Source organism: Acidovorax sp. GW821-FHT09B03 (genome assembly GCF_059418305.1).
Genome location: NZ_JBWKPP010000003.1, coordinates 398,926 through 455,415 on the forward strand (window position 1 = coordinate 398,926; position 56,490 = coordinate 455,415).

Below are 56,490 nucleotides of genomic sequence, written 5' to 3' on the forward strand. Positions count from 1 at the left end.
ATGGGGCAGTCGCTGTCGGCATAGAGGCTGCCGTCGGGGTGGGAGTGGTGCGTCAGGGCATGCATGTTGCGGCCCATCACCTGCGCCGTGGCCAGCCCCAGCATGCGGGCACCGGCCTGGTTGATGAAGACACAGTCGCCCGCCAGGTCGATGCCGAACACCCCCTCGCCCGTGGATTCGAGCAGCAGGCCCAGCCGCTCGCGCCACAGCGCAGGGGCTGTGGCGGGCAGGTGCAGCAGGTTGGCAGACATGCGCCAAGGCGCAAGCAATGGCCATGCCCGGCAAGCCGCAGCACAATAGGGGCATGCAAACCGCTCCCCCCTCGCCCCAGGCGCCGCCACCCACTCCGTCCGTATGGATGCCCCCTTCGCTGTCGGCGCGCTGGTGGCCGGTGTTCCTGCGCAACCTGCTGGTCTGGCGCAAGCTGGCCATCCCCAGCCTGGTGGGCAACATCGCCGAGCCGCTGATGTGGCTGGTGGCCTTCGGCTACGGCATGGGGGCGCTGGTGGGCCAGGTGAACGTGGCCGCCGAAGGCGGCGCGACCAAGGTGCCCTACATCCTGTTCCTGGCCAGCGGCTCGATCTGCATGAGCGCCATGAACGCGGCGAGTTTCGAGGCGCTGTACTCGGCCTTCTCGCGCATGCACGTGCAAAAGACCTGGGACGGCATCATGAATGCGCCCGTGCGTCTCGATGACGTGGTGCTGGCAGAGATGCTCTGGGCCGCCTTCAAGGCACTGTTCACCGTGACCGCCATCCTCGGGGTGATGCTGGCCCTGGGCATCAGCCACAGCCCCAAGCTGCTGGTGGCCTGGCCCGTTCTGCTGGGCGTGGGCATCATGTTCTCGAGCATCGCGCTGATCTTCAACGCGCTGGCCAAGGGCTACGATTTCTTCACGTACTACTTCACGCTGGTGCTCACGCCAATGATGTTCCTCTCGGGCGTGTTCTTCCCGCGCGAGCAGTTGCCGCCCATCGTGCGCACCATCTCCGACTGGCTGCCGCTGACCAATGCGGTCGAGCTGGTGCGCCCGCTGTTCATGGACCAGTGGCCGGCCCACCCCTGGCGCCATGGCCTGGTGCTGGTGGTGACCACGGTGGCGGCCTTCTGGGTGGCGCTGGCGCTCACGCGCCGGCGCTTTCGCAGCTAGGGTCGTCGATCAGACCTTGGCCAGGCCTTCGTCCAGGGTGCTGGTGACGGCGAACAGGGTCAGGAAGCCGCTCATGTCGAACACCTCGCGCACCATGGCGCTCAGGCCGACCAGCACCAGCTTGCCCTTGCTGGCACGCAGCTTCTTGCCAGCGAGCAGCACCACGCGCAGGCCGGCGGAACTGATGTAGTCCAGTGCAGAGAGATCGAACACCACGCGCTGCGTGCCCGCTTCGAGCTGCTCGGTGACCACGCGTTCGAGTTCGGGCGAGCTGCTGCTGTCGAGGCGGCCGCGCGGGCGCAGGATCAAGATGTCGTCGCGGCGCTCCTGTTCGAGGTTCATGGGCGCAATCCTTTGAATCGTGGCTGTAAGAAAGAAGTCTTCGGACTCCGGCTCGGCGCATTGTAGGGGCCGCACTGCGGCGCGGGTTTCAGTTCGCAGCGGCCTGCTTGGGCACGTTAATCACTTCGGCCACGTTCAGCAGCAGCATGGGCGGATACAGGTCCAGTGCCTGCACGGTGCGCATGTTGATCAGCAGCGAGAAGCGCTGCAGCGTCGAGGCCGCAATCGACTGGGGCGGCTTCTTCTCGACCAGGATCTGGCGCGCCATAGAGCCGGCGTAGCGGCCGATGTTGGACCCATTGGAAAACAGCCCGAACAGGCAGCCCGACTGGCGCACGATGCTCTCGGTCGCGCAGAAGGTCGGCAGCTTGTTCTGCAGCGCAGCGGTGGTGACGGCGTCGCGGTGCGTGAAGGCCAGGAAGGTGATGGGGCCGACGTACAGGAAGTCGGCCTTACGCTCGGCCAGGGTCTGGATCTGCGGCGCGATCTGCGCGGGGTCGGGGCCGCCCTGGGGCAGCAGCGGCAGGCTGGCTTCGACCACCTCGAAGTTCTGCGTGCGCGCCAGCTCCTTGAGGCGGTCGCGGATCAGGCCGGAGTTGGGCTCGGCCGGATTGTGCAGATAGCCCAGGCGCGTGAACGGGCGGTAGGCCCGGATGGCGTTGAGCTGCACCGGCAGCGGCGCCACGTGGCTCACCCCCGTGACGTTGCGGCCATGGTCCTCGAGCGTGCGCAGCAGGCCCGCGCCCACCGGGTCGGTCACCTCGGTGAAGACGATCGGCAGGTCACGGATCGCGTCGTCCTGGCCTGCCTTGTCGTGCCGGCCCGCCAGGGCGAGGGTGGTGGGCGTGCCCCAGGCGTAGACCAGGTCCGGGTGTGCAGCGCGCACCTTGGCGCGCAGCTCGGGAATGTCTTCGCTGCGGCCCGAGAAGCGGATGTTCACGTACTGCACGGGCACATCCTGGCGTTGCAGGTAGCCGGTGAAGCCGGCCTCGATGTTCTGCTCATCGCGCGGCAGCACCATGGCGACGGTGAAGCGCTTGGTGGCGGCCGCCACGCCGGCGGCGGCGGCGTTGGCGGCGCTCTGGGCGACGGCGGCCGAGGTGCCCAGCAGGGCACTGGCGGCCCCGGCGGCGAGGAGGATGCGGCGCAGGTTCATCGGAGTTCTCCAGGAAGTCATCAGGCCGCCGCGGCGGGCTGGATGCGGGGGTTGCGCAGGCCGGCGGCCAGGCTCAGGGTCGTCACCGACAGCAGCAAGCCCACGGCCACTGCGGCGCCGGCATAACCGAAGGCGGTCACGGCGACCGCCGTGACAAAGGGCGCGACGATGCTGCCGCCGCGCTCGATCAGCCGGAACGCGGCCAGCGCCTGCTCGGGCGTGGCGCTCGCACGGCTCGCATCCACGCCCTCGAACGCCTCGGTGGTCAGCGCGATCTGCGGTGAGGACTGCAGCGCCTGGCCCAGGCCCAGCAGGGCACAGCAGGCGGCCATGCCCCAGACGCCGCCCAGGGCCGGCAGCGATAGGCAGGCCAGCACACTGAACACGCCGCCCGCCACGATGAAGGGCTTGCGCTGCCCGAGCAGGTCCGACCAGTGCGCCACCAGCGAGGCGGAGAGCGCAAAGCACAGGAAGTACAGCAGCAGCACCCGTCCCGCGACCGCAGGCGGCTGCTGCAGCTCGCTCATGTACAGGGGCACCACCACCGAGAGAATGGTCACGGCCACCAGGCGGCCCGGCAAGGCCGCGCCCAGGATCACCCAGATGGCGCGCGGCTCGCGCAGCACCGCCATGTAGCCGCGCCAGCCGCCGGTGGTGGCCAGGCCGCGCTGGGCTGCGGCGCTGCCCTCGGGCACGGGCAGCGACAGGCGCAGGGCGGCGAGCAGTGCGCCGACCATGCACAGCGCACAGGCCAGGAAACCGATGCCGTCGCCAGCGCGCGCAGCAATCATGCCGCCGAAGGGCGGACCGACGATGCCCGCAGCCACGATGGCTGCGGCCACTTCGGCCAGGCCCCGCGCGCGCTGCTGCGATGGCGTGATGCGCACGATGGCCGTCTGCACCAGGATCAGCGCCAGCCCATAGGCCCCGCCCCCCAGGGCGCGCAGGCCGATCAGGGTCCAGGCATCGGTCGCCCAGGCGGTGGCCGCCAGGGCCAGCGTGCCGGCCAGGGCCGACAGCATCAGGCTCCAGCGCAGGTCGAAGCGCCGCGCCAGCGCTGGCCCGGCGGGCTGGGCCAGGGCCAGCGTGGCCATGAAGGCGGCGACCGGCAATCCGGCCACCATGGTGGGCGACAGGGCGGCATCGATGGGCCGCACCTCGCTGGCAAACACGGTAAAGAAGGGGCGCAGCAGCTCTTCGGACAGGGCGACCAGGAACACGGTCAGGCGCAGCAGGGTGAGCTGTGCGCCCACCTGGGGCGCTTCGGCCGTGGCGCCCTCGCTGCGCGCGGCGCGGATCAGCTGCGCCCGGCAATCGGCGGCATCGCGGTCATGGGCCTGGGCACTTTCCTTGTCGACGCTGTGGCGCTTTTGCCAGCGGCGCTGCAGCCCTTGCCACACCCGGGCCTGCACAAAGGCGGCCAGCGGGAACAGCAGCGAGCGGCGCCACAGGCCGCGCGAGAGTTCGCGCACCAGCACGGCGGCGATCACCAGGGCCAGCACCAGGTCGATCAGCATGCCCGCGAGCTGCCGGTCCACGAAGTCGGCCGGGTAGCCGACGACCACCGCCCCGTCGCCAGCAGTGAGCGTGCGGCGCGGAAAGTCGGCCGCGCTGTCGCGTGCATGCGCAGGCACGTCGCCGCCCCAGGTGGAATTTTGGGTCTGGCCACCGGGTGGCTGCAGCGCCAGGTAGCTCAGCTCGGGCGCTTCGACCAGCTGCTGCCGGAACAGTTCGTCCACCCCATTCATCGCGTTCCAGGGCACGCCGAGCGACAGCGCTCGGGCGACCTGGCCCGACAGCGCGCGGCCCGCGGCGTCGGCGTTCTCCTGGATCTGCGCCGTGACGGCCGGACGCGCTGCCTCGCGCGCGATCCAGAGCATGGCGGCGGGTGCCACCACCGCGCTGAAGACCACGGCCAGCCACAGCTGCCTGGCGGAACTGGGGGCGGCAGATGCCGCATCCCCCTGGCCGATGCCACGCATCGAGGTCATGATGCGGATGCTCCAGCGCAGCAGCAGCCACCAGGTGATCACCAGGGCGAGCAGCATCAGCGGCAAGGCGCGCAGCACCATGTCGAGCGCGACGCCCCGCGCCTGGGCGCGCACCTCGGCCGGGTCGAACGCCCCCCACAGGGTGGCGGCCGGCGCGCCGGTGGAGTCGAAAATGGCCGCACCGATCCATGCATAGCGGCCGGTGTTGCGCACCACAGGGGCATGGCCCGGCCCGGCGTCGATCACGGCCTGCCGCCAGCGCGGCGCGATGGTGGAATGCAGCGCCGCGTCCCCCGAACGCAGCACGGCCTCGCCACGGTCGGTGTCGATGAACACCCCGCGCAACGGACTGCCCGCCGCCCCCAGGCGCGTGACCCGTTCGGGCAACACCGTCTGGTCGGCCACCGAGACGCCGAAGCGCAGCCCGGACTCGGCCTCGTCGGCCACCTGGCGCAGCAGGCGCACGGTGCGGTCCTGCGCGAGCTGGGTCAGCAGCTGCTCGGTCCGCCAGGCGATCAGCACCAGGGACAGGCCGAACAGCACCAGCGCGAAGATCGAGGCGAACATCAGCGATTCGCGCCGCAGGCGTTGCTGCAGTGCAGCAACGTCGATCTCATTGCCAGCCGTGGCGTTGGTCGTGTCGGTCATGGAAGTGCTTCCTCGGTAAACGGATTTCGTCGAATGTCATGCAGCTGTTCTATAGTCGGGCATTCTTACGATCTCTTTCAACCTTTTCGACCCGTTGCGCGCCGTGTGTGTGCGCCACCCCGTCCATCGTGCTCAGTTCCTTGCCCCAGCTCCCGCCCATCCTGCTGCCCGAAGCAGGGCTGGGCAACGTGCCCCATGCACGCACCCGCTTGCTGGAGGCGCAGGACTTCGATGCCTGGGTGGCTTTGCGCGAGACCGTTCTGGCCACGCTGCCCGACCCTGACTTCTACGTGCGCGAGGATGACGAGAAGGACTTCTTCCAGGCCCACATGTACCCGGGCGGTGAACTCATCGGTGTGTTCGTGGACGGCGCGCTGGTCGCCTATGCCATGGTCGAGTTGCCGGGCGAACACGAGGCCCACAACCTGGGTCACGTGATCGGCCTGGACCCGGCGCAGCAGGGCATGGTGGCGCACCTGTCGAGCTGCATGGTGCTGCCGCAGTGGCGTGGCCGCCAGCTGCAGCGCACGCTGCTGTCGGCGCGCCTGGGCCTGGCACAGGCCCATGGACGTCCCTTGTGCATGGCCATGGTGTCCCTGCGCAACCACCGCAGCCGCCACAACATGCTGCGCCAGGGCCTGCGTGTCGTCTGGACCGGCACGATCGACGGCCTGCAGCGCCACGTGGCCATGATCGACCTGGAACAGGGCATGGACTTTGCCACCGAAGGCGAATTGCTGCTGCCGAGCCTGGACTACGAGGCGCTGCGCGCCGCGGCGCTGGCCGGCTACGCCTGCGTGGGCGAGGTGCGCGCACCCGACGGCGCGGTGTCGTTGCGCTATGCGCGCCATCTTGCTCACAACCGCCGCCCCCGGTAGGTCAATGCCACCACGGTGATGTCGTCGGCCTGGGCGGCGCCGTCCTCGAAGCCGCGCACGGCGCGCACGATCTGGTCGGGGATCCGCGCCGTGACCACGCCGCGGGGATCGCTGCCGATGGCGGCCATGGCGGCCAGCAGGGCGTCGTCCCCAAAAAGGGCATTCTCTGCATTCGTGGCCTCGGTCACGCCGTCGGTGTAGAGCACCACGGTTTCCCCGGGCGCCAGCATGACCTCGCCCTCGATGTATTCCTGCCCTTCCATCACCGCCAGCGCCATGTTCCTGCCGCGCGGGAACAGCGCGGCTCCGTCGCCGGTCAGGCGCACCGGCGGGTTGTGGCCCGCATTCACGTAGACCAGCCGCCCGGTGGGCAGGTGCAGCACGCTGTAGAACACGGTGACGAACATCATCTGGTCGTTCTCGGCGCACAGCTGGTCGTTGAGGGCGCGGATGGTGGCGCCGGGCTCGCGCAGGAACAGCGCGTTGCTCTTGAGCAGGGTGCGCGAGATCGCCATGAAGAATGCCGCCGGCACGCCCTTGCCCGACACGTCGGCCACGACCACGGCCAGGTGCTCGTCGTCGATCGGGAAGTAGTCGTAGAAGTCGCCCCCGATTTCCTTGGCCGCGATCATGGTGGCCGCGATGTCGACCTCGTCCACATCGGGCGCCGAGCGCGGCAGGATGGACAGCTGCATCTGGCGCGCAATCTCCAGCTCCTGCTGCAGGCTGGCCAGGGTAGCCTGGGTCTGCACCGCCGCCTGCAGCTCGCGCAGCAGCTTGAGCAGGCGGTTTTGCTGGTTGGTCACCAGGCCGGACATGCGGCCCAGGATACCGGCGAGCTCGGCGAGGTGGTTGGTCGGCGCAGCCCCGGCATCGGTCGCGGCGGGGCCGGCCTGCGCCTCGGAGCTCGAACCGAGCGCCACGAGGATCTCCTCGCGCGAGGTGGGATCCAGGCTGTCGGCCAGGGTGCGCAGCTGGCCGCGGATCAGGCGTTCCTGCTGCTGCCGGGTACGGATGCGTTCCTGGCGCAGGGTCTCGAGGTTGAGCAGTTCCGAGCGGATGGCCACCACGCCGCGGGCGATCTCGCCGGACTCGTCCTCGGCGTCTTCCTCACCCTGGTCCAGCGAGGCGTCGGTGGCGCCGCGCGCCAGCGCGTTGAGCACACCGACCGAGCGCGACAGCGGCTCCATCGCATGCCGCAGGTAGACCACCAGGCCTGCCGCCAACAGCGCGGCGAACACCAGCGCCGCAGCCAGCGTGGTGCGTGAGAACAGCCGGTCGGCGTAGTGCGCGGCGCTCACGTCCTGCATCCAGACCAGGGCGCCGACGATGCGCGCATCCGGGTTGCGCACGGGCTGGCTGACGATGCGCAGGGCGCGCGCCTGAGCGTCCGGGCCTGCCTGCTGCACGGTGACCGCCTGGTTGGAGCGCACCGGGATCGGGGTGTCGGTGGCGGCCAGCACGCCCGCCCGGGTGCCCACGGATTCGGCGCCGCGCATGTTGGCCAGGAAGAGGTCCCCGCCCAGGTAGGTGGCCAGCTCGGACAGCTTGGGCGCGACGTCCTGGCCCACGGCCAGCGCGCCGCCGTCAAAGCCGCGCACCACCACCCACTGGTACTGGCGCACCGCCACCTGGCTGAGCCCGCGCACGGCGCCGCTCTGGCCACTGGCCGTGGCCACCCAACGGACTTCGGCGATCGGCTGTGGATCGATGCCGGGCTCGGTGGTGGCCACCAGTGTGCCCTGGCGGTCGAAGACATCGATGCGCACGCCCGGAGCGCGCCGCGTCGCGGCCGCCAGCAGGGCGTCGAGGCGGGCCGAGGCGCCCTGCGCCGCCAGGTCGCGCAGGTCGGCGTCCTGCAGCAGTTGCTGGGCCAGCACGTCCTGGCGGTCCAGGTTTTCGTTCTGCAGCTTGTCCCAGGCGATGCGCTGGTTCTGCAGCAGCACTTCGTCGTAGCGCTGCGACCAGCGCTGGTCGCTGAGCCAGCCGATCGCGGCGAAGGCCGCGACCAGCAGGGCCATGGCGGCCAGCAGGATGGCGATCAGCCGGTGCCTAAGGTGCATGCTGCCCTCCGGCGCGGTCCGCATCCGCGGCGGCGCGCAGGCCGCGCCCGCCGCACACCAGCAGCAGCAACACGGCCACGAGCAATGGCCAGCCGCCGTGCAGGGGAACGCCCAGGGCGCCGCTGCCACACACGGCGCCGACGCCCATCGCAGCCCATTGGACCGTTGACAGCGCGGGCAGCCGGCACTCGCCCTCGGCCGCGCGCGCCAGACGGCCCAGCGCACTGCCTGCCAGCAGGGCGGCCAGCGCCAGCACCGCGTCCTGAAGGGAGCGCCCCACGGACAACCAATCCGAGGCGATGGCCAAGGCCAGCAGGGCGGCTGCGGTGGCCATGGCCGCCAACACGCCCGAGGACGGCATGCGCCTGCGCAGGAACAACCCGGCGGCCATGCCCAGCCCCAGCATTGGCGCCCAGAGGGCGGGTTGCCCCAGCGCGTGTGTGGCCAGCGCCAGGCCCAGCAGCAGGCCGGCGGCGCAGGACTGGCCCAGCGCCCTGGCGCCGTCGGCATTGGGCCGGGGTGTCTCGATCAGGGGGTCGGCGTGCACACCCGTGCGGCTGCGCCAGGGGCTGCGCGGTCCGTTCCAGCGCACGACGAAAAAGCCCGCGCAGGCTGCGGGCAGCAGCAGCGCATAGGCGCCCTGCAGCGTGCCCAGGGCATCCAGCGCCAGACTGCCCAGCGCCGGGCCCAGCCAGACGGCGGTGATGGTCCAGGCGCTCCAGGTCGCGGCGCGCCAGCGTGGTCGGGCATAGGCGTATTCGGGCCGGGTGCTCGGCACCTGTTCGACGGCCTGGCAGGCGGCCAGCACGGCGCCCACCACCAGGCCGTGCCAGGCTCCCGCCGCCATGGCCAGGGTCCAGGGCCGGCTCGCCGGCAGGCCACCGGCGCAGGCCATGGCCGTGGCAAGCAGCGCGATGCAGGCGGGCAGCACCACGGTGGGCGCGGGCCAGCGGCGCCAGCGCGTCACGCACCAGGCCGCCGTGCCCGCCACGAAAAAGGCGGCCAGGCTGGCGGCAGGGGCCGGTGCCAGGCCCTGCCACTGCCAGGGGGTTTCGCCTTGCAGGTGCAGGCTGCGCAGCCACAGCGTCTGCAACGCCAGCGCGCTCAAGGCCACGAGCAGGGCGATCCAGAACGCCTGCGCCTCGGCGGCGACCACCCGCACCTGGGCGATGCCGTGCTCTGCGAAGCGGTCGTCGGCCTCGGCCTTGGCCAGCAACTGGTCCAGGCGTTCGCGCCGCAGGTGCTGGGGTTCCGTCTGGCGCAGCGAGGCGATCAGGCGGCGCACACGCACCAGCCCCTCGTGCACTCCGCGCACTGCGTGGCCGAGCTGCTGCACCCGCAGGTCGAACCCGCGCCGTTGCGGCAGGACCACGGCCTGGTCGTAGCGCCCCTGTGCGATGGCGCGGCGCGCACGCCAGGCGGCATGGTTGCGCAGCTCGATGCCCTGGGCCTGTGAAAAACGTGCGGCAAGATAGGCCAGCAGGGCCAGCAGCCCGATGGCCGGCAGCAGCAAGGCGGCCGTGGTGCGGGTGAAGGTGGCCGCACCGCTGTCGCGCAAGGCCAGGCGCAGGATGGCGACGGGAGCGCCGCGGACCTGCACCGGCGCCTCGGCCGTGGCACCGGCTTCGCCGGCGTCGCGCGTGGTCTGCCAGAGCACCTTGCCATCGGGCAGCACCAACGCCAAGGCCTGGATGTCGGACTGCGAAGCCATGCGCTGCTGGAACAGCGCCTCGACACCCACCAGGCTGCGCAGCGGGATGCCGGATTCGACGGCGTGGGTGATGCGCAGGCTCAGCGACTGCGCCATCAGCTGCGAACGCGTGCGGTCGCTTGAGGCCCGCATGTCGCGCAGCTGGTCATAGGTGGAGATGGCCAGGATGCTGGCCGCCAGCAGCAACAGCACCAGGGCCGCGATGCCCAGGCGGGTGGCGGGTGCGAAAGGGCGGCGCGCGCTCATTCGGTGCGCTCGCTTTCGTCCAGGCGCACCAGGCAATCGTCCATGCGCTGGCGCACCTGGGCACTGTGCGCCAGTGCCCGCGTCTGGGCGCGCAGGCACTCGGCGCGCAACCGGGCCGACTGCGGCTGCAAGGCCCAGAGCGTGGCCAGCCAGCCCAGCAGGCCGGCAGTGGCCAGCACCAGCACCGCCATGGCGCCGAGCGTGAGCGTGTGCCCATCGGGCTGCCACACGGCAAGCCGAAAGCGCACGGGCTGGGTGGCATACGTGGCGCTGATGTGGCCCACGACCTCGCCAAAGGCGTTGTGCAGGGGAAAGCCCATGATGGCCTCTCCAGGGAGCGCTGCGCTCCATATCCGGTCCTGGCGCGCACCGGTCTCGGCCGCCCGGGCCGCGCGGGGCTGCAGCGCCTCGCCGATGGCACCCCGGTCGGTGCTGAACAGGGCAATGCCCGCACGGTCCACCACGTCGATGGCGTACAGCTGGGTGTCACTGGCCAGGGCCCGCTCTAGCCGGGGCTGGATGCCGCGGTGGTCGGGCAGGTCGAAGCCCAGCGCCAGGTCGCCCTCGATGGCATCCTGCAGCTCCACCAGCGTCAATGACAGGCGCGAGCGCTGGATCTGCGCCTCTTCCTGTGCGCGCACGTCCAGCAGCAGGCTGGCGATCAGTGCGATGCCGGCCAGCACGATCAACAGCCACAGCCCGCCGAGCTCCCACAGCGCGGCGAGCGTGGGCTTGGCCGCCACGGCGGTGCTGGCAGTCTGTGGCGATGGGGGCGAGGAAAGCGTTGGCATGGTCCGGCTCATGCCACAATGCTTTGGCGACCCACCGGACCGCGGCGCAGACGGCGCCCGCAGGTGCAGCCCCAGGTTTCAGCGCGCAGACACCTATGAATCCACCGCTCGAATGGCAGCAGACCCTGTACGGCACCGTAGCCGAGCTTCCCGCTTTCTTCGAGCGGCTGGAGGCCTGGGCCGACGACAACGGCGTGCCGATGCCCCTGGCTTCGTCCTTCGGGCTGATGCTCGACGAGTTGCTGACCAATGTGGCCATGCATGGCTACGAGGGACAGGGCGGCCTGGTGGAGGTGAGTTTGCGCTTCGATGCGCCGGCCCGCCTGCAGGCCGTGTTGCGCGACCATGGGCGGGCATTCGACCCCACCACCTTGGCGGCACCCGACGTGGGGGCCTCGCTCGATGATCGGGACATGGGTGGCCTGGGCGTGCATTTCGTGCAGAGGTTGGCGGATCGGTTCGAGTATCGGCGCGACGGTGAGGTCAACGAGGTCACCGTGTCGCGCTGCCTGCCAGCCGCAGGGGCGGCGCAAGCGCATTGAATTGTTAACAAAGTGTGCAAGCGTATCATTGTGCCCGCCGCGCGGCTGTCGTTTGTTCGCCTCGCCCCGGGCTTTTTCTGATCCCGCAGAGGCTTTTGTCGGCTGCGCCGGGCCCGGCACGCAGGGCTGCGGCCGGTCGCTGTCGGGCGGCGGCCCCGTGGTGCCGACACCCGCCCTGCCCCGACCAGGGACGCTGGCCCTGGCGGTGCTGCGCGGCCGGCCACGGACTGGCAGGCGCCTGCGGCACCCACTGAACATGCGGCCTGCCGCAAATGAGGAGAACACCCTGTGACCCCTGCCGAGACCGACGACCTCTTCCTGCAGCGCCTGTGCGACGTCATGCAGCGCATCGCCCAGCAGGGTGACCTGCGCGCCATCGGGCCGCTCATGGACATGACGGGCGAGCGGCCCGAGGAAAGCGTGCAGGCCCGGCTGGCCGAGGCCTTCGCCCACATGGTGGTCAAGCTGGAGGCGCGCGAGTTCGAGCTCGAGTGCCGCATTTCCGACCTGGACCAGACCCGCCGCGAGCTGGAGGCCGCCAACCTGGACCCGCTGACCGGCCTGCCCAACCGCATGATCGCGCGCGACCGGTTGCGCCAGGCGCTGACCGATGCCAACACGCGCCAGGGGCTGCTCACGGTGCTGTTCCTGGACCTGGACAAGTTCAAGCAGGTCAACGACACCATGGGCCATGCCGCTGGCGACGAGCTGCTGTGCCTGGTGACGCAGCGCCTGCGCGGCTGCCTGCGCGATGGCGACACGCTGGCACGCCTGGGCGGAGACGAGTTCCTGTGCGTGCTGCCCGGTGCCAGCGCCGACGACGCGCAGGGCGTGGCCAACCGCATGGTGGCGGCGCTGACAGACCGCTTCCAGCTCGCCGTCGGCGGCGCGGACATCGGCACCAGCATTGGCCTGTCGCATTTCCCCGACCATGGGCGTGGCGTGGACGAACTGATCGCCCATGCCGACGCCGGCCTGTACGAGGCCAAGCGCAACGGCCGCAACCGCTGGTGCTACGCGCCGGCCGGTGCCACCGCGGCCTGAGCCTGCCCAGCCCAGCCCTGCGCGGCGCGGCGGCGGCGCCTCGGGGCGGTGCCTCAGTACGGTGGCGCCGTCTCGGCCGACAGGTCCAGGCTGCGCATTAGCTTGATCCATTCGTACGGTGTGAGGTGGGGCTTGACGCTGTCGAGCACCGCCGCGAACACCGGTGCCGGCGCATGGGCGCGCATGTCGGCCAGCATCGCGGTGCGCTCGGGCGGCGACATGAAGGGCACCAGCCAACGCAGGATGGCCATCATTTCCTCGGGCGGGATGGAGGCCACCAGCGCGTTGTGCACCTCCACCAGCTCCGCATCGCTGTAGTGCGCCCAGAGCACGCCGTTGTGCGTGGTCTCCTCGGCGTGCATGTGCTCGAAGTTGTGGGCGATGAACAGCGCCAGCTGGCGGTACAGCGCCTGGGTGGCCACGGGCCGCGCCGCGGGCGCGCAGCCCAGCAGCTGCGTGACGCCGGCGGCCAGCGCGGTGATGGCTGCCTCGTGCTCGCCATGCTCGCCTTCGAGCACGCGGGCCGCACCCGGGGCGCGGGCCTCGATGGCCGTGTGCACGAAGGCGTTTTCATGCTGCAGGTGCGAACGGCACAGGTCCAGCAGGTCCATCACGCGCTCGCAATGGCTGGCAAATTCGTCGTCGTCCGTCACATCCATGCGGCCCAGGGCCAGCAGGGTGTGGGCCATGACGGCGCGCAAGGCCTTGTGGATGCCGGCATACATGTCCATGCGCGGCGCGCCAAGGGATGCCGAGGGATCGGCATGGGCCGAGATCAGGGCCGAGATTTCGCGGGGGTCGATGTTCATCGCTTTGCTCTTCTTTCATGCTGCCCTTGCGGGCCGTTGCCACACCGTCTCTTGCGGTGTTCGGCCGGGTGCACCATGCACCCGCAGCCGATGAAAGAAGTCTAGGAAAGCGCGGCGTTTTCGCCTGTGAAGAACTTCCGCTTTTCGCGCCCCGCGGCCGGCCCCTGCGTGACATCCATCACGCTGCGGCGCGCAGCATGTCGACGGCCTTCTCGGCGATCATCACCGTGGGTGCGTTGGTGTTGCCGCTCACGATGCGCGGCATGATGGAGGCGTCCACCACGCGCAGGCCCTGCAGGCCGTGCACGCGCAACTGCGCATCCACCACGTCGAGCGGACCCGGCCCCATGCGGCAGGTGCCCACGGGGTGGTAGATGGTGTCGGCGTACTGGCGGATGAACTGCTCGATCTGCGCAGGGGTCTGTGCACTGGCCGATGCGGGCAGTTCGCGCGCACCGAAACGCGCCAGCGCCGGCTGCGCCAGGATCTCGCGCAGGCGCTGGAAGCCGCGCACCATGCGCTGCATGTCGTCAGCGTCTTCGAGGAAGCGCGGGTCCACCAGCGGCAGGGCCATCGGGTCCTTGGTGGCCAGCGCCACCGAGCCCCGGCTGCGCGGCTGCAGCAGGCACACATGGGCCGAATAGCCATGGCCCAGCACGGTCTTGCGGCCATGGTCCACGAGCTTGCCGATCACAAAGTGCAGCTGCAGGTCGGACGCGGCCTCGGCCGGATCGCTCTTGATGAAGCCGCCGGCCTCGGCAAAATTGGTGGTCAGCATGCCGGTGCGGCTGCGCCGCCATTCGAGCACGCCGAGCAGTTGGCTCCACATGCCCGAGGGCGAGATGCCGAACAGGTCCTTGAGCGCTGGCGCATTGAACACCTGCACCAGGTCCGGGTGGTCATGCAGGTGCTGGCCCACGCCCGGCAGGTCGTGCAGCACCGCAATGCCGTGGCGCTGCAGGTGCGCGGCTGGGCCCACGCCCGAGAGCATGAGCAACTGCGGCGACAGCAGTGCACCCGCGCTGAGCAGCACCTCGCGGCCGGCACGCACCTCGTGCAGCGCACCGCCCTGGTGGTATTCCACACCCACGGCGCGCTGGCCCTCGAACAGGATGCGCGTGGCGTGCGCGCCGGTGATCACCTGCAGGTTGCTGCGCGAGAGGTGCGGCGTGAGGTAGCCCTTGGCCGCGCTGTGGCGCTCGCCATTCTTATGCGTCACCTGGTACATGCCCACGCCTTCCTGCGAGGCGCCGTTGAAGTCGGTGTTGTGCGGGTGGCCGGCCTGCACGCCGGCCTCGTTGAAGAACTGGCTGAAGCGGTTGGGCGAGCGCAGATCGGCCACGTTCAAGGGTCCACCCTCCCCATGCCAGGCATCGGCGCCGCGCTCGTTGTTCTCGGCCTTGAGGAAATAGGGCTTGACGTCTTCCCAGCCCCAACCCGGGTTGCCCTGTTCGGCCCAGTGGTCGTAGTCGGCGTGCTGGCCGCGGATGTAGACCATGGCGTTGATCGAGCTCGATCCGCCCAGCACCTTGCCGCGCGGCTGGTAGCCCTGGCGGCCGTTGAGCGCGGCCTGCGGCGTGGTGTTCTGGCCCCAGCCGTTGAGCTCGAACTTGGCCATCACGGCCAGGCCCGCCGGACAGTGGATGAGCACACTCTTGTCGGCGGGCCCGGCTTCGAGCAGGCACACGCGCACGGCGGGGTCTTCGGTGAGCCGGCCGGCCAGCACGGAGCCGGCCGAGCCGCCCCCGATCACGATGTAGTCGAACAACATGTTTTTTGTCTCCAGGCCATGCGCAGAGCCTTTGCCGCGCACGGACCCGATGGACCATAACCGAACGGGCGTGCGATTCGGCTTACCATGCTGCCCGTCTGTTTCACTTTGAAGAGAGCTCTCTATATGACGATTCAAACGGTTGGCATCATCGGCGCGGGCACCATGGGCAACGGCATTGCGCAGGCCTGTGCGGTCTCGGGCATCGACGTGGTGATGGTGGACATCTCCGATGCTGCAGTGCAAAAGGGCCTGGCCACCGTGGCCGGCAGCCTGGACCGCCTGATCAAGAAGGACAAGATCACGGCCGCCGACAAGGATGCAGCGCTGGCGCGCATCAAGGTCTCCACGAGCTACGACGACCTCAAGGCCGCCCAACTGGTGATCGAGGCCGCCACCGAGAACTACGAGCTCAAGCTCAAGATCCTGAAGCAGGTGGATGCGCTGGTGGCGCCCGAGGTGCTGATCGCTTCGAACACCTCCTCGATCTCCATCACCAAGCTGGCGGCCGCCACCTCGCGCGCGGACCGCTTCATCGGCATGCACTTCTTCAACCCCGTGCCCATGATGGCGCTGGTGGAGATCATCCGCGGCCTGCAGACCAGCGATGCCACGCACGACGCCGTGAAGGCCCTGGCCGAGGCCCTGGGCAAGAGCCCCATCACCGTGAAGAACGCGCCCGGCTTCGTGGTCAACCGCATCCTGGTGCCCATGATCAACGAGGCCTTCTTCGTGCTGGCCGAAGGCCTGGCAACGCCCGAGGACATCGATGCCGGCATGAAGCTCGGCTGCAACCAGCCCATCGGCCCGCTGGCGCTGGCCGACATGATCGGCCTGGACGTGTGCCTGGCCGTGATGGACGTCTACCTCACCGAGTTCGGCGACAGCAAGTACCGCCCCTGCCCGTTGCTCAAGGAAATGGTGGCCGCCGGCCGCCTGGGCCGCAAGACCGGCCAGGGTGTCTACACCTACTGAGGACCCCAGGCGCGCTGTCCCCCCGGGGACGGCGCGCCCATCGCGTTGGGTTTTCAATCATGGGCAAGGAGACATTTGCGCCCATGACCAGCAGCATCACCCCCACCACGCCCCCGGCCGAAGGCTGTATCGACACCCAGGTGCTCGGCCACATCCTGCTGATCGGCATCAACCGCCCGGCCAAGCGCAACGGCTGGACGCCGCCCATGTTCCGCCAACTGGCCGAGGCCTATACCCGGCTGGACGATGACCCCGAGCTGCGTGTGGGCGTGCTGCACGCCTTTGGCGACCACTTCACGGCCGGCCTGGACCTGCCGGCGGTGAGCGCCTACATGCAGCGCGGCGAGAAGGCCATCCCCGAAGGCATGGTGGAGCCGCACGACTACGGCCTGCCCGGCTACCGTCGCCGCACCAAACCCATGGTGGTGGCGGTCAAGGGCATCTGCTTCACGGTGGGCATCGAGCTCATGCTGGGCGCCGACATCGTGGTCGCGGCCGACGACTGCCGCTTTGCGCAGATGGAGGTGCAGCGCGGCATCATGGCCACGGGCGGCGCCACGCTGCGCATGGCCGAGCGCGCCGGCACCGGCAATGCCCTGCTGCACCTGCTGACCGCCGACGAGTTCGGCGGCGCCGAGGCCTTGCGCCTGAACTTCGTACAGAAAGTGGTGCCCGCAGCGCAGGTGCTCGACGAGGCCCTGTCCATCGCCCGGCGCATCGAGGCCCAGGCCCCGATGGCCGTGGTGGCCACCCGGCTCAACGTGCTCAAGGCCATCGAGCAGGGCCAGGCGGCCGCGGTGGCCGAATTCATCCCCGTGCAGAAGCAACTGGCCAACAGCGAGGATGCGGCCGAGGGCGTGCGCGCCTTCGTGGAACGCCGCCCTGCCCGCTTCACGGGCCGCTGACGGCAAGCCTGGCAACGCTGGCCCGTCGTTGCCACCCCTTGCTTGCGCACGCACGCGCTCCATGCGTGAATAGCACCTTTGGCCAGAACGCGCAGCACGCACCCCTGAAAACAGACTCAGCAACAAAAGATTACACAATTCAATTGTACGCAATTTAATTCCGGCGCACAATTCATCCCATGGCACGCAGCAACCCTTCCACCCACACCCCCAGCCCAGCCTTGCTGCGCCTGGACAACCAGGTGTGCTTCGCGCTGTACTCCGCCTCGCTGGCCATGACCAAGCTGTACAAGCCGCTGCTCGAAACCGTGGGTCTGACCTACCCCCAGTACCTGGTGATGCTGGTGCTTTGGGAGCAGGACGGCGTGACCGTCTCCGAACTCGGTGAGCGCCTGTTCCTCGACTCGGGCACGCTCACCCCGCTGCTCAAGCGCCTGGAAACCTCGGGCCTGATTGCCCGCATCCGCGACGCCCAGGACGAACGCCGCGTGCGCATCAGCCTCACGGCCCCGGGCCGGGCGCTGCGCGACAAGGCCGAGGCGATTCCACCCTGCGTGCTCGAAAGCAGCCAGTGCACCCTGCCCGAGCTGACCGCCCTGACCGGGCAGCTCAAGACCTTCCGCGACCGGATCCAACCGCCGCGCTGACCCTTTTTTGTTCCGTTCCCACCCCGTCCGCATTCAGGACATTCATTCACCCACTGCAAAGGAAGACACCATGACGCAACTCGAAAAAGTCCTCTACACCGCCAAGGCCCACGTAACCGGTGGCCGTGATGGCGCCGCCAAGACCGACGACGGCCGGCTGGATGTCAAGCTGTCCTCGCCCGGCACCTCCGGCACCGGCACCAACCCCGAGCAGCTGTTCGCCTCGGGCTACGCCGCCTGCTTCATCGGCGCCATGAAGGCCGTCGGCGGCAAGATCGGCATCCCCGTGCCGCAGGACGTCTCCATCGACGCCGAAGTCGACCTGGGCCCCATCCCGAACGCCTATGGCATCGCCGCCCGCCTGAAGATCAGCCTGCCCGGCCTGGACACCGCCACGGCCCAGAAGCTGGTGGACGCAGCCCACCAGGTCTGCCCCTACTCCAACGCCACGCGCGGCAACATCGACGTGACCATCACGCTGGCGTAAGCCATGGGCCGGCTGCTGCTCCCCCGCATCGCGGTGGCCCTGGTGGCCATCGAGCATGCCTACATCCTGGTGCTGGAGATGTTTTTCTGGAACAAGCCCCTGGGCCTGAAGACCTTCAACCTGACCCAGGAGCTGGCCGATGCCACCACGGTGCTGGCAGCCAACCAGGGCCTGTACAACGGCTTCCTGGCGGCCGGCCTCTTCTGGGGCTTGTTCACCGGCAACCGCCTGTTCAAGATCTTCTTCCTGGTGTGTGTGATCGTGGCCGGCGTCTTCGGCGCCGCCACAGCCGTGCCCAAGATCTTCTACACGCAAGCCCTGCCCGCCATCATCGCGCTGGGACTGGTGCTGGCACTGGACAAGTCGCAGGCACGCAAGGCCTGAGCGCCACCCGAGGCATCCCCTGAACGGCCCGCCGGCCCACGCCGGCGGGCCGTTTTGCATGCTGCATTGCAGCGACCTGTCGCACAGGTTCCCGCAGCCGCTTGAGGACGCCCGCCGATTGGTTTAGCGTGCGGCCATGAGCACCACCACCCTCCTCGTACGCCAGGACGCCCTGGCCCATACCGCCCTGCGCACCACCCAGGATGTTCCGCTGGCCGATGGCCAGGTGCGCGTGCGCGTCGAACGCTTTGCGCTCACGGCCAACAACGTCACCTATGCCGCATTGGGCGGCATGCTCAACTACTGGCAGTTCTTTCCTTCGGACGAGACCGGCTGGGGCATCGTGCCCGTGTGGGGTTTCGGCTCGGTCGTGCAGTCGCTGCACCCCGGGGTGGCCGTGGGCGAGCGGCTCTACGGCTACTGGCCCATGTCCACCCACGCCGTGCTCACGCCCGCGCGGCTGACCGAGGCCGGCTTCTACGACGGCGCGGCCCACCGCGCCAGCCTGCATGCCGTGTACAACCAGTACGTGCGTACCGGCACCGACCCGTTCTACACCCCCGACACCGAGGACATACAGGCCCTGCTGCGCCCGCTGTTCATCACCTCGTGGCTGATCGACGACTTCATGGACGACCAGCAGTTCTTCGGGGCCCGGCGCCTGCTGCTGTCCAGCGCATCGAGCAAGACGGCCTATGGCACGGCCTTCCAGCTCGCGCAGCGGGACGGCGTGGAGGTGATCGGCCTGACCTCGCCCGGCAACGTGGCCTTTTGCGAAAGCCTGGGCTGTTACGACCGGGTGGTAGCCTACGATGCGCTGGAGCAGATCGATGCCGCCACGCCCTGCATCTACATCGATTTCGCGGGCAGCGTGGCCGTGCGCGAAGCCATCCACCAGCGCTTTTCCGCCCTGGCCTACAGTTGCGCCGTGGGTGCCAGCCATGTCAACGACCTGGGCGGCGCCGGCCAGTTGCCCGGGCCGCGCCCGACCATGTTCTTCGCCCCCGCCCAGATCAAGAAACGCCGCGACGACTGGGGCGCACAGGTGCTCAACGAGCGGCTGGTCGCTGCCTGGCACGCCTTTTCCACCGCCGTGCAGGCACCGCCCTTGTCCTGGCTGCAGGTGCAGCAGCACCAGGGCCCGGAGGCCGTGGAAACACTGTTCGCGGCCGTGCTGGCCGGCGGCGGCGATCCGCGCACAGGGCACATGGCGGGCCTTTGACTGGCGCCGGCACGGGGCGGGGGACAATGGGGCATGAACCGACTGCCCCCGACCGACACCGCCGCCGCCGCCAGCGCCTCCGACCAGCACCCCTATGCGCGCCTGACGCCGGACCAGGTGCTCGATGCGCTGGCCAGCGTGGGCCTGTATGGCGATGGCCGGCTCATGGCCCTGTCGTCCTATGAAAACCGCGTCTACCAGGTTTCGCTCGAGGATGGTCAGCGCGTCGTGGCCAAGTTCTACCGCCCCGGCCGCTGGAGCGAAGCACAGATTCTCGAAGAGCACGCCTTTGCGGCCGAGCTGATGGCGGCCGAGGTGCCAGCCGTGGGCCCGATGGCACTGAACGGCAGCACCCTGCATGCGCACGAAGGCTTCGCCTTTTCCGTGAGCCCCTGGCGTGGCGGGCGCGGGCCCGAGCTCGACGATTTCGATGTGCTCGAATGGATCGGCCGCTTTCTTGCGCGCATCCACACCGTGGGCGCCGCCCAGCCCTTCGTGCACCGGCCGGCGCTGGACCTGCAGGGTTTTGGCACCGCCTCGCGCGAGTGGCTGCTGGGCCACGACATGATCCCGCTGGACATGCAGTCGGCCTGGCAGGAACAGTGCGACAAGGCGCTTTCGCTGGTCGCCGCCAGCGGCCTCGCGGATGCCAGGTCCATCCGCCTGCATGGCGACTGCCACCCCGGCAACATCCTCTGGACACCGACCGACCTGCCCGGTGGCGGCCCGCACTTCGTAGACCTGGACGATGCGCGCATGGGCCCGGCCGTGCAGGACCTGTGGATGCTGCTGTCCGGCGACCGGCGCCAGCGCACGCAGCAGCTGGGCGCCCTGGTGGAAGGCTACGAGCAGTTCCGCAGCTTCGACCGGCGCGAACTGGCCCTGGTCGAGCCCCTGCGCACGCTGCGGCTCATCCACTACAGCGCCTGGCTGGCGCGCCGTTGGCAAGACCCGATCTTTCCGGTCAATTTCCCCTGGTTCGGCAGCAGCGACTACTGGCGCGGCCAGGTGGACATGCTGATCGAGCAGTGCGAGGCCATGGGCGAGGAGCCGCTCTACGCCTGACAAAGCCCCCTTCGCCCACGCGGTCGGGGCCGGGCACGGCCGCCCGCCTCCCGGCGGCCGAAAGCGCCATCGGCGCTTGGGGCACGGCCGGGCCTCGTATATGCTTTGCCATCTTCGCTATCGCACACTGGCCTGAACCATGAAAGACCTGTTTCGGAACCTTCTCTCGATCCGCCAGCAACGCCGGCCGGCCCCCGTGGGCAGCGTGCCCGCGGTGGGCGTCGCCATCATTCGCGGGGACATCAAGATGAATGTCACCGAACCCATTTCCCGTGACCTGTGGAGCTGGATGGTGCTGTCGGGCTGGCGCAACGTGCCGGTCAAGAACGACCGCCGCCAATACGTCGAGCTGCCCGACGGTTTGCTCAAGCAGCTGATCGATGCGGCGCCGACCGAGCGCGACGCCGTCCATGCGCGCATCATGGCCAAGGCGAAGGAAGAGTGACGACACCTCCGTTCGCCGGGGCGCTGCGCCTCGGTGCAGCCACCCCGGGCGGCCGCACACGCAGGCGTCAGGCCAGCAAGGCGTTGACGCGCTTGACGTAGGCTGCCGGATCGGCCGGCAGGCCACCTTCGGCCAGCAAGGCCTGGTCGAACAGGATGTGCGCCAGGTCATGGAAGTGCACGCTGCCCTCGAGTTTCTTGACCAGGGCATGCTCGGCATTCACCTCCAGCACGGGCTTGGACTCGGGCGCCTGCTGGCCGGCCTGCTTGAGCATGCGCGCCAGCTGGGTGCTCATGCCGTCGTCCTGCACCACCAGGCAGGCCGGTGAGTCGACCAGGCGGGTGGTCACGCGCACGTCCTCGGCCTTGTCCTTCAAGGCCTCCTTGAGCTTGGCCAGCAGCGGCTTGAAGGCCTCGGCAGCCTCCTCGGCGGCCTTCTTCTCGGCCTCGTCCTGCAGCGAGCCCAGGTCCACGGCGCCCTTGGCCACGCTCTGCAGCGGGGTGCCGTCGAACTCGTTGAGGTAGTTCAGCGCCCATTCGTCAACGCGGTCGGTCATGAGCAGCACTTCGATGCCCTTCTTCTTGAAGACTTCGAGCTGCGGGCTGTTCTTGGCCGCGGCCAGGGTGTCGGCCGTGATGTAGTAAATGGCCTCCTGGCCTTCCTTCATGCGTGCCTTGTAGTCGGTAAAGCTGACCGTGGCCGTGTCGCTGGTGGTGCTGGCAAAGCGCAGCAGCTTGGCCAGGCGTTCGCGGTTGCCGAAATCCTCGCCCAGGCCTTCCTTGAGCACCGAGCCGAACTCGGCGTAGAAGGCCGTGTACTTGCCCTCCTTGGCCTTGTCGTCGGCATCGACCACGTCGGTCACACCTTCGTCACCAGCAACCGCTTCGTGCCGGTCGTGCTTGGCCAGGTCTTCCAGCATGGACAGCACGCGCTTGGTCGAGCCCTCGCGGATGGAGCGCACGTCGCGGCTTTCCTGCAGCAATTCGCGGCTCACGTTGAGCGGCAGGTCGGCCGAGTCGATCACCCCCTTGACGAAGCGCAGGTAGGTCGGCATCAGCGCCTCGGCGTCGTCCATGATGAAGACGCGCTTGACGTAGAGCTTCACGCCGGCCTTCTTGTCGCGGTTCCACAGGTCGAACGGAGCCTTGGCGGGGATGTACAGCAGCTGCGTGTACTCGGTGTTGCCTTCCACGCGGTTGTGCGCCCAGGTCAGCGGGGCCTCGTGGTCGTGGCTGATGGCCTTGTAGAACTCCTGGTACTGCTCTTCGCTGATGTCCTTCTTGGGCCGGGTCCACAGGGCGCTGGCCTTGTTGATGGTTTCCCACTCGCCGGTCTTGACCATGCCGCCGGGCTGGCGGCCGCCGTTCTCGTCCGCCGGGTTGATCAGCTCGCCGTCCTTCCACTCTTCCTTTTCCATCAGGATGGGCAGGCTGATGTGGTCGGAGTACTTGGCGATGACCGACTTGAGCTTCCAGGCGTTGAGGTACTCCTCGGCCTCTTCGCGCAGGTGCAGGATAATGCTGGTGCCGCGCGCGGCCCGGGTGATGGCCTCGACCTCGAAGTCGCCCGTGCCACCGCTGGTCCAGCGCACCCCCTCTTCGGCCGGCACGCCGGCGCGGCGCGATTCCACGGTGATCTTGTCGGCCACGATGAAGCCGGAGTAAAAGCCCACGCCGAACTGGCCGATGAGCTGGGCGTCGGCCTTCTGGTCGCCCGAGAGCTTGCCCATGAAGTCCTTGGTGCCGCTCTTGGCGATGGTACCCAGGTGGTCGATGGCCTCCTGGGCCGTCATGCCGATGCCGTTGTCGGTGATGGTCAGGGTCTTGGCGGCCTGGTCGAAGGACACGCGCACCTCGAGGTTGGGTGCGTCTTCGTACAGGGCGTTGTTGTTCAGGGCTTCGAAGCGCAGCTTGTCGCAGGCGTCCGAGGCATTGGAGATCAGCTCGCGCAGGAAGATTTCCTGGTTGGAGTACAGCGAGTGGGTGACCAGGTGCAGAAGCTGGGCCACTTCGGCCTGGAACGACAGGGTTTGTTTGTTGCTCATGGTGTCTTGGAGTTGCTTTGGTTCGGTCTGGGGAACGGCATCGGCACCCCAGGCCTGGGTGCAAAGGACGTTCGCGGGTGCTCAGCTCGGGGCGCTTGCGCCGATTTCAAGGTCCGCGGTCGGTGGGTGCCAGCCGCTGCGTGCCGGCACGCCGACGGCACACCCATGAGCTTACCGTGCATTGTTGACAATTGAGGGCCCGTTGGCGCTGGTAATACCCATTTGACCGCCATAAGATGCGCCCCGTGCAGCGGCGGGGTGCCGCCAGCCATGCTTTTTTGGAACACCGCCCATGCCCACTTCTCTGCAAAAATGGTCTGCCGAATTCCTCGGGACGTTCTGGCTCACGTTCGGCGGCTGCGGCAGCGCCGTGCTGGCCGCTGCGTTTCCGCAACTGGGCATCGGCTTCCTGGGGGTCTCGCTGGCTTTCGGCCTCACGGTGCTCACGGGGGCCTACGCGCTGGGGCCCATCTCGGGCGGGCATTTCAACCCGGCGGTGTCGGTCGGCCTGGCCATCGGGGGGCGGTTCAAGGCCGCCGAGCTGCCTGGCTACATCGCGGCCCAGGTGCTGGGCGCCACCGTGGCGGCGGGCCTGCTCTACCTGATCGCCACCGGCAGGCCCGGGGCCGACATCGGCGGCTTTGCCACCAATGGCTACGGTGAGCACTCTCCCGGCGGCTACGGGCTGGTGGCCGCCGTGGTGACCGAAGTGGTGCTCACGGCGGTGTTCCTCATCGTGATCCTGGGCGCTACTTCGCGCCGGGCGGCCGAGGGCGTGGGCGGGCTGGCCATCGGCCTGTGCTTGACCCTGATCCACCTGGTCTCGATCCCGGTGACCAATACCTCGGTGAATCCGGCGCGCAGCACCGGCCCGGCCCTGTTCGGCCCGGCGCATGCGCTGTCGGAACTGTGGGTCTTCTGGGCGGCCCCGATGGCCGGCGCGCTGCTGGGCGCCGCCCTGTACCGGGTCCTGTTCGGCGAAGACTGAGGAAAAAAACTCAGCGGTCCAGCGTGATGCGCTGAATCAGCGCCTGCAGGATGATGTCGGCCTTGTCGTTGGCCACCTGGCAGGTGCCTGCGGCGGCATGGCCGCCACCGCCGAACTCCAGCATGAGGTTGCCCACGTGGGTCTGGCTGCTGCGGTCCAGGATGGACTTGCCGGTGGCCAGCACCGTGTTCTGCTTTTGCAGCCCCCACATCATGTGGATGGAGATGTTGGCCGTGGGGAACAGCGCGTAGATCATGAAGCGGTTGGTCGCCCAGATGGTCTCCTCGTCGCGCAGGTCCAGCACCACCAGGTTGCTGATCTTGATGGCGCAACGCAGCAGTTGCTCCTTGGCCTTGGGCGCATGCTCACGGTAGAGCGCCACGCGCTCCTGCACGTCGGGCAGCGCCAGGATCTCCTCGATGGTGTGGTCGCGGCAGTACTTGATGAGGTCCATCATCAGCGCATAGTTGCTGATGCGGAACTCGCGGAAACGGCCCAGGCCGGTGCGCGAATCCATGAGGTAGTTGAGCAGCACCCAGCCCTCGGGGTTCAGGATGTCCTCGCGCGAGTACTGGGCCGAGTCAGCCTGGTCCACCGCCGCCATCATTTCGTCGGTGATGCGCGGGAAGGCCGCCTTGCCGCCATAGTGGTTGTAGACCACGCGTGCCGCCGAAGGCGCATGCGCCTCGATGATGTGGTTGCTGTCGCGCCGCCCCGAATTGCGGATGGTTTCCGACTCGTGGTGGTCGAACACCAGGTGGGCGCCGGGCACGTAGGGCAGGTTGGTGGTGATATCCCGCTCGGTGATAGGTACCTTGCCGTCCTGCATGTCCTTGGGATGCACGAAAGTGATCTCGTCGATCAGGTCCAGCTCGTTGAGCAGCACGGCGCACACCAGGCCGTCAAAGTCGCTGCGGGTCACGAGGCGGTATTTTTTGTCGCTCACTGTGTTTCTCCTTGTTACATGCGGCGCGAATGGCACGATGGTAGCAATGCCCGCGCTCCCCTTGGCGTACCGGCACAAATAAAGGCGACAGCCGGCACCCCGGCTCAGCCTGCCGGTGCCAGCCAGCGCACCAATTGTCGCGCCACGCGGACATCCCCCAGCAATTGCAGGTGCCCGGCCCGGTGCACCACGCACTGCTGCGCCCGCGCAAATTCCAGCCGCCTGGCAGGGTCATCATGCCAGCCCAGGGCACTGTGCAGCGGCACCAGGCCATCACCCACCAGCCGTTCGGCCACCGGGCTGCGCTGGGCAGCCAGGGTGGCCGCCACGGTACAGCACAGCACGCCAGCGGGCAATGGCAACGGGGTGCGCATGTCCGGGCTCTTGCGGAAACGGTCACGCCCCAGCCAGTCCGCATCCAGCACATGGCCGTGGCGCAGGTCGGTGATGCCGGCGCTGCGCAGCCCGGTCAGCCGGGCAAAGGGGCGCGAGTACGGGGTGCTGCCCAGCAACCGGTCCACCCAATGGCCCGCACGCTCCAGCGGTGCACCATGGTGCGGCGTGCCCAGGCACACCAGGTGCTGCAGCAAGCCACGCCAGGACAGCCCCGCCTGCTCGGCCTGCTGGCAGGCGCTGCGTGCCACCAGGCCCCCCATGCTGTGGCCCACGATGCTCAGCCGCGTGATCGCCACCGGCCAGGCGGCGACCAGCGCCTGCAGCTGCCGCGCGAGCTCGGCACCATTGGTGGAGGTGTGCTGCCCCGTGTTGTAGCGCAGGTACACAGGCGTGCAGCCCACGGCCTGCGCCAGGTGGGCGCCATGGTCATGGCCCTCGTGCTCCCATTGCAGGTCGTTCATGCACAGGCCGTGCACCAGCACCAGCAGGTGGCCCGATGCCGTGCCTGCCGCCCGCAGCGCCGCCAGGTCCAGCGGCCGGCCCTGCTGGTAAAAGCCCATGGAGGTGGCCAGCGGGTTGCCGTCCTCTGCCAGGCGGTCGCCCATCACACCGTTGAGCGCAGCCAGCAAGAACAGGCGCTCGCGCGGCACGTCCTGCGCCTCGTCGGGCGTGGCGACGAAGGGTTCCAGCCGCAGCAAGGCGGCCTGCAGGCCGGCATCGACGAGGCGCGTGATGCCCCGCACACCGCCATAGACCATGCCGGTCAGACCGCGCGTGCGGCCCGGTGCGGCGGCGCCCGGCAGGCCCATGGTGCCCAGCACCGATTGGTGCACCCCTTCGGCCACGCGGCTGATGCTGGCCGTGGCCTGGGTGGCCAGGCGGGCTGCACCGCGCAGGTCGGAAGGCCGCAGCTGGCGCAGGGCACGCGCGGGGGAGGGTTTGGATGGCATGGCAGGCTCCGGTCAATGAAAGGTGGCGGGAGCCGCGCAGGACTCAGAACTGCTCGTGCGGCAAGAGATAGCGCCACTGGCCCACCGGCAGGTTGCCCAGCGTCACCCGGCCGATGCGGATGCGCTTGAGCCCCACCACCCTGAGACCCACCAGCTCGCACATGCGGCGGATCTGGCGCTTCTTGCCTTCGGTGAGCACGAAACGCAGCTGTTCGGGGTTCTGCCACTCGACCTTGGCGTGCTTGAGCGGCTGGCCGTCGAGCTCCAGGCCATGGCACAGGCGCGCCAGCTGCGCGGCCGGAAATGCGGCCTGCACGTCGGTGGCGACCTCGCCGTACTGCACGCGCACCAGGTATTCCTTGTCCACCGTGGAGTCCTCGCCGATCAGCTGGCGCGCCACACGGCCGTCCTGCGTGAGCACCAGCAGGCCCACCGAGTCGATGTCCAGCCGGCCGGCCGGGGCCAGACCGCGCAACTGCGGCGGCGAAAAACGCATGCGACCCGGGTCGTCGCGCCAGTGGGTGCGGGGGTTGATCAGCGCCACGGCGGGCGTGTGGCCGTCCTCTGCCTGCCCGCTCACATAGCCCATGGGCTTGTGCAGCAGGATGGTGACCTGCTGCTCCTGCTGGCCCTGGGCACGCTTGTCCACTTCGATGCGATCGGTGGGCAGCACCTGCAGGCCCATGGGCGCCACCTCGCCGTTGACCTTGACCCAGCCATGGGCGATCCAGTCGTCGGCCTCGCGGCGCGAACACAGGCCGAGTTCGGCCATGCGCTTGTTCAGGCGCGCGGTGCCTGCGGCGGCCGCCGTGGTCTTGACCGGCACGGCCGGGCGGGCCGGCGCAGCGGCGGGGAATGGCCGGGCGCCACCGGTGGGGGCCGGCCCGCGCGGAGCCTGCGGCGGCGGCGCGGGCTCGGCGCGCCACACGTTGCCGCGCGCCTGCGGCGCCGCGGCGGTGGGTCGGGATTGCGGGCGCGCATCGGGCCGTGCATTGCTGCGGGCTGCAGCAGGTGCCGAAGCGCGCGGCGTGGCCGGTGCGGGTGGCGAAGAAGCAGGCGGCGCGGCGGGGCGGCGCAACACGGCGCGCCGGGGTGGCTGGTCACCGGGCTCGGCGGCCGGGGCGGCGGGGGGACGGGAAGAAGGCATTGCCCGTATTTTCACCCCTGCGCGACCGTTTGGGCGCATGGCCGCACAAAGCAGGCGCCGAACAGCGGCCCCGGGCCCCTCACGGGGCGGTGGCGGCGATCTGGCGGGACTGCCAGGCCAGGAAATCCTCGGCCCCCAGCGGTCGGCTGATGTGGTAGCCCTGCGCCTCGTCGCAGGACAGGGCACGCAACCGGTCGAGGATGGCCAGGTTCTCCACCCCCTCGGCCACCACCGTGAGGCCCAGGTTGTGGGCCAGGTCGATGGTGGAGCGCACGATCATCGCGTCGTCCTCACCCGCCTCCATGCCCATCACGAAGGACTTGTCGATCTTGAGCTCGTCCACCGGCAGGCGCTTGAGGTAGGCCAGTGACGAATAGCCGGTGCCGAAATCGTCGATGGAGAGCTTGAAGCCCTGCTCGGACAGGCGGTTGAGCATGGCCTCGGCACGCTGCGGGTCGTCCATGATGGCGCTCTCGGTGATCTCCAGGCAGAAGGCGCTGGCCTGCACGCCATGGCGCGCGAGGATGGCACCCAGCCGGGTGTTCAGTTCCGGATCGAGCAGGTCGCGCGTGGACAGGTTGACCGAGATGCGCAGCGGCATGTCTGCCGTGCGCGGATCGGCCAGCAGGCGCGCCACCTCCTCGAACATCCACAGCGTGAGCTGGCGCACGAAGCCCGTCTGCTCGGCAAACGGAATGAAGTCCATGGGCGGCACCAGGCCGCGCTGGGGATGCTGCCAGCGCACCAGGGCCTCGGCCGCGAGCCCCCCCTGCCCGTGCAGCGGCACCTTGGGCTGCAGGTACAGGCGCAGTTCGTCGTGCTCCACGGCACGGCGCAGCTCGGTCAGCAGCGACAGGGTCTGGGTGCTGGCCAAGTCGAACGAAGCGTCGTAGCGCAGCGCGCCACTGAGCTTGCGCTTGGCGGCGTACATCGCGATCTCGGAGCGGCTGAGCAGCGTGTCGGCATCCTCCGCATCCGCGGGCCAGCAGGCGAAGCCCATGCCGGCGCTCAGGTCCACCGTCTGGTCCTCGAAGGCCAGCGGCTCTTCGAACGACTGGTTGATACGCTGGGCCACGGCCTGCGCGCCCTTGGCGTCGGTGCGCAGCAGCAGCATGGCGAACTCGTTGCCGCCGAGCCGGGCCACCATGTCGCTGTCGCCCGTCACCTGCTCCTTGAGGCGTTCGGCCACGGCCTGCAGCAGGCGGTCGCCGAAGGCATAGCCGAGCACGTCGTTCACATGCTTGAAACGGTCCAGGTCGAGCGTGAGCACCGTCAGGGGCCGCAGCGCGTCGCCCACCTGGGCATCGATGGCGTGCACCACAGCTTCGCGAAAGCGTTCCCGGTTGGGCAGGCCGGTGAGCCGGTCCCAGTAGGCCAGGCGGCGGATCTCGGCCTGCTGGCTGCCGATATCGAGGCGCATGCGGTCGAAGGAGCGGGCCAGGTTGCCGATCTCGTCCTTGCGCCCGGTATGCGAGAGCGGCACCCCGTATTCGCCGCGCGACAGGCGCTGGGTGGCCGCCAGCAGGGAGCGCAGGGGCGTGGTCAGGCGCGTGGCCACCAGCCCGGTGCCGGCTGCAAACAACAGCACGCCCGCGATGGTGATGATGGCCAGCAGCACCTGCAGCTGCTGGTACGGCGCCACCACCTCGTCCACCGAGCGCAGCAGCAGCGTCTTCACCTCGTTGCCCGCGTTGCCCAGGGGGGCCTCGCGCACCAGCAGCGTCCCCTCGGCAGTCTTGAGCTCTGCCAGCGGCAGGCCCTGGCGGTGCAGGCTGGCCAGCGCCGGTGCCGACAGCGTGGTCACGGGCACCGACACGCTGCCATCTGCCGCCTTGACCACCACGGCCACCTGCACCGACAGCAGGCGCCGCATTTCTTCGGCCAGCGGCTGGCCGATGGGAAAGCCCATCAGCACCCAGCCGATGACCACCGGCGCCCGCATCGGCACCATCACGAACTGGTAGGGCACGCCCGCCATCATGGCCACCTGGCTGCCCTGCGGCTGGGCCGCAAGGGGCGGCACCACCTGGCGCAGCGTGGCGGGAAAGTCCAGCATGTCGTCCGACAGGCTGGCCGCGCGCAGCTCCAGGTTCGTGCCCAGCAGCGCGGTCACGGCCGCGCCGATGCGGCTGCCATGGTTCTCCAGCACCGACTGGATGGTCTCCTCGTCATCCGAATTGATGGCCGAGCGAAAGCCGTAGTCGGCCGCCAGCAGGGCCGACCCCTGGCGCAGCTTGTCCGCGTTCTGGTCCAGCAGGCGCCGCCAGACGTTCTCGTCGGTGTCGAGGGCGCGCGCGATCTGGCTGCGCGCATTGCGCTCGATGCTGGCGCGCACCACCGCAAATCCGGCCGCCTGCACGATGAGCAGCAGCAGCAAGGAGATGCCCACCAGCCTCAGGATGAGACTGCGCCGCAGCAGGGACAGGTTCAAGGCTGCAGCCCCGCCATGCGCACCGAGGCACTGGCCACGCCGGTGGCTGGCACGGTCAGCGCCTGCTCCAGGGCCGGGGCACCCACCGGCAGCCGGTTGTGCCAGGCCCTGAGCTTGTAGCTGCCCGCAGGCACGTTGTCGAGCAGGACCCTGCCGGTTGCGGACGAACTGGCGTAGTAGGGCGTGTCCACCACCAGGATCCAGCCGGTCATCTGGTCATGGATGTTGCAGCCCAGCACCACCACGCCGGCCTGGTCGAAGAGCACCGGCTTGCTTGGTGTCCCCGTGTAGAGCTTGAGCTCGAACTTCTTGGTCGGCGAAAAGGAGTAGACGTGGTGGCGCACCGTGTCGCGGTTGGGGAACAGCACCTCGGTCCCCACCGGGATCACCATCATCACCGGTGCGAACTGGCGCTTTTCCTGCGCCATCTCCACGCCGGGCTGGGGTTTGACGAGGCGCTTGGCCTCGGCCGATTCGAGGAACACCACGGCATCGGCCAGGGGCTTGCCTGCCGCGTCGGTCAGGTCCACCTGCACGGAGGCGGCCTGCGCCAGGCCCGCCATGGTCGCCATCCAGCCCACCAGCACACATCCGTGCACCAGCAGCCGTTGCGCCAGGACGGGCCGCGTGTTCATGGTTCTATGGCCATGCCCGCCAAGGCCGCCCCGCTGCCGATCACGCCCAGCGAGATGGCGCGGCCGGACGCGAGGTCCACCTTGTACAGGCGGGAGCGCGGATCGCCGGCCGTGCGTGCGGCCAGCAAGGCCACATTGCCCACATCGGAGATGTCGAAGGAGGCGTCGGACAGCGGCCCCAGGCCGAGGGAACCCACGGTGCGCAGCTGGCCGGTGTTGGGCGACACCACGGGCGTGGCGCCTTCGCGCGAGCCCTGCATCACCAGCGCACCGCGGGCGCGGTCGATGGCGTAGTTGGTGGTGATCTTGCTGTCCTGCGGGTTGTAGGTGTAGCCGGCTGCCACCACGTCGGGTACGCGGCCGGCGTTCACGTCACCGGCCACGTAGTGCAGCACCGGATCGGGCTGTACGCCCGGCTGGGCGGGGTCGCCATCGACCAGGGCACCCGTGTCGGGGTGCAGGCGCAGGTTGAGCCCCGAGGACGACACCACGCGGATGCGGTCCGCCGCCGGGTTGAAATCGAAGCCGAAGGATGCGCCCGTGAGCGACACCGCTGCGGGCGCGGTGCCTACCGCCGTCAAGGCACCGCTGGAGATGTCGAGCGTGTACAGGCGCCCCGCCTGCGACAGGGCATACAGCACGCCCTTGGCCACGCGAAAGTCCACGCCGATCAGCCGTTCGCCCGAGGCCAGGCCCGTCACGCGCCGGCGTTCGAGGACGGTGTCGGGCCGGCGCGCATCGAACACGATGAGTTCGTGGTCGGCCGTCACCGCCACGAGGCGTTCGCGGCGCTCGGATGCGTCGGGCATCGGACCGCCGGTACATGCGGCCAGGCCCATGAGCACCAGCGTGCCCAGGACACCATGCAAACGAAAGGAGGTGTGGAAGCGGCTCATGGAGCATCCTTTGCAGAAACTGTAACGGGTTTATACCCGATAGACCCCGGGCGTGGCGTATTACAGTGGCCATGCATTGTCTTTGCAATCATCAAAAAAGATAGCAGCCACACCAGGGGACATATGTAACAGCGGGCGCTTTCATGCCGGCGGGCATGCCGATGCCTGCGGCGATGACCGCGCCCCCCGCTGATCCTGGGAGGAGCCTCCTGTTTGTAACAGTTTCATGCCGGTGGTGCATGGGACCATCCTGAAGCCTCATAACATTTTGTGACATTTATCCCTACACTGTGGGGCGCCCCTGGCGCCACCAGCGTTGCAGGCCAATCGCCTGTCCGGGCACCGTTATTGCTTCGTGCCACCCCATCGAATTCAACAGCCAAGGACCTCCATGCCGGCCGCCTCGTCCATCAAATCGTTATCGATCTCCAGCCGCCTGGGCCTGGGTTTCGGCTGCCTGCTTGTCTTGTTGATCGCGGTGGCGGCCGTGGGTCAGCTCTCGGTCGGCAAGCTGCACGAGCACCTGCTGCAGGTCACCGGCACCGGCGCCACCAAGACCCGGCTGGTCAATGAAATGCTGGACAGCGTGAGCGCCATCGGCATCCAGAGCCGCTCGGCCGCCATGCTCAACGAGATCGATCCCAAGCAGGCACGCGACCAGATCAAGAACGCCGAGAAGTCTTTGCAGGGCTATGCCCGCCAGGAAGCCAGCCTGGCCGACCTGCTCAAGGCCGACGGCACGAGCGAGGCAGAACGCAAGCTGCTGGGCGAGGTGCAGGAGCTCGGCCGCAAGAGCCGCCCCGAGCTCGATGCCGCGATGAAGGCCGCCGACGATGGCGATACCGTGAGCGCCACGCTGAACCTCATGACCAAGGTCGCCCCACTGGAAGCCGCCTGGCGCAGCAAGCTGGCCGAGCTGATCGAGCTGCAGAACACCTTGAACAGCCAGGCCACGGCCTCGGCCGAGGTCACGCAGAGCCGGGCGCGCTGGACGGGTGGTGCGCTGGTGCTGCTGGCCATCGGCCTGGGCGCGCTCATCGCCTGGCGCATCACCAGCAGCATCACCGCACCCATCGGCCGCGCGGTGGTGGTGGCCGAGCGCATCGCGCGCGGAGACCTCACCTCGCAGGTGGAGGTGCGCATCCACGACGAGACCGGGCGCCTGCTCGAAGCCATTGCCGCCATGCAGGACCGCCTGCGCAGCCTGGTGGGCGACATCGGCGGTACGGCGGAATCCATCCTCGTGGCCAGCTCCGAAGTCGCCTCCGGCAACCTCGACCTGAGCCAGCGCACCGAGCAGACCTCGCACAACCTGCAGGGCGCCGCCAATGCCCTGGCCGACCTGACAGGCACCGTGTCGCAAAGCGCCGACGCCGCGCGCCAGGCCAACCAGCTGGCCTCCTCGGCGTCGGACGCGGCCACGCGCGGCGGCGAGGTGGTCTCCCAGGTGGTGCGTACCATGGACACCATCAGCGGCAGTTCGCGCAAGATCGCCGACATCACCAGCGTGATCGACGGCATCGCATTCCAGACCAACATCCTGGCGCTGAATGCGGCGGTGGAAGCCGCCCGCGCGGGCGAACAGGGCCGCGGTTTCGCCGTGGTGGCCAGCGAGGTGCGCAACCTGGCCGGCCGTGCCGCCCAGGCGGCCAAGGAAATCAAAACCTTGATCGGTGCCAGCGTGGAGCATGTGCAGGAGGGCAGCACCCTCGTGAACCATGCGGGCAAGACCATCGAGGAACTCGTGACCTCCGTGCGCCGCGTGTCGGACATCATGGGCGAGATCACCGCCGCCACGCAGGAGCAGAGCCAGCGCATCGGTGAGGTCAGCCAGTCCGTAGGCGCGCTCGAAGAGATGACGCAGCAGAACGCCGCCCTGGTGGAAGAAGGCGCCGCAGCGGCCGACAGCCTCAAGGAACAGGCCGGCCGCCTCACCCAGATGGTGCACACCTTCCGCCTGCGCCGCGACCGCACCGACGACCGCGAATGGCAGGGTGCGCCCGAGGTCTTGGCGGCAGTCCCCGCGCCGACCCCCATGGTGGGCCAGCGCAAGGCTGGCGTTCCCGCCCTGCCGCGCGGCTGAAAGGCACGGCTGACCGGCGCGGCTACGCAGCGTCGGCAGCGGCGGTGCGCGGCTCTGCCAGCCGCTGGAAGATGCTCGACTGCAGCGCGGCCAGGTCCAGCACGCGCAGGCCGCCGTATTCCACGCGGATGGCCCCTTCCACTTCCAGCGCCGCCAGTGCCTCGTTCACACGCTGGCGCGACAGCCCTACCAGGTAGGCCAGCTCCTGCTGGGTGATGCGCAGCACCTCGCCCACGCCAGGGTAGAGCACGGGGTTGAACAGCGAGGCCAGGCTGCGCGCCACGCGCACATCGGGGTTGTTCAGCCGGTCGATCTCGCGCGCGGCGATGAACTGGCCCAGGCGCTCGTTGAGCTGGTTCATCACGAAGCGGTTGAAGCCGATGGAGTGGTCCAGCAGCCAGTGGAAGGTGTCGATCGGCAGGCCGGCCACGACGCTCTTGCGCAGCGCCTGGATGTTGTAGCGGTAGGGCTCGCGCTTCATGGCCGTGCCCTCGCCGAACCAGCCGCCGGGTGGCACGCCGGTGTAGGTCATGGTCTGGCCCTGCGCGTTGTCGCTGCTCATCTTGAGCAAGCCTTCCACCACGCCGAACCAGTAGGTCACGGGCCGGCCCACACGGCACACGTAGTCGCCGGGCGCCGCGTCACCCACCAGCAACGCCGCCTCGGCGCGCTCGCGCTCTGCGGGCTGCAACTGTGTCAGCCAGGGGATGTTGGCCAGCTCGGCCGGCGTGGGCAGGCGCCGGCGCTGGTGCAGTGACAGATCCTGGTTCATGGAACTCGGTGGCGGGAACAGGGGCGGCTGGATGCGTGCGGGAATACCACGATCCGAATTGTCGCCGCAACGATAGATTTTCGCCAATCGGCTGCGGATGATGGGCATCCGAGGGGACCCGAACCCCCATTCCAAGAGCACGGAGACATCACGACATGACGACAGGCGGTATCCACCTCCCCAAGCCGGCGCTTCGCCGGCGCACCCTGCTGAGCAGCGCCATCGCCCTGCCCCTGGCCCACTGGGGCAGCAGCAGCGCCCTGGCACAGGACGGGCCGATCCGCATCGGCCAGTCCACCGCCCTCACGGGACCGCTGGGCGACCTCGGATCGGCCATGCACCAGGGCGCCAAGGCGGCGTTCGCCGGCATCAATGCCAAGGGCGGCGTGCATGGCCGCAGCATCGAACTGACCACGCTGGACGACGCCTACGAGGTGCCCAAAGCCCTGGCCAACGTGGACAGGTTCCTGGCCGACCCGGGCAACTTCGCCCTCTTCAACTGCATGGGCACGCCCATGATCGACGCCATGCTGCCCAAGGTGGTCGAAAGCGGCGTCCCCTTCTTCGCCCCCTTCACGGGCGCCCAGCTGAGCCGCACGAAGAACGCGCGCAGCGTGTTCAACATCCGCGCCAGCTACGCTGACGAGGCCGAGAAGCTGGTGCAGCACCTGTCGACCATCGGCATCCAGCGCATCGGCATCGTCTACCAGAACAACTCCTTCGGCAAGGAGGTGTTCAGCGCCGCCGAGCAGTCCATGGGCAAGCTCAAGCTGCCCGCCGCGGTCACCGTGACGGTGGAGAACAATGCCTCCGACGCCGGTGCTGCGGCCGCCAAGCTGGCGGGCGCCGATCTGGAGGCCATCGTCATCGGCCTGGCAGGCAAACCCACGCTGGAGTTCGTGAAGGCCTTTCGCGCACTCAAGCGCGGGGTGACGCTGTATGCGCTGTCGGTCATGGGCACTCCCGCCACGGTGAAGGCGCTCGGTGCCGACGCCACGGGCATGGCCATCTCGCAGGTGGTGCCCCTGCCGTCCAATGTGGTGATGCCGGTGGTGCGCGACTTCCAGGCTGCGTGGAAGGCCTCGGGCGCCACGGCCGAGCCCTCGCACCTGGCGCTCGAAGGCTATCTGAACGCCCGGGTGTTCGCCGAGGCCCTGCAGCGCGCCGGCCGCAACCCGACGCGCACCGCCTTCATCGACGCCACCTGGAACCTCAAGAAATGGGACCTGGGCGGCTTCGAGATCAATGCCAGCACGCCGGACCGCAATGCCTCGCGCTTCGTGGAACTGACGCTGATCGGGCGGGACGGGCGCTTTCTGCGCTAGCAGGGCCTTTCAGCCGGGTTACTGCGGCGCCACGGCGTAGCGGTAGCCGCGGAACGACCAGACGGTGCGGCCCTGCTCGATGCGTTCAAGCTTGAGCCCGGGTGCGGCCTGGTCGCCCTCCTGCAGCACCTGGCCATTGACGATGGCCATGCGGTGCGCAGGATTGCTGGAATAGGTCGCGCCCGTGACCTGCAGCACCGGCAGTTGCTCGCGCACCGAAGGGGGCAGCTCGTTCTGCGCGAACACGGGGCTGTTCGCGGCGACCGCCACGGGCGGCGCGGCAGCGGCCGTGGAAGGCCCCGGGTCCCGCTGCGCGGCCTGCGCCTCGCGCGGGCGAACCGCAGCCGAAGGCGCCGCGGACGGCTCCCGCGCCGCTTCGGCGACCCGCTTTTGCGCCACGGGGCGCGGTTCCACCGTGGCCGGTGCGAGGGGGGGGCTGGCCAACGGTGCCGAAGGCACCGGCGCTGGCACCGGCGCAGGGGCGACGGCAGGTGCCGCAGCAACCACCACGGGCGCCGGTGCGGGTACGGGCAGCGCAGGCTTCGGCGGGGCCGTGGCCACCACTGCTGCAGCACCTGGCACATCGGCATGGCGCTGCATGGCCCACCAGGTACCACCTGCGGCGAGGGCGGCCACGGCCACCCCGGCCGCGCCCACCAGCACCAGGTTGGCAGAACCGGGGCGGTCCGCGGGCGCCCCCGGCGTGGGCAGGGCCTGCGTATGGATGCCCGGCACGGCGCCCCGACCCCGCTCGGCTTCAGCGCGCCGCAGCGCATCAAGGATGTAGGACATGGGGATCAGGCTCCGGTGCGCAGGCGCGGTTCTTTCACGCCGGCGGCGCGGTTGAGCAGCATGAGGGTCAGAGGGCCAGCCCGGCCATCGGGCGTCACGCCCTGGGCCAGCTGGAAGCGGTGGATGCGCGACTGCCGCAGCGCAGGCGTCACGGGCCGGCTGCTGGGCCCGGAGCCGCCGGCCGCCTTGGAAGCAAGGCGTGCATCGAGCCAGGCCGCACCCGCCGGGCTCTCGGTGATCTCGCCCTTGTCAGGCATGCCGGGCGGGGCCCGCCACAGGGTGGCCATGTCGCCGCGCCATACCTGCGCCAGATCGGCCAACGGCACATGCAGCGTGCGGCCACCACTCTCCAGCGTGGCCATGTCGTCGTCCAGGCCGCGCAGCACGGCCGAGACGGCGTTGTCCCCCTCCTCCGAGGGGAACAGCGTGAGCAGCACGGGCCGGTCGATCTGGCGGATCAGGTTCAGCCCCGCACGCCGGTTGCGGTAGCAGCGCAGCCCATCGCGGGGCAGCGTGGTGCAGGCATCGGCGCCTTCGGCCACCTTGGCGCCCCAGGCCGAGGCCAGGGCCTGCCAGGCCGCCGCATCACTGGACTGCTGTGCCATCAGGAATTGCTGCAGCCCGGACACCGGGGGCGGCGTGCTGCTGGCGGCCGACGCTGCGGCAGATGCGGGCACTGCCTGGGAGGCCGCGCCGGCGCTCACGGCCACCGCCGAGGCCGTGACCGCGGGCGGCCTGGCCACCGGCGCGGAAGCCGCGCGCTGCGGCGCCACGGGGGCCGTGCTCGCAGCCTTCACCGCCGCCGGCGTTTGCGAGGACCGCAGGCCCAGGGCCCACCCCGCGGCGGCCACGATGGCCGCGCCCGCCACCACTCCGGCACCAGCCACGGCCCAGCGCGGCAGGCCGGCCCGACCGGGGCGCGTTGCGGTGGCCGCTGCGGCGGGCACCGGCGCACCGAACACTTCACGCGCTGCACGCTCGACGATGGCGGTGCTCACCTCGCGTGTGCCGGCCGCATAGGCGCCGAGCAGCGCCCGGTCGCACAGCAGGTTGATGCGCCGCGGTATGCCGCGCGAAAGAGCATGCACGCGCCGCAGGGCGCGCCGGCTGAACGGCACCGGGCCGCGCAACCCGGCCACGGCCAGCCGGTGCGCAATGTACTGCTGCGTCTCCTGCGCGCTCAGCGCGTCGAGGTGAAAGCGCGCGATCACGCGCTGCGCCAGCTGCTCCAGCGAGGGTCGCGCGACCATGCTGCGCAACTCGGGCTGGCCGATGAGGATGATCTGCAGCAGCTTGCGCTCGCTGGTCTCCAGGTTGGTCAGCAGGCGCAGCTGCTCGAGCACGTCGGCCTCGAGGTTCTGCGCCTCGTCGATGATGAGCACGTTGTTGCGGCCGCTGGCATGCGCCGCCAGCAGCGACGCGTTGAGCGGGTCGATGCAGTCCTTGATCGTCTCCAGGCCCGGCACCGCAGGCTTGTGCGGCACGCCGAACTCGTCGCAGATCGAGCGCAACAGCTCACCCACCGTGAGCTTGGGGTTGAAGATGTAGGCCACGTTGCAGTTCTCGGGGATCTGCTCCAGGAAGCAGCGGCACACCGTGGTCTTGCCCGCACCCACCTCGCCCGTGAGCAGCACGAAGCCGCCCCCGGCATCCAGCCCATACAGCAGATGGGCCAGCGCCTCCCGGTGCCGTTCGCTCATGAACAGGTAGCGCGGGTCGGGGGCGATGGAGAACGGCGGGTGCTGGAGACCGAAGAACGGGGCGTACATGCCCGTGAGGATACCGCCCCACCGCGACGTGCTCTGCGATACCCCGCCCGCTACCCCCGCAAAACAGCCCTCGGCAGTGCGTCAGGGTTTCACCCGAGGAGTAGTTTCCCGTAAATTGTCGTCGGCAAGACAAGATGGCGTCAAAGTCGGTCCTAGCATTCGTCCCGTACGCAGCCACAAGGCCGCGCTCCCGGCTGTCACCGGGCGGACACCTTTTACTTTTAGGAACCGGAATGAAGACCACGTTCCCACAACTGCTGCTCCAACACGCCGCCGAACGCCCCACGGCTGCGGCCCTGCGCGAAAAAGAATACGGCATCTGGCAGGCCCACAGCTGGGCCGACTTGGCACGGCTGGTGGAGCATGTGGCAGCCGGCCTGCACCAGGCGGGGCTGCAGCGCGGTGAGCACATGGTGGTGATCGGCGCCAACCGCCCCCGCCTGTACGCGACCATGCTGGCCGCGCAGTCCCTGGGTGCCATTCCGGTGCCGCTGTACCAGGACGCCGTTGGTGCCGAGTGCATCTTCCCGCTCAACAATGCCGAGGTGCGCTTTTGCATGGTGGAAGACCAGGAGCAGGTGGACAAGCTGCTCGAGATCCGCGAGCAGTGCCCGCTGATCGCGCGCATCTTCTTCGACGACCCACGTGGCCTGCGCAACTACCAGGAAGAGGGCCTGTCGTCCCTGGACGCCTTGATCGAAGCGGGCAAGGCCTTTGCCGCCCAGCACCCGACATGGTTCCGTGACGAAGTCGCCAAGGCGCAACCCGGTGACGTGGCCGCCATGTTCTTCACCTCGGGCACCACCGGCAACCCCAAGGGCGTGGTGCACACGCACAGCACCCTGCTCGACCGCGCCTCGGCCGGTGCCGAGTTCGACAAGCTCACCGGCAGCGAAGAGGTGCTGGCCTACCTGCCCCCGGCCTGGATCGGCCAGAACATCTTCAGCTACGCGCAGTGGCTGGCCTGCGGCTACGTGGTCAATTGCCCCGAGTCGGCCAGCACCGTGACCATCGACCTCAAGGAAGTCGGCCCCACCTACTACTTCGCGCCACCGCGCATCTTCGAAGGCCTGCTCACCAGCGTGATGATCCGCATGGAGGACGCCGGCCGCTTGAAGCGCAAGATGTTCCAGGCCTGCATGTCCGTGGCCCAGCGCGTGGGCCCGGCGCTCATGGACGACCAGCCCGTGGGCGCCCTCGACCGCATCAAGTACGCCCTTGGGAACCTGCTGGTCTATGGCCCGCTGCGCAACAACCTGGGCTTCTCGCGGGTGCGGGTGGCCTACACGGCGGGCGAAGCCATCGGGCCCGACCTGTTCACCTTCTACCGCTCCATCGGCATCAACCTCAAGCAGCTCTACGGCTCCACCGAGACCGCCGTCTTCGTCTGCCTGCAACCCGACAACCAGGCGCGCGCCGACACCGTGGGCGTGCCCATCCGCGGCGTCGAGATCAAGGTGGCCGACAACGGCGAGATCCTCGTCAAGTCCGCCGGCCTGCTCAAGGAGTACTACAAGAACCCCAAGGCCACGGCCGAGGTGCTCACCGCCGACGGCTGGTACCACACCAGCGACGCCGGCTTTCTCGACGCGCAGGGCCATCTCAAGATCATCGACCGCGTGAAGGACGTGGGCCGCATCAAGGGCGGTGCCAACGATGGCGCCATGTTCGCGCCCAAGTACGTCGAGAACAAGCTCAAGTTCTTCCCGCACATCAAGGAAGTCGTCGCCCTGGGCGACGGCCGCGAGAAGGTCTGCGTGATGGTCAACATCGACTTCGACGCCGTCGGCAACTGGGCCGAGCGCCGCAACCTGCCCTATGCCGGCTACACCGACCTGGCGCAAAAGCCCGAGGTGTACGAACTCATCCGCGAATGCGTGGAGAAGGTCAATGCCGACCTGGCGAGCGACGCGCTGCTGGCCGGCAGCCAGGTCAGCCGCTTCCTGGTGCTGCACAAGGAGCTCGATGCCGACGACGGCGAACTCACGCGCACCAACAAGGTCCGCCGCGGCTTCATCGCCGACAAGTATGGCGTGCTGGTCGAGGCGCTGTACGCCGGGCTCAGCGAGCAGTTCATCGAGACCCAGGTCAAGTTCGAGGACGGCCGCACGGGCAGCGTGAGCGCCACGCTCAAGCTGTCGGATACCAAGACCTTTGCCCCCATCAAGGCCGCCGCATGAAACCCGCTCTCTACCCGCCCGAGCAGCAACACCCCACCATGAACCAAAAGAAGATCGGCGACGTCATCCTCGACGTCAAGAACATCAGCCTGCGGTTCGGCGGCGTGAAGGCGCTCACCGACATCTCCTTCAACGTCAAGGAGCACGAGATCCGCGCCATCATCGGGCCCAACGGCGCGGGCAAGAGCTCCATGCTCAACTGCATCAACGGCGTGTACACGCCGCAGGACGGCTCCATCACCTTCCGCGGCAAGACCTTCTCGCACATGAACTCGCGCCAGGTGGCCGAGATGGGCGTGGCGCGCACCTTCCAGAACCTGGCGCTGTTCAAGGGCATGAGCGTCATCGACAACATCATGACCGGGCGCAACCTGAAGATCAAAAGCAACCTGCTGCTGCAGGCGCTGCGCATCGGCCCGGCCGAGCGCGAGGAGATCCGCCACCGCGAGTTCGTCGAGCACATCATCGACTTCCTGGAAATCCAGGCCTACCGCAAGACCCCCGTCGGCCAGTTGCCCTATGGCCTGCAAAAGCGCGTGGACCTGGGCCGTGCCCTGGCCATGGAGCCGCAGGTGCTGCTGCTCGACGAGCCCATGGCCGGCATGAACGTCGAGGAAAAGCAGGACATGTGCCGCTTCATCCTCGACGTGAACGACGAGTTCGGCACCACCATCGTGCTCATCGAGCACGACATGGGCGTGGTGATGGACATCTCCGACCGCGTGGTGGTGCTCGACTACGGCAAGAAGATCGGCGACGGAACCCCCGACGAGGTGCGCAACAACCAGGACGTGATCAGCGCCTACCTGGGCACCTCGCATTGACCGATCAGGAGAACAACAACCATGGCATTCTTTCTTGAAACACTGATCGGCGGCCTCATGGCCGGCATGCTGTACTCGCTGGTGGCACTGGGCTTCGTGCTGATCTACAAGGCCTCGGGCGTCTTCAACTTCGCGCAGGGCGCGATGGTGCTGTTCGCCGCCCTGGCCATGGCGCGCTTTGCCGAATGGATCCCCAAGTGGACCGGCATCGCCAGCCCCGTGGTGGCCACCGTGGCGGCCTTCGTCATCGCCGGCGCCATCATGTTCGTGGTGGCCTGGCTCATCGAGAAGCTGGTGCTGCGCCACCTCGTGAACCAGGAGGGCGCCACCTTGCTCATGGCCACGCTCGGGATCACCTACTTCCTCGAAGGCCTGGGCCAGACGATGTTCGGCAGCGACATCTACAAGATCGACATCGGCATGCCCAAGGACCCGGTGTTCCTGCTCGAGTCCATGTTCCAGGGCGGCGTGCTGGTCAACAAGGAAGACGTGATCGCCGCCGGCATCGCCGCCGCGCTGGTGGTGCTGCTCAGCGTGTTCTTCCAGAAGACCTCCACCGGCCGCGCCCTGCGCGCCGTGGCCGACGACCACCAGGCCGCCCAGTCGATCGGCATTCCGCTCAATCGCATCTGGGTGATCGTGTGGTGCGTGGCCGGCGTCGTGGCCCTGGTGGCCGGGATGATCTGGGGCTCCAAGCTCGGTGTGCAGTTCTCGCTGACCACGGTGGCCCTGCGCGCCCTGCCCGTGGTGATCCTCGGCGGCCTGACCTCGGTGCCCGGCGCCATCATCGGCGGGCTCATCATCGGCGTGGGCGAGAAGCTCTCCGAGGTGTATTTGGGCCCGTATGTGGGCGGGGGTATCGAGATCTGGTTCGCGTATGTGCTGGCGCTGGTGTTTCTTCTCTTCAGGCCGCAAGGCTTGTTCGGAGAAAAAATCATTGATCGCGTGTAACCCATAAGAACAACAGGAGACTTTCATGCTCTACCGCGAAAACGGCCAGTTCAAGACCAGCTACCGCGCCGACCAGCAGATCTTCCCGATCGCGCAGGACCGCATCGCCATCGGCCTCATCCTGGCCGTGGCCTTCATCGCCGTGCCCATGCTGGCCAGCGACTACCTCTTCCGCGCCATCCTCATACCCTTCGTCATCATGGCGCTGGCGGCCCTGGGGGTGAACATCCTCGTCGGCTACTGCGGGCAGATCTCGCTGGGCTCGGGCGCCTTCATGGCCGTAGGGGCCTACGGGGCCTACAACTTCTTCGTGCGCATCCCCGGCATGCCGCTGATTCCCACGCTGATCCTCGGCGGCCTGTGTGCCACGTTCTTCGGCATCCTGTTCGGGCTGCCCAGCCTGCGCGTCAAGGGCCTGTACCTGGCGGTGGCGACGCTGGCGGCGCAGTTCTTCAGCGACTGGATGTTCCTGCGCATCAAGTGGTTCACCAACAACTCCGATTCGGGCTCGGTCTCGGTGAACAGCCTGCAGGTCTTCGGCATGCCCATCGAAAGCGCCACCAGCAAGTACATCTTCTGCCTGGCGGTGCTGGTGGTGGTCGCGCTGCTGGCCAAGAACCTGGTGCGCGGCGCCATCGGCCGCGAATGGATGGCCATCCGCGACATGGACGTGGCAGCCGCCGTGATCGGCATCCGCCCGATGTACGCCAAGCTCAGCGCCTTCGCCGTCAGCTCCTTCATCATCGGCATGGCCGGTGCGCTGTGGGCCTTCGTGCACCTGGGTGCCTGGGAGCCGGCGGCCTTCTCGGTGGAGATCTCGTTTCGGCTGCTGTTCATGGTGATCATCGGCGGCCTGGGTTCCATCATGGGTGGCTTCTTCGGTGCGGCCTTCATCGTGGTGCTGCCCATTGTGCTCAACCAGTTCCTGCCGGCCTTGCTGGGCCTGTTCGGCATCACCATCTCCACGGCCGGCGTGTCGCACGCCGAGCTGATGATCTTCGGCGCGCTCATCGTGTGGTTCCTGATCGTGGAGCCCCATGGCCTGGCCAAGCTCTGGTCCACGGGCAAGCAGAAGCTGCGGCTGTGGCCCTTCCCGCACTGAGGACCGCGTCCGGCCCGCCCCCTCAGGAAACCCCTTACACGCAAGTCCTCATACCCTCTTTCCGCGTTGCCGTTAACTTGGTTTTTCCCGTGCTTCAACATATTCATCCAAAGGAGACATCCATGAAGCTTTCGAAACTCGTGATCGCCGCCACGGTGGTTGCTGCAGGTGCTTCGTCCATTGCGACGAGCGCCTTCGCGCAAGCCAAGGAGCAGTTCTTCCCGCTGCTGTCCTACCGTACCGGTCCCTACGCGCCCAACGGCGTGCCATGGGCCAACGGCAAGCAGGACTACATCAAGATGATCAACGCCCGGGACGGCGGCATCAACGGCGTGAAGCTCACCTTTGAAGAATGCGAGACCGGCTATGCCACCGACCGAGGCGTGGAATGCTATGAGCGCCTGAAGGGCAAGCCCGGCGTGGCGCTGTTCGACCCGCAGGCCACCGGCATCACCTTTGCGCTGACCGAGAAGGCGCCCGTGGACAAGATCCCGCTGATGACGCTGGGCTACGGCCTGTCGGTAGCGCAGGACGGCCAGGCCTTCAAGTGGAACTTCCCCTTCATGGGCAGCTACTGGACCGGCGCCGACATCCTGGTCCAGCACATCGGCAAGGGCGCGGGCGGACTGGACAAGCTCAAGGGCAAGAAGATCGCGCTGGTCTACCACGACAGCCCGTTCGGCAAGGAACCCATCCCGCTGCTGCAGGAGCGCGCCAAGATGCATGGCTTCGAGCTGCAGATGCTGCCCGTGACCGCACCTGGCGTGGAGCAGAAGGCCACCTGGCTGCAGGTGCGCCAGAGCCGTCCCGACTACGTGCTGCTGTGGGGCTGGGGCGTGATGAACTCCACCGCCCTGAAGGAAGCCCAGGCCACGGGCTTCCCGCGCGACAAGCTCTATGGCGTGTGGTGGGCCGGTGCCGAACCCGACGTGCGCGACGTGGGTGAGGGCGCCAAGGGCTACCACGCCCTGGCCTTGAACGGCTACGGCACGCAAAGCAAGGTGATCCAGGACATCCTCAAGCATGTGCACGACAAGAGCCAGGGCACGGGCCCCAAGGACGAAGTGGGCTCGGTGCTGTACACGCGCGGCGTGATCATCCAGATGCTGGCGGTGGAGTCGGTGCGCCGCGCGCAGGAACGCTTCGGCAAGGGCAAGGTCATGACCGGCGAGCAAGTGCGCTGGGGCATGGAGAACCTGGCCCTGGACCAGAAGAAGCTCGACGCCATGGGATTCGGCGGCCTGATGCGCCCCCTGTCCACCAGCTGCGCCGACCACATGGGATCGACCTGGGCGCGCGTGCACTCCTGGGACGGCAGCAAGTGGAATTTCTCGTCCGACTGGTACCAGGCCGATGACCAGATCATCAAGCCCATGGTCAAGGCCGGTGCCGACAAATACCTGGGGGACAAGAAGATGACCCGCCGCGACGCCGCGGATTGCCAGTCCTGATGTGAATGGCGCGCAGGGCACAACGCCCTGCGGCCATCACCACGGTGCGGCTCCACCTGGAGCCGCCAGCCGACAGGCCTGCAGCGGACGCGATGCGTACGCCACCAGGCCTGCCGATTGGTCAACCGGTAACGACACATGGAACAAGCTACAAACATCGTTCTCAACGTCAATGGCATCGAGGTCATCTACAACCACGTGATTCTGGTGCTCAAGGGCGTCTCGCTGCAGGTGCGCGAGGGCAGCATCGTCGCCATCCTCGGGGGCAACGGCGCGGGCAAGACAACCACGCTGCGGGCCGTCTCCAACCTGCTGCAGGGCGAGCGCGGCGCGGTCACCAAGGGCAGCATCGAACTGCGCGGCGAGCGCATCGAGAACCTCTCGCCGGCCGACCTCGTCAAGCGCGGCGTGGTGCAGGTCATGGAAGGCCGCCACTGCTTTGCCCACCTGACCATCGAGGAGAACCTGATGACGGGCTCCTACACCCGCTCCAGCAAGGCCGAGATCGCCGCCAACCTGGAGAAGGTCTACAACTACTTTCCGCGCCTCAAGACCCGGCGCACCTCGCAGGCGGCCTACACCTCGGGCGGCGAGCAGCAGATGTGCGCCATCGGCCGTGCGCTGATGGCCAACCCGAGCATGGTGCTGCTCGACGAGCCCTCCATGGGCCTGGCGCCGCAGATCGTGGAAGAGGTGTTCAACATCGTCAAGGACCTGAACACCAAGGAGAAGGTCACCTTCCTGCTGGCTGAGCAGAACACCAACATGGCCCTGAAGTACGCCGACTACGGCTACATCATGGAAAGCGGCCGCGTGGTGATGGACGGAGCCGCCAGCGACCTGGCGAGCAACGAGGACGTCAAGGAGTTCTACCTGGGCGTGGGTGGCGGCGAGCGCAAGAGTTTCAAGGACGTGAAGAGCTACAAGCGGCGCAAGCGCTGGCTTGCTTGACACCACCCTGGCATTGACCGCACCCGAAAGCATTCCATGACCGCAGCCCACTACGACGCTCTTGAAACCCGCGATCCGCACGCACGCGAAGCGGCCCTGCTCGCGGCCCTGCCCGCCCAGGTAGCCCATGCCCAGAAGGCCTCGCCCGCCTTCGCCGGCATCCTGGCCGGGGTCGACGCCTCGGCGATCACCAGCCGCGCAGCCCTCGCGCAACTGCCCGTGACGCGCAAGCACGAGCTGCTCGAGCGCCAGCAGGCCGGCCGCGCCGGCAACGTCTTCGGCGGCTTCAGCGCCCTCGGCTTCGGCGCGGCCATGCCGCGCGTGTTTGCCAGCCCCGGCACCATCTATGAGCCCGAAGGCACGCGGCGTGACTACTGGCGCATGGCGCGCGCCATCTTCAGCGCCGGCTTTCGCCCCGGCGAGCTGATCCACAACAGCTTCAGCTACCACTTCGTGCCCGCTGGCTCCATGATGGAGACCGGTGCCCACGCCCTGGGCTGCACGGTGTTTGCCGGCGGCACCGGCCAGACCGAGCAGCAGGTGCAGGCCATGGCCGAGCTGCGCCCCGCGGGTTACATCGGCACGCCGAGCTTCCTCAAGCTGATCGTCGAAAAGGCGGCGGAGATGGGAGTCCCCCTGCCGACCGTCACCAAGGCGCTGGTCTCGGCCGAAGCCTTCCCGCCCTCGCTGCGCGACTGGTTCGCCGAGCGCGGCATTGCAGGCTACCAGTGCTATGCCACGGCCGATCTGGGACTGATTGCCTACGAGACCAGCGCGCGCGAAGGCCTGGTGCTCGACGAGGGGGTGATCGTGGAGATCGTGCGCCCCGGCACCGGCGACCCCGTGCCCGAGGGCGAGGTCGGCGAACTGGTGGTGACCACCCTGAACCCCGACTACCCGTTGGTGCGCTTTGGCACCGGCGACCTCTCGGCGGTGCTGCCCGGCACCTGCCCCACGGGCCGCACCAACAGCCGCATCAAGGGCTGGATGGGCCGCGCCGACCAGACCACCAAGGTGCGCGGCATGTTCGTGCACCCCGGACAGGTGGCCACCATTGCACGGCGCTTTCCACAGGTGCTGCGTGCGCGCCTGGTGGTCAGTGGCGAGATGGCCAACGACCAGATGCTGCTGCAGGTGGAGACCACCGAGACCGCCGAAGGCCTGGCCCAGCAGCTCGAAAGCGCCATCCGCGAGGTGACCAAGCTGCGCGGCGAGGTGCAGATGGTGCCGCCTGGCAGCCTGCCCAACGACGGACGGGTGATCGAGGACGCGCGCAGTTACCGCTGACGCGTCCGGCTTAATCCATTGGCCTCATGGGGGATTAATGGAGCAATCCATATTCCCCATATATAGACATATTCTGCAAATATGGAGAAGGCTTGGAGCGTATTTTCCCAGGCCCCTCTCCAAACCCCTGACCCAGGTCAATCCAAGGGAAAACGCTGCCCCTTTTCCGGGCCAGTGTTTACCCTTAAATTGCTATCCCATTGATAGCTGAACATGACGAAATACAGTGCGCTTGAGCCTTCTTTTGCTTAAAGCCACTACCCCCCGCATGGTACGTAATTCCCGCAATACTGGCGAAAGGGTCGCTGGATATCATGGCCCGTCTTTTACAGAGGAGCACTCATGAAAAAACTGATCCAACTCGCCCTTGTCGCCGCAGCGGCAGCAGCCGCCTTCGGCGCCGCAGCGCAGGAATATCCATCCAAGGACAAGACGGTCACCATCGTGGTGCCTTTCGCTGCCGGCGGCCCGACCGACCGCGTGGCGCGTGACCTGGCCGAAGCCCTGCGCAAACCGCTGGGCGCCAACGTGGTGGTGGACAACACCGCCGGCGCCGGCAGCTCCATCGGTGCCGCCCGCGTCGCCCGCGCCGCACCCGACGGCTACACCCTGCTGCTCAACCACATCGGCATGTCCACCATGCCTGCGCTGTACCGCAAGCTGGCCTTCAGCGTGCCCAACGACTTCGAGTACCTGGGCATGGTCAACGACGTGCCCATGACGCTGATCGCGCGCCCCACCATGGCCGCCAACAACTACAAGGAACTGTCGGCCTGGCTCGCCCAGAACAAGGGCAAGATCAACCTGGGCAATGCCGGCCTGGGCTCTGCCTCGCACCTGTGCGGCCTGATGTTCCAGAGCGCCGTGCAGATCGACATGACCCCCGTCCCCTACAAGGGCACGGCACCGGCCATCACCGACCTGATCGGCGGCCAGATCGACCTGCTGTGCGACCAGACCACCAACACCTCGGGACAGATCGAAGCCAAGAAGGTCAAGGCCTACGCCGTGACGACCCAGAAGCGCCTGACCACGCCTTTGCTCAAGGACCTGCCCACGCTGGCCGAGTCGGGCCTGAAGAACTTCGAAGTGACCATCTGGCACGGCCTGTACGGTCCCAAGGGCACGCCACCTGACGTCGCCAAGAAGATCAACGACGCTCTGAAGGTCGCCCTCAAGGACCCCGACTTCATCAAGAAGCAGGAAGGCCTGGGCGCCGTGGTCGTGACCGACAAGCGCGTCGAACCCGCCGAGCACAAGAAGTTCGTGGTGGCCGAGATCGACAAGTGGACTGCCGTGATCAAGGCGGCCGGCACCTACGCCGACTGATCGCCCGGAACCCGCGCGCTGCGCAAGCCACCACGCTCCCAGGGCCTGGTGGCTTTTTTTGCGCCCGGGTGGCCGAGCACCCAGCCTGATTTCCACCAGCCTCGCACGCATTCCACGCCCCCGTCTTCGGGTAATCCATCTGCCCGGAGCGCGCGCGCCCGCGTAGAACTGCAGGCATACACCCGGCTCTTCAAGAAAGCATTTCCATGGCACAGCACGCCCGCAACACCCACCCCGCGATCGCCGCGAAAACCCGCGCCCGCAGCCGCCGCAAGGCCATTGCCATGGCGTTCACCCTGAGCGCGCTGGGCGCGCTGGCCGTGGCCACCGCCAGCGCCTTGCTGCTGCCCCGGTCCGCCCACGCACAGCAACCGGGCGCAGCACCTGCCGGCGGCGCATGGCCCAACAAGCCGGTGCGCATAGTCGTGCCGTTTGCGCCCGGGGGCACCACCGACATCCTGGCCCGCGCGCTCACGCCCGACCTGTCGCGCGTGTTCGGCCAGCAGTTCGTGGTGGACAACCGCGCGGGCGCCGGCGGCAACGTGGGCGCCGAGATCGTGGCCAAGGCCCCGGCCGATGGCTACACCCTGCTCATGGGCACGGTGGGCACGCACGGCATCAACCGCGCGCTGTACGCCAAGCTGCCCTACGACCCGATCAAGGATTTCGCGCCCATCACCCTGGTCGCCGCCGTGCCCAACGTGATGGTGATGAACGTGGACAAGGCCAAGTCCCTGGGCATCACCAATGTGCAGGATTTCATCCGCGCCGCCAAGGCCAACCCCGGCAAGTTCAACATGGCATCGAGCGGCAACGGCACCTCCATCCATCTGGCGGGCGAACTGTTCAAGAGCATGACCGGCACCTTCATGCTGCACCTGCCCTACCGCGGCTCCGGCCCCGCGCTGCTGGACCTGGTGGGCGGCAACGCCGACGTGATGTTCGACAACCTGCCCTCCTCCATGGCCCAGATCAAGGCCGGTAAGCTCACCGCCCTGGCCGTGACCAGCAGCCAGCGCTCCGGCGCGCTGCCCGAAGTGCCCACGGTGGAACAGGCCGGCGGCCCCACGCTCAAGGGCTACGAGGCCAGCTCCTGGTTCGGCCTGCTGGCCCCCGCCGGCACCCCGCCCGACATCGTGAACCGCATCCAGCAGGAAGTCGCCAAGTCCCTGGCCTCCCCCGCGATGAAGGAGCGCCTGATGGCCCAGGGAGCGATCCCCGGCGGCAACACGCCGGCCGAGTTTGCCCGGCACATCGACGCCGAGCACAAGAAGTGGGCGCAGGTGGTGAAGGCGTCGGGGGCGAAGGTCGACTAACGCTTCCAGCCTGCGCGGCAAGGCGCGGAACCGTCAGGCCATGGGCTGGCGGATGACCGTCTTCCACTTCTCGGGCGCGGCCTTGCGGATGTCGCTCAGGTAGATCTCATGGTGCTTTCCCGCCCGTGAGGCCCGCGCATCGATGAAGTCGTGGACCCGCTCGATGGTGGGACCTTCCTCTGCAAAGGGACCGAGGTGCAGCACCTGCGCGCACCGCCCTTCGGCAAACTCCTCCAGGCGCATGCGTTCCACGCCCGGCAGCGCCTTCTTGCGCCGGACCTCTTCCATGGCACGGGCAACGACCTCAGGCGTGGCAAAGGAAGGCTGCATGACCATCATCGTCCACTTCCACCGGGCGCGGTCATTGGCGACGAACGCCGACATGTCATCCGCCCACCACAGGCCTTCCAGCGGCATCACCGCGTAGTCGATGGCCTGCGCGCCCTTCTTGACCATGAACTTGGCGGTGTAGGAGACCGCAAACAAGGCCTCCACGGCCTGCGCATAAGGAATGGAGCCGGTCGGGTCGCCCGCTCCATCGACCATCAGGAACCGGAACGCGGGGACTTCGACCTCGACCACGCTGCGGGCCGAGGGCTGGTACAGGTGCTTGAGATCCTTCTTCAGGTCTATCTTGTCCACAGGCTTCCCCGGTTCAGGCACAGGCCCTGGTCACACGCCCCAGACCACGTCTGCCTGCTCCGCCGAGTTCTTGCGCAGCATCTCGATGAACGGCGCTGCGCGCTGGCGCAGCTTCACCGTCTCGGCAGGGCCACCAGGTTCTTCTTCGCCCTCGGCGTCCTGGCCCTCCTGCACCGGCGGCTGGGCCTCGCTGGCCTTCACCGCCGCCTCGAGCGCTGCAATCGCGCCAGGGATCTGCGCCGCGGTCACGATGCCGTTGGCACCCGGCGTCTTGCCGATGATCTCCAGGATCTGGCGGCCCTGGGGTTCCAGCATGATCAGGTCGGCGGCGGCTTTGGACTTGAATTTGTAGAGCATGGTGTGCAGATGTCCTCTCAAGTGGCAGTGTTCTCTTTGTACATGTAGTCCCGGGTGAACGGGTAGTCCGATTGTGCGCCGGGTGGTCTGCCCCTTGCCGCATCCCCGTCGGGCCTCGTGGCCAGCATCTGGTGCAGGGCCATCCAGCCTCGCTCGAAGCCGAGGGCGCTTCCAGCGAGGTACAGGCGGTACGCACGCAGCACCTTATCGCACTGCGCGTCGCCCCCTTGTGCGGCCAGCACCTCGCGCGCCGCAGGCAACCTTGCCTCCAGCCTGTCGGACCAGGCCCACAGGGTGCGCGCATAGTGCGGGCGCAGGTTCTCGGTGTCCACCATTTCCAGGCCGGCGCGTGCCATGTCCGCCAGCACCACGCTCACGTGCAGCAGTTCGCCGCCAGGAAAGATGTATTCCTCGATGAAGTCACCCATGCCGGCGCCCAGCTGGGTGTTGTCCACCGCACCGGCGGTGATGCCATGGTTGAGCAGCAGGCCGCCCGGCCGCAGCAGGCGGTGCACCGCGGCGAAATAGCGGCCCATCTGCGCGCGCCCCACATGCTCGAACATTCCGACCGAGGCAATCTTGTCGAAGGGCACCGCAGGCTCCAGCTCGCGGTAGTCGCGCAGCTCCATGCGCACGCGGCCCTGCAGGCCGCGTTCTGCAATCAGGCGCTGAACGTGCGCGTGCTGGTGGCGTGAGAGGGTGATGCCCGTGGCGTCCACACCATAGTGCTCGGCCGCCCACAGCAGCAGGCCACCCCAGCCGGCACCGATGTCCAGGAAGCGCTCGCCGGGCGCCAGGCGCAGCTTGCGGCAGATATGGTCGAGCTTGGCCCGCTGCGCCTGGTCCAGGTCCATGCCGGCGCCGCGGTAGTAAGCGCAGGAGTACACGCGCCGCTCGTCCAGCCAGAGCGCATAGAAATCGTCGGACAGGTCGTAGTGGAAACGCACGTGCCGCGCGTCGTGTCCCCGAGTGTGCGCGGCCATGGAACGGGCGCGCGCCAGCGCGCGGTGCCACCAGTGGTGCCGTTGTCCGTGTGCCGGGTCGCGGGTCAGCAGGCCGGCGGCAGCGGCCATCAGGTCGCGCATGCCGCCTTCGATCGCCACGCGGCCCTCGACGATGGCAGCGCCGACGTTGCCGATCTCGCCCGTGGCCAGGGCGACCAGGGCCATGCGGTCCCTGAACCGCAGGATGACGGCAGGCTTGCTGGCGCCCAGTTGCTGGCCTGCCGGCAGCTGGACCGCCATGGGCACGGGCAAGGCCGCCAGCCGCCCTTCCAGGGCGTGCAGCAGGTGCTTCATGCCGGTTATTTTTGGCCTTGTGCTGCAGTGCGTCAACACCCTGTCCCAGCGGAAACCACCGCTCAGGCGTTTTTCCGGGATGGCCCCATTGACAGTATTTTGTTTAAGCCTAAACTATTTTCCCATGAACATACTTTGCATTGGCGGCGGCCCCGCAGGTCTGTATTTCGCCCTGCTCATGAAGCAGCAGAATCCGGCACACCGCGTGACGGTGCTCGAGCGCAACCGACCGTTCGATACCTTCGGCTGGGGCGTGGTGCTCTCGGACCAGACGCTGGCCAACCTGCAGGCGGCTGATGCCGCCACGGCGCGCCAGATCGGCGATGCGTTCAACCACTGGGACGACATCGAGGTGTTCTTCAAGGGGCAGAGCGTGCGCTCGGGCGGCCACGGCTTCTGCGGCATCGGCCGCAAGCGGCTGCTCAACATCCTGCAGGACCGCTGCCTGGCGGTGGGCGTGGAGCTGGTGTTCGAGGCCGACGTACAGGACGACCAGGAAGCCGCCGCGAAGTACGGCGCCGACCTGGTGATTGCCAGCGATGGCCTGAACAGCCGCATCCGCACCCGCTACGCCGCCACCTACCAGCCCGACATCGACCTGCGCCAGTGCCGCTTCGTCTGGCTGGGCACGCACAAAAAGTTCGACGCTTTTACCTTTGCTTTCGAGCAGACGGAGCACGGCTGGTTCCAGGCCCATGCCTACCAGTTCGACGCCGACACCTCCACCTTCATCGTGGAAACGCCCGAAGCCGTGTGGAGGGCCCATGGCCTGGACCAGATGGAGCAGCCCGAGGCCATCGCCTTCTGCGAGCGCCTGTTCGGCAAGTACCTCGATGGCAACGCCCTCATCAGCAACGCCACGCACCTGCGCGGCTCGGCCAACTGGATCCGTTTCCCGCGCGTGATCTGCAACACCTGGGTGCACCGCGAGACCATCGCCGGCAAGGCCGTGCCCATCGTGCTGATGGGCGACGCAGCGCACACCGCGCATTTCTCCATCGGCAGCGGCACCAAGCTCGCGCTCGAGGACGCCATCGACCTGGCCAACGAGTTCGCCACCGGACTGCCCATCGCCGAAGTGCTCACGCACTACGAAGCCCGCCGCAGCGTGGAGGTGCTCAAGATCCAGAACGCGGCGCGCAACTCCACCGAGTGGTTCGAGAACGTGACGCGCTACACCGGCATGCAGGTGGAGCAGTTCGCCTACTCGCTGCTCACGCGCAGCCAGCGCATCAGCCATGAGAACCTGCGCCTGCGCGATGCGCAGTGGCTCGAAGGCTACGAGGGCTGGCTGGCCGGCGGCAAGACCGCAGTGCCGCCCATGCTCACGCCGTTCACCGTGCGCGGCCTCACGCTCAAGAACCGCATCGTCGTCTCGCCCATGGCCACCTACAGCGCGGTCGACGGCGTGCCGCAGGACTTCTTGCTGGTGCACCTGGGAGCGCGCGCCCTGGGCGGCGCGGCCATGGTGATGGTGGAGATGACCAGCCCCACACCCGAAGGCCGCATCACCCCCGGCTGCACGGGGCTGTGGAACGACGACCAGCAGGCCGCCTTCACGCGCATCGTGCAGTTTGTGCACGGCAGCAGCAGCGCGAAGATCGGCATGCAGCTGGGCCACAGCGGGCCCAAGGGCTCGACCCGCGTGGGCTGGGAGGGCACGGACGAGCCGCTGGAACAGGGCAACTGGCCGCTGCTCGCCGCCAGCCCCCTGGCCTATGGCGAGCAGAACCAGCCCCCTGCGGCCATGACCCGCGAGGGCATGGACGCCATGACCGCAGCCTTCACCGCCAGCGCACACCGCGCAGCCGCCTGCGGCTTCGATTGGCTGGAGCTGCACTGCGCGCATGGCTACCTGCTGGCCAGCTTCATCAGCCCCATCACCAACCAGCGCAGCGACGACTACGGCGGCAGCCTGGCCAACCGCTGCCGCTACCCGCTCGAAGTGTTCGCCGCGCTGCGCGCCGTGTGGCCGGTCGACAGGCCCATGAGCGTGCGCATCTCGGCGCACGACTGGGCGCCCGGTGGTACCACGCCTGACGACGCCATCGAGATCGCGCGCCTGTTCAAGGCCGCGGGCTGCGACCTGATCGACGTGTCCTCCGGCCAGACCACGCGCGCCGCCAGGCCCGTCTACGGCCGCATGTACCAGACACCGTTTTCCGACCGCATCCGCAACGAGCTGGGCATCGCCACCATGGCCGTGGGCGCGATCAGCGAGGCCGACCATGCCAACAGCATCATCGCCGCCGGCCGCGCCGACCTGTGCGCGATCGCGCGCCCGCACCTGGCCGACCCGGCCTGGACGCTGCACGCCGCAGCCCAGCTGAGCCCCGTGGCCGCCGCACACACCGACTGGCCCGTGCAGTACTGGAGCGGCCGCGACCAGATGCTGCGCGAGATCGGCAAGCAAAAGCAGGTGCAGGCCGCGCTGGAAGCGCAGCAAAAGCGCGGCTCCAATGAGGAAGAGGGCTAGGCCATGGACCTCGAAGCCCGACTGCACGGCGCCGCGCCGAGCGAGCACCCCGAAGCCCTGCGCCTGTGGCTGCGCATGCTGACCTGCACCCAGCTGATCGAAAAGCAGGTGCGCGCCGGCCTGCGCGAGCGCTTCGACACCACGCTGCCACGCTTCGACCTCATGGCGCAGCTCGAGCGCTCGCCCGACGGACTGAAGATGAAGGACCTGTCGCGCCGCATGATGGTCACGAGCGGCAACGTCACCGGCATCACCGACCAGCTCGTGGCCGAAGGCCTGGTGGAGCGCGTGGAGGTCGAGGGCGACCGCCGCGCCTACTGCGTGCGCCTGACCCCCCAGGGCCGCGCCCAGTTCAACGAGATGGCGCGCCAGCACGAGCAGTGGATCGTCGAGGCCTTCGCTTCGCTGGGCGAGCGCGACATCGCCACCTTGCACCGGCTGCTGGGCAAGGTCAAGGAACACACCCTCAAAAACCCCGTGGAGACAGAACAATGAAGCACAACATCGGCGCCGGCAACCCCATGCGCGCACAGTTCGAACCCAAGGCCCCGTACACGGCGCAGCACTTCGCCTGGAGCTTCGCCGATGGCGTGGGCACCGTCACGCTGAACCGGCCCGAGCGCAAGAACCCGCTGACCTTCCAGAGCTATGCGGAGCTGCGCGACTTCTTCTACGCGCTGCGCTTTGCCACCGACGTGAAGTGTGTGGTGGTCACGGGCGCGGGCGGCAATTTCTGCTCGGGCGGCGACGTGCACGAGATCATCGGCCCGCTGACCGGCATGACCATGCCCGAGCTGCTCGAATTCACGCGCATGACGGGCGACCTGGTCAAGGCCATGCGCGCCTGCCCGCAGCCCATCCTGGGCGCCATCGACGGCATCTGCGCTGGTGCGGGCGCCATGATGGCGCTGGCCTGCGACATGCGCTACGGCACGGCAGCGGCCAAGACGGCCTTCCTGTTCACCCGCGTGGGCCTGGCCGGGGCGGACATGGGCGCCTGCGCACTGCTGCCGCGCCTGATCGGCCAGGGCCGCGCCTCGGAGCTGTTGTTCACGGGCCGCTCCATGACGGCGCAGGAAGGCCTGGCCTGGGGCTTCTTCAACGACCTGTACGAACCGGCCGACCTGCTGGCCCAGGTGCAGGAAACCGCGCGCGCACTGGCCAGCGGCCCCACCTTCGCCCACGGCATGACCAAGACCATGCTCAGCCAGGAGTGGGCCATGACCATCGACCAGGCCATCGAGGCCGAGGCCCAGGCCCAGGCCATCTGCATGCAGACGCAGGACTTCCGCCGCGCCTACGAGGCCTTCGCGGCCAAGCAGAAACCCGTGTTCCAGGGGGACTGACGCCATGCACATCGCCACCCCACCGGCGCCCTGCCCCCCCTCCACGGCGCACCTGGACCTGCCCTTCTTCGACGACGCGCACCGCGAGCTGGCGCGCGGCCTGGTGCCCTGGGTTGCCGCCCAGGACGTGGACGAAACCGACGACCGCGCCGCCTGCCGCGACTGGGTACAGCGCCTGGGCGCTGGCGGCTGGCTGCGCTACTGCGTGCCCGCCGCGCACGGCGGCGCCCTGCCCGCGCTGGATTCGCGCGCGCTGGTGCTGCTGCGCGAGACCTTGGCCTACCACTCGCCGCTGGCCGACTTCGCCTTTGCCATGCAGGGCCTGGGCAGCGGCGCCATCACCCTGGCCGGCAGCGCCGCCCAGCAGGCACACTACCTGCAGGGCGTGGCCAGCGGTCAGCTGATCGCGGCCTTCGCGCTGAGTGAGCCCGAGGCCGGCTCGGACGTGGGCGCCATGCGCACCACGGCACTGCCTGCCGCGGGCGGCGCCTATGCCCTCAACGGTAGCAAGACCTGGATCAGCAACGGCGGCAT

The 56,490-nt window shown here is 68.4% G+C and carries 50 protein-coding genes (2 of these 50 cut by a window edge); 28 read left to right on the forward strand and 22 right to left on the reverse strand.

Annotated elements, in window-relative coordinates:
• Positions 1-251 carry the start of a sensor histidine kinase gene (locus tag AC07PA_RS08255; protein ID WP_007861014.1) on the reverse strand. Its footprint begins 961 nt before the window's first position, so 251 of the gene's 1,212 nt are visible here — the first part of the coding sequence; its start codon is at positions 249-251; its stop codon lies off the left edge, out of view.
• A 53-nt stretch (positions 252-304) separates the two neighbouring features.
• On the opposite strand from AC07PA_RS08255, the gene AC07PA_RS08260 reads away from it, so the two are divergent.
• Positions 305-1,150, forward strand: coding sequence for an ABC transporter permease (locus tag AC07PA_RS08260; protein ID WP_052024550.1), 846 nt, complete (start codon positions 305-307; stop codon positions 1,148-1,150).
• Positions 1,151-1,159: 9 nt separating this feature from the next.
• On the opposite strand, the gene AC07PA_RS08265 is transcribed toward AC07PA_RS08260, so the two are convergent.
• The 3 genes from AC07PA_RS08265 to AC07PA_RS08275 all read right to left on the reverse strand — a co-directional run bounded on the left by AC07PA_RS08265 (position 1,160) and on the right by AC07PA_RS08275 (position 5,287).
• Positions 1,160-1,492, reverse strand: a complete 333-nt coding sequence (locus AC07PA_RS08265) for an STAS domain-containing protein (protein WP_007861018.1) — start codon at positions 1,490-1,492, stop codon at positions 1,160-1,162.
• Between the two features lie 88 nt (positions 1,493-1,580).
• Positions 1,581-2,648 (reverse strand): ABC transporter substrate-binding protein, encoded by a 1,068-nt coding sequence (locus tag AC07PA_RS08270; RefSeq protein WP_494608411.1) that lies wholly within the window; start codon positions 2,646-2,648, stop codon positions 1,581-1,583.
• Between the two features lie 20 nt (positions 2,649-2,668).
• Entirely contained in the window at positions 2,669-5,287 is a 2,619-nt protein-coding gene (locus tag AC07PA_RS08275) for an MFS transporter (protein WP_494608412.1), read from the reverse strand.
• A 140-nt stretch (positions 5,288-5,427) separates the two neighbouring features.
• On the opposite strand from AC07PA_RS08275, the gene AC07PA_RS08280 reads away from it, so the two are divergent.
• Positions 5,428-6,165 (forward strand): GNAT family N-acetyltransferase, encoded by a 738-nt coding sequence (locus AC07PA_RS08280; protein ID WP_146187878.1) that lies wholly within the window; start codon positions 5,428-5,430, stop codon positions 6,163-6,165.
• On the opposite strand, the gene AC07PA_RS08285 is transcribed toward AC07PA_RS08280, so the two are convergent.
• From AC07PA_RS08285 to AC07PA_RS08295, 3 genes are read right to left on the reverse strand one after another with little or no spacing between them, the layout of a single operon-like run.
• Complete coding sequence (locus tag AC07PA_RS08285) at positions 6,144-8,228, reverse strand: PP2C family protein-serine/threonine phosphatase (protein WP_494608413.1); 2,085 nt, start codon at positions 8,226-8,228, stop codon at positions 6,144-6,146. The genes AC07PA_RS08280 and AC07PA_RS08285 overlap by 22 nt on opposite strands.
• Complete coding sequence (locus AC07PA_RS08290; protein ID WP_494608414.1) at positions 8,218-10,185, reverse strand: hypothetical protein; 1,968 nt, start codon at positions 10,183-10,185, stop codon at positions 8,218-8,220. The genes AC07PA_RS08285 and AC07PA_RS08290 overlap by 11 nt, the downstream gene beginning before the upstream one ends.
• The gene (locus AC07PA_RS08295; protein ID WP_494608415.1) at positions 10,182-10,976 is read right to left on the reverse strand and encodes a hypothetical protein; all 795 of its coding nucleotides are present in this window, start codon (positions 10,974-10,976) and stop codon (positions 10,182-10,184) included. Before AC07PA_RS08295 ends, AC07PA_RS08290 begins: the two co-directional genes overlap by 4 nt.
• Positions 10,977-11,071: 95 nt before the next feature.
• Here AC07PA_RS08295 and AC07PA_RS08300 point away from each other — a divergent pair, with 95 nt between their 5' ends.
• Both AC07PA_RS08300 and AC07PA_RS08305 read left to right on the forward strand, forming a co-directional pair.
• On the forward strand, positions 11,072-11,518 hold the full coding sequence (locus tag AC07PA_RS08300; protein ID WP_007861036.1) for an ATP-binding protein: 447 nt from the start codon (positions 11,072-11,074) through the stop codon (positions 11,516-11,518).
• A gap of 288 nt (positions 11,519-11,806) precedes the next feature.
• Positions 11,807-12,562 (forward strand): GGDEF domain-containing protein, encoded by a 756-nt coding sequence (locus AC07PA_RS08305; RefSeq protein ID WP_007861040.1) that lies wholly within the window; start codon positions 11,807-11,809, stop codon positions 12,560-12,562.
• A gap of 53 nt (positions 12,563-12,615) precedes the next feature.
• Here AC07PA_RS08305 and AC07PA_RS08310 read toward each other — a convergent pair whose 3' ends face one another.
• Together AC07PA_RS08310 and AC07PA_RS08315 are read right to left on the reverse strand one after the other, a co-directional pair.
• Entirely contained in the window at positions 12,616-13,371 is a 756-nt protein-coding gene (locus AC07PA_RS08310) for a hemerythrin domain-containing protein (protein WP_007861045.1), read from the reverse strand.
• A gap of 178 nt (positions 13,372-13,549) precedes the next feature.
• The gene (locus AC07PA_RS08315; protein WP_494608416.1) at positions 13,550-15,142 is read right to left on the reverse strand and encodes a GMC family oxidoreductase; all 1,593 of its coding nucleotides are present in this window, start codon (positions 15,140-15,142) and stop codon (positions 13,550-13,552) included.
• Positions 15,143-15,268: 126 nt separating this feature from the next.
• Here AC07PA_RS08315 and AC07PA_RS08320 point away from each other — a divergent pair, with 126 nt between their 5' ends.
• The 8 genes from AC07PA_RS08320 (at position 15,269) to AC07PA_RS08355 (ending at position 21,272) form a co-directional block, all read left to right on the forward strand.
• Positions 15,269-16,117, forward strand: a complete 849-nt coding sequence (locus tag AC07PA_RS08320) for a 3-hydroxybutyryl-CoA dehydrogenase (protein ID WP_007861053.1) — start codon at positions 15,269-15,271, stop codon at positions 16,115-16,117.
• A gap of 83 nt (positions 16,118-16,200) precedes the next feature.
• The gene (locus AC07PA_RS08325; RefSeq protein WP_494608417.1) at positions 16,201-17,022 is read left to right on the forward strand and encodes a crotonase/enoyl-CoA hydratase family protein; all 822 of its coding nucleotides are present in this window, start codon (positions 16,201-16,203) and stop codon (positions 17,020-17,022) included.
• 179 nt (positions 17,023-17,201) lie between these two features.
• Complete coding sequence (locus tag AC07PA_RS08330; protein ID WP_007861056.1) at positions 17,202-17,669, forward strand: MarR family winged helix-turn-helix transcriptional regulator; 468 nt, start codon at positions 17,202-17,204, stop codon at positions 17,667-17,669.
• A gap of 70 nt (positions 17,670-17,739) precedes the next feature.
• Positions 17,740-18,156 (forward strand): organic hydroperoxide resistance protein, encoded by a 417-nt coding sequence (locus AC07PA_RS08335; protein ID WP_007861058.1) that lies wholly within the window; start codon positions 17,740-17,742, stop codon positions 18,154-18,156.
• Between the two features lie 3 nt (positions 18,157-18,159).
• Positions 18,160-18,540 carry a DUF1304 domain-containing protein gene (locus AC07PA_RS08340; RefSeq protein WP_007861059.1) on the forward strand — a complete coding sequence of 127 codons (381 nt, stop codon included), beginning with the start codon at positions 18,160-18,162 and terminating at the stop codon, positions 18,538-18,540.
• 136 nt (positions 18,541-18,676) lie between these two features.
• Positions 18,677-19,762 (forward strand): DUF2855 family protein, encoded by a 1,086-nt coding sequence (locus AC07PA_RS08345; protein WP_494608418.1) that lies wholly within the window; start codon positions 18,677-18,679, stop codon positions 19,760-19,762.
• A 33-nt stretch (positions 19,763-19,795) separates the two neighbouring features.
• The gene (locus AC07PA_RS08350; protein WP_007861067.1) at positions 19,796-20,827 is read left to right on the forward strand and encodes a serine/threonine protein kinase; all 1,032 of its coding nucleotides are present in this window, start codon (positions 19,796-19,798) and stop codon (positions 20,825-20,827) included.
• A 139-nt stretch (positions 20,828-20,966) separates the two neighbouring features.
• Entirely contained in the window at positions 20,967-21,272 is a 306-nt protein-coding gene (locus tag AC07PA_RS08355; RefSeq protein ID WP_007861069.1) for a hypothetical protein, read from the forward strand.
• Between the two features lie 67 nt (positions 21,273-21,339).
• Here the strand turns inward: AC07PA_RS08355 and htpG are convergent, their stop codons facing one another.
• The gene (gene htpG, locus AC07PA_RS08360) at positions 21,340-23,316 is read right to left on the reverse strand and encodes a molecular chaperone HtpG (protein WP_007861071.1); all 1,977 of its coding nucleotides are present in this window, start codon (positions 23,314-23,316) and stop codon (positions 21,340-21,342) included.
• A 292-nt stretch (positions 23,317-23,608) separates the two neighbouring features.
• Between htpG and aqpZ the strand changes: the two genes are divergently transcribed.
• The gene (aqpZ, locus tag AC07PA_RS08365; RefSeq protein ID WP_007854359.1) at positions 23,609-24,304 is read left to right on the forward strand and encodes an aquaporin Z; all 696 of its coding nucleotides are present in this window, start codon (positions 23,609-23,611) and stop codon (positions 24,302-24,304) included.
• Positions 24,305-24,314: 10 nt separating this feature from the next.
• Here aqpZ and AC07PA_RS08370 read toward each other — a convergent pair whose 3' ends face one another.
• The 6 genes from AC07PA_RS08370 to AC07PA_RS08395 form a co-directional block, all read right to left on the reverse strand.
• Positions 24,315-25,250: an exopolyphosphatase gene (locus AC07PA_RS08370; RefSeq protein ID WP_494608419.1), complete on the reverse strand. Its 936-nt coding sequence runs from the start codon at positions 25,248-25,250 to the stop codon at positions 24,315-24,317.
• A 104-nt stretch (positions 25,251-25,354) separates the two neighbouring features.
• Entirely contained in the window at positions 25,355-26,596 is a 1,242-nt protein-coding gene (locus AC07PA_RS08375; protein ID WP_494608420.1) for an esterase/lipase family protein, read from the reverse strand.
• Positions 26,597-26,639: 43 nt separating this feature from the next.
• Complete coding sequence (locus AC07PA_RS08380) at positions 26,640-27,743, reverse strand: pseudouridine synthase (RefSeq protein WP_494655369.1); 1,104 nt, start codon at positions 27,741-27,743, stop codon at positions 26,640-26,642.
• Between the two features lie 79 nt (positions 27,744-27,822).
• On the reverse strand, positions 27,823-30,174 hold the full coding sequence (locus tag AC07PA_RS08385) for a putative bifunctional diguanylate cyclase/phosphodiesterase (RefSeq protein WP_494609247.1): 2,352 nt from the start codon (positions 30,172-30,174) through the stop codon (positions 27,823-27,825).
• Entirely contained in the window at positions 30,171-30,809 is a 639-nt protein-coding gene (locus tag AC07PA_RS08390; RefSeq protein WP_494609246.1) for a methylamine utilization protein, read from the reverse strand. Before AC07PA_RS08390 ends, AC07PA_RS08385 begins: the two co-directional genes overlap by 4 nt.
• Entirely contained in the window at positions 30,806-31,705 is a 900-nt protein-coding gene (locus AC07PA_RS08395) for a DUF4394 domain-containing protein (RefSeq protein WP_494609245.1), read from the reverse strand. Before AC07PA_RS08395 ends, AC07PA_RS08390 begins: the two co-directional genes overlap by 4 nt.
• A gap of 391 nt (positions 31,706-32,096) precedes the next feature.
• Here AC07PA_RS08395 and AC07PA_RS08400 point away from each other — a divergent pair, with 391 nt between their 5' ends.
• Complete coding sequence (locus AC07PA_RS08400) at positions 32,097-33,788, forward strand: methyl-accepting chemotaxis protein (protein ID WP_494609244.1); 1,692 nt, start codon at positions 32,097-32,099, stop codon at positions 33,786-33,788.
• 22 nt (positions 33,789-33,810) lie between these two features.
• On the opposite strand, the gene AC07PA_RS08405 is transcribed toward AC07PA_RS08400, so the two are convergent.
• Positions 33,811-34,560, reverse strand: coding sequence for a Crp/Fnr family transcriptional regulator (locus tag AC07PA_RS08405; protein WP_007854351.1), 750 nt, complete (start codon positions 34,558-34,560; stop codon positions 33,811-33,813).
• A gap of 155 nt (positions 34,561-34,715) precedes the next feature.
• Here AC07PA_RS08405 and AC07PA_RS08410 point away from each other — a divergent pair, with 155 nt between their 5' ends.
• The gene (locus AC07PA_RS08410) at positions 34,716-35,885 is read left to right on the forward strand and encodes an ABC transporter substrate-binding protein (RefSeq protein ID WP_494609243.1); all 1,170 of its coding nucleotides are present in this window, start codon (positions 34,716-34,718) and stop codon (positions 35,883-35,885) included.
• A gap of 18 nt (positions 35,886-35,903) precedes the next feature.
• Here AC07PA_RS08410 and AC07PA_RS08415 read toward each other — a convergent pair whose 3' ends face one another.
• Positions 35,904-36,677, reverse strand: coding sequence for a general secretion pathway protein GspB (locus AC07PA_RS08415; protein ID WP_494609242.1), 774 nt, complete (start codon positions 36,675-36,677; stop codon positions 35,904-35,906).
• A 5-nt stretch (positions 36,678-36,682) separates the two neighbouring features.
• Positions 36,683-38,446: an ExeA family protein gene (locus tag AC07PA_RS08420; RefSeq protein ID WP_494609241.1), complete on the reverse strand. Its 1,764-nt coding sequence runs from the start codon at positions 38,444-38,446 to the stop codon at positions 36,683-36,685.
• A gap of 233 nt (positions 38,447-38,679) precedes the next feature.
• On the opposite strand from AC07PA_RS08420, the gene AC07PA_RS08425 reads away from it, so the two are divergent.
• The 9 genes from AC07PA_RS08425 (at position 38,680) to AC07PA_RS08465 (ending at position 49,837) form a co-directional block, all read left to right on the forward strand.
• The gene (locus AC07PA_RS08425) at positions 38,680-40,626 is read left to right on the forward strand and encodes an AMP-dependent synthetase/ligase (protein WP_494609240.1); all 1,947 of its coding nucleotides are present in this window, start codon (positions 38,680-38,682) and stop codon (positions 40,624-40,626) included.
• Between the two features lie 38 nt (positions 40,627-40,664).
• Positions 40,665-41,450, forward strand: a complete 786-nt coding sequence (locus AC07PA_RS08430) for an ABC transporter ATP-binding protein (RefSeq protein WP_035203413.1) — start codon at positions 40,665-40,667, stop codon at positions 41,448-41,450.
• A gap of 21 nt (positions 41,451-41,471) precedes the next feature.
• Positions 41,472-42,401, forward strand: a complete 930-nt coding sequence (locus AC07PA_RS08435) for a branched-chain amino acid ABC transporter permease (RefSeq protein ID WP_007854336.1) — start codon at positions 41,472-41,474, stop codon at positions 42,399-42,401.
• Positions 42,402-42,426: 25 nt separating this feature from the next.
• Positions 42,427-43,503 carry a branched-chain amino acid ABC transporter permease gene (locus tag AC07PA_RS08440; RefSeq protein ID WP_007854332.1) on the forward strand — a complete coding sequence of 359 codons (1,077 nt, stop codon included), beginning with the start codon at positions 42,427-42,429 and terminating at the stop codon, positions 43,501-43,503.
• Positions 43,504-43,625: 122 nt separating this feature from the next.
• Positions 43,626-44,954, forward strand: coding sequence for an ABC transporter substrate-binding protein (locus tag AC07PA_RS08445; protein ID WP_494609239.1), 1,329 nt, complete (start codon positions 43,626-43,628; stop codon positions 44,952-44,954).
• A gap of 138 nt (positions 44,955-45,092) precedes the next feature.
• Positions 45,093-45,905 carry an ABC transporter ATP-binding protein gene (locus AC07PA_RS08450; RefSeq protein ID WP_007854326.1) on the forward strand — a complete coding sequence of 271 codons (813 nt, stop codon included), beginning with the start codon at positions 45,093-45,095 and terminating at the stop codon, positions 45,903-45,905.
• A 36-nt stretch (positions 45,906-45,941) separates the two neighbouring features.
• Positions 45,942-47,192, forward strand: a complete 1,251-nt coding sequence (locus tag AC07PA_RS08455) for a phenylacetate--CoA ligase family protein (protein WP_494609238.1) — start codon at positions 45,942-45,944, stop codon at positions 47,190-47,192.
• Between the two features lie 342 nt (positions 47,193-47,534).
• On the forward strand, positions 47,535-48,521 hold the full coding sequence (locus AC07PA_RS08460) for a tripartite tricarboxylate transporter substrate-binding protein (protein WP_007854321.1): 987 nt from the start codon (positions 47,535-47,537) through the stop codon (positions 48,519-48,521).
• 206 nt (positions 48,522-48,727) lie between these two features.
• Positions 48,728-49,837 carry a Bug family tripartite tricarboxylate transporter substrate binding protein gene (locus AC07PA_RS08465; protein ID WP_494609237.1) on the forward strand — a complete coding sequence of 370 codons (1,110 nt, stop codon included), beginning with the start codon at positions 48,728-48,730 and terminating at the stop codon, positions 49,835-49,837.
• Positions 49,838-49,870: 33 nt separating this feature from the next.
• On the opposite strand, the gene AC07PA_RS08470 is transcribed toward AC07PA_RS08465, so the two are convergent.
• The 3 genes from AC07PA_RS08470 to AC07PA_RS08480 are packed head-to-tail and all read right to left on the reverse strand — an operon-like array spanning position 49,871 to position 52,134.
• Positions 49,871-50,479, reverse strand: a complete 609-nt coding sequence (locus tag AC07PA_RS08470; RefSeq protein WP_494609236.1) for a GyrI-like domain-containing protein — start codon at positions 50,477-50,479, stop codon at positions 49,871-49,873.
• 30 nt (positions 50,480-50,509) lie between these two features.
• Entirely contained in the window at positions 50,510-50,836 is a 327-nt protein-coding gene (locus tag AC07PA_RS08475) for a DUF1840 domain-containing protein (protein ID WP_494609235.1), read from the reverse strand.
• 17 nt (positions 50,837-50,853) lie between these two features.
• Positions 50,854-52,134: a class I SAM-dependent methyltransferase gene (locus tag AC07PA_RS08480; protein ID WP_494609234.1), complete on the reverse strand. Its 1,281-nt coding sequence runs from the start codon at positions 52,132-52,134 to the stop codon at positions 50,854-50,856.
• Between the two features lie 124 nt (positions 52,135-52,258).
• Between AC07PA_RS08480 and AC07PA_RS08485 the strand changes: the two genes are divergently transcribed.
• The 4 genes in view from AC07PA_RS08485 to AC07PA_RS08500 are tightly spaced (at most 4 nt apart) and all read left to right on the forward strand, a layout consistent with a single transcriptional unit that may run on beyond the window.
• Positions 52,259-54,610 (forward strand): bifunctional salicylyl-CoA 5-hydroxylase/oxidoreductase, encoded by a 2,352-nt coding sequence (locus AC07PA_RS08485; RefSeq protein WP_494609233.1) that lies wholly within the window; start codon positions 52,259-52,261, stop codon positions 54,608-54,610.
• A gap of 3 nt (positions 54,611-54,613) precedes the next feature.
• Positions 54,614-55,105 carry a MarR family winged helix-turn-helix transcriptional regulator gene (locus AC07PA_RS08490; RefSeq protein WP_494609232.1) on the forward strand — a complete coding sequence of 164 codons (492 nt, stop codon included), beginning with the start codon at positions 54,614-54,616 and terminating at the stop codon, positions 55,103-55,105.
• On the forward strand, positions 55,102-55,956 hold the full coding sequence (locus AC07PA_RS08495) for an enoyl-CoA hydratase family protein (RefSeq protein WP_494609231.1): 855 nt from the start codon (positions 55,102-55,104) through the stop codon (positions 55,954-55,956). Before AC07PA_RS08490 ends, AC07PA_RS08495 begins: the two co-directional genes overlap by 4 nt.
• Positions 55,957-55,960: 4 nt before the next feature.
• Positions 55,961-56,490: the start of an acyl-CoA dehydrogenase family protein gene (locus tag AC07PA_RS08500; RefSeq protein ID WP_494609230.1), read on the forward strand. 670 nt of this gene lie beyond the right edge of the window; only the first 530 of its 1,200 coding nucleotides appear in the window; it begins with the start codon at positions 55,961-55,963; its stop codon lies off the right edge, out of view.

Bases quoted from the DNA above. Each gene is read 5' to 3' on its own strand.
- AC07PA_RS08260 (WP_052024550.1), top strand. From the start codon at position 305: ATGCAAACCGCTCCCCCCTCGCCCCAGGCGCCGCCACCCACTCCGTCC.
- AC07PA_RS08265 (WP_007861018.1), bottom strand. From the start codon at position 1,492: ATGAACCTCGAACAGGAGCGCCGCGACGACATCTTGATCCTGCGCCCG.
- AC07PA_RS08270 (WP_494608411.1), bottom strand. From the start codon at position 2,648: ATGAACCTGCGCCGCATCCTCCTCGCCGCCGGGGCCGCCAGTGCCCTG.
- AC07PA_RS08275 (WP_494608412.1), bottom strand. From the start codon at position 5,287: ATGACCGACACGACCAACGCCACGGCTGGCAATGAGATCGACGTTGCT.
- AC07PA_RS08285 (WP_494608413.1), bottom strand. From the start codon at position 8,228: ATGCACCTTAGGCACCGGCTGATCGCCATCCTGCTGGCCGCCATGGCC.
- AC07PA_RS08290 (WP_494608414.1), bottom strand. From the start codon at position 10,185: ATGAGCGCGCGCCGCCCTTTCGCACCCGCCACCCGCCTGGGCATCGCG.
- AC07PA_RS08295 (WP_494608415.1), bottom strand. From the start codon at position 10,976: ATGCCAACGCTTTCCTCGCCCCCATCGCCACAGACTGCCAGCACCGCC.
- AC07PA_RS08300 (WP_007861036.1), top strand. From the start codon at position 11,072: ATGAATCCACCGCTCGAATGGCAGCAGACCCTGTACGGCACCGTAGCC.
- AC07PA_RS08310 (WP_007861045.1), bottom strand. From the start codon at position 13,371: ATGAACATCGACCCCCGCGAAATCTCGGCCCTGATCTCGGCCCATGCC.
- AC07PA_RS08315 (WP_494608416.1), bottom strand. From the start codon at position 15,142: ATGTTGTTCGACTACATCGTGATCGGGGGCGGCTCGGCCGGCTCCGTG.
- AC07PA_RS08320 (WP_007861053.1), top strand. From the start codon at position 15,269: ATGACGATTCAAACGGTTGGCATCATCGGCGCGGGCACCATGGGCAAC.
- AC07PA_RS08325 (WP_494608417.1), top strand. From the start codon at position 16,201: ATGACCAGCAGCATCACCCCCACCACGCCCCCGGCCGAAGGCTGTATC.
- AC07PA_RS08330 (WP_007861056.1), top strand. From the start codon at position 17,202: ATGGCACGCAGCAACCCTTCCACCCACACCCCCAGCCCAGCCTTGCTG.
- AC07PA_RS08335 (WP_007861058.1), top strand. From the start codon at position 17,740: ATGACGCAACTCGAAAAAGTCCTCTACACCGCCAAGGCCCACGTAACC.
- AC07PA_RS08340 (WP_007861059.1), top strand. From the start codon at position 18,160: ATGGGCCGGCTGCTGCTCCCCCGCATCGCGGTGGCCCTGGTGGCCATC.
- AC07PA_RS08345 (WP_494608418.1), top strand. From the start codon at position 18,677: ATGAGCACCACCACCCTCCTCGTACGCCAGGACGCCCTGGCCCATACC.
- AC07PA_RS08350 (WP_007861067.1), top strand. From the start codon at position 19,796: ATGAACCGACTGCCCCCGACCGACACCGCCGCCGCCGCCAGCGCCTCC.
- AC07PA_RS08355 (WP_007861069.1), top strand. From the start codon at position 20,967: ATGAAAGACCTGTTTCGGAACCTTCTCTCGATCCGCCAGCAACGCCGG.
- htpG (WP_007861071.1), bottom strand. From the start codon at position 23,316: ATGAGCAACAAACAAACCCTGTCGTTCCAGGCCGAAGTGGCCCAGCTT.
- aqpZ (WP_007854359.1), top strand. From the start codon at position 23,609: ATGCCCACTTCTCTGCAAAAATGGTCTGCCGAATTCCTCGGGACGTTC.
- AC07PA_RS08375 (WP_494608420.1), bottom strand. From the start codon at position 26,596: ATGCCATCCAAACCCTCCCCCGCGCGTGCCCTGCGCCAGCTGCGGCCT.
- AC07PA_RS08380 (WP_494655369.1), bottom strand. From the start codon at position 27,743: ATGCCTTCTTCCCGTCCCCCCGCCGCCCCGGCCGCCGAGCCCGGTGAC.
- AC07PA_RS08390 (WP_494609246.1), bottom strand. From the start codon at position 30,809: ATGAACACGCGGCCCGTCCTGGCGCAACGGCTGCTGGTGCACGGATGT.
- AC07PA_RS08395 (WP_494609245.1), bottom strand. From the start codon at position 31,705: ATGAGCCGCTTCCACACCTCCTTTCGTTTGCATGGTGTCCTGGGCACG.
- AC07PA_RS08400 (WP_494609244.1), top strand. From the start codon at position 32,097: ATGCCGGCCGCCTCGTCCATCAAATCGTTATCGATCTCCAGCCGCCTG.
- AC07PA_RS08405 (WP_007854351.1), bottom strand. From the start codon at position 34,560: ATGAACCAGGATCTGTCACTGCACCAGCGCCGGCGCCTGCCCACGCCG.
- AC07PA_RS08410 (WP_494609243.1), top strand. From the start codon at position 34,716: ATGACGACAGGCGGTATCCACCTCCCCAAGCCGGCGCTTCGCCGGCGC.
- AC07PA_RS08415 (WP_494609242.1), bottom strand. From the start codon at position 36,677: ATGTCCTACATCCTTGATGCGCTGCGGCGCGCTGAAGCCGAGCGGGGT.
- AC07PA_RS08420 (WP_494609241.1), bottom strand. From the start codon at position 38,446: ATGTACGCCCCGTTCTTCGGTCTCCAGCACCCGCCGTTCTCCATCGCC.
- AC07PA_RS08425 (WP_494609240.1), top strand. From the start codon at position 38,680: ATGAAGACCACGTTCCCACAACTGCTGCTCCAACACGCCGCCGAACGC.
- AC07PA_RS08430 (WP_035203413.1), top strand. From the start codon at position 40,665: ATGAACCAAAAGAAGATCGGCGACGTCATCCTCGACGTCAAGAACATC.
- AC07PA_RS08435 (WP_007854336.1), top strand. From the start codon at position 41,472: ATGGCATTCTTTCTTGAAACACTGATCGGCGGCCTCATGGCCGGCATG.
- AC07PA_RS08440 (WP_007854332.1), top strand. From the start codon at position 42,427: ATGCTCTACCGCGAAAACGGCCAGTTCAAGACCAGCTACCGCGCCGAC.
- AC07PA_RS08445 (WP_494609239.1), top strand. From the start codon at position 43,626: ATGAAGCTTTCGAAACTCGTGATCGCCGCCACGGTGGTTGCTGCAGGT.
- AC07PA_RS08450 (WP_007854326.1), top strand. From the start codon at position 45,093: ATGGAACAAGCTACAAACATCGTTCTCAACGTCAATGGCATCGAGGTC.
- AC07PA_RS08455 (WP_494609238.1), top strand. From the start codon at position 45,942: ATGACCGCAGCCCACTACGACGCTCTTGAAACCCGCGATCCGCACGCA.
- AC07PA_RS08460 (WP_007854321.1), top strand. From the start codon at position 47,535: ATGAAAAAACTGATCCAACTCGCCCTTGTCGCCGCAGCGGCAGCAGCC.
- AC07PA_RS08465 (WP_494609237.1), top strand. From the start codon at position 48,728: ATGGCACAGCACGCCCGCAACACCCACCCCGCGATCGCCGCGAAAACC.
- AC07PA_RS08475 (WP_494609235.1), bottom strand. From the start codon at position 50,836: ATGCTCTACAAATTCAAGTCCAAAGCCGCCGCCGACCTGATCATGCTG.
- AC07PA_RS08480 (WP_494609234.1), bottom strand. From the start codon at position 52,134: ATGAAGCACCTGCTGCACGCCCTGGAAGGGCGGCTGGCGGCCTTGCCC.
- AC07PA_RS08485 (WP_494609233.1), top strand. From the start codon at position 52,259: ATGAACATACTTTGCATTGGCGGCGGCCCCGCAGGTCTGTATTTCGCC.
- AC07PA_RS08490 (WP_494609232.1), top strand. From the start codon at position 54,614: ATGGACCTCGAAGCCCGACTGCACGGCGCCGCGCCGAGCGAGCACCCC.
- AC07PA_RS08495 (WP_494609231.1), top strand. From the start codon at position 55,102: ATGAAGCACAACATCGGCGCCGGCAACCCCATGCGCGCACAGTTCGAA.